The sequence below is a fragment of the Pedobacter sp. NEAU-ZC8 genome, assembly GCF_059278965.1.
On sequence record NZ_JCAJXC010000015.1, the window covers coordinates 1 to 57,671 of the forward strand.

General features: G+C 46.1%; 50 protein-coding genes (1 of these 50 running past the window's edge). 22 read left to right on the forward strand and 28 right to left on the reverse strand.

Features of this window, described 5'->3' with window-relative positions; genetic code table 11:
* Window positions 1-232 precede the first annotated feature (232 nt).
* A complete protein-coding gene (locus AC5WJX_RS12665) occupies window positions 233-1,297 on the forward strand; it encodes an IS110 family RNA-guided transposase (protein ID WP_494483982.1) in 1,065 nt (354 codons plus the stop codon).
* 331 nt (window positions 1,298-1,628) lie between these two features.
* On the opposite strand, the gene AC5WJX_RS12670 is transcribed toward AC5WJX_RS12665, so the two are convergent.
* On the reverse strand, window positions 1,629-2,300 hold the full coding sequence (locus AC5WJX_RS12670; RefSeq protein WP_494484799.1) for a DUF4142 domain-containing protein: 672 nt from the start codon (window positions 2,298-2,300) through the stop codon (window positions 1,629-1,631).
* Between the two features lie 221 nt (window positions 2,301-2,521).
* On the opposite strand from AC5WJX_RS12670, the gene AC5WJX_RS12675 reads away from it, so the two are divergent.
* The 4 genes from AC5WJX_RS12675 (at window position 2,522) to AC5WJX_RS12690 (ending at window position 5,391) form a co-directional block, all read left to right on the forward strand.
* A complete protein-coding gene (locus AC5WJX_RS12675) occupies window positions 2,522-3,118 on the forward strand; it encodes a YciE/YciF ferroxidase family protein (RefSeq protein WP_440432191.1) in 597 nt (198 codons plus the stop codon).
* 74 nt (window positions 3,119-3,192) lie between these two features.
* Window positions 3,193-4,089, forward strand: coding sequence for a DnaJ C-terminal domain-containing protein (locus AC5WJX_RS12680; RefSeq protein WP_494484800.1), 897 nt, complete (start codon window positions 3,193-3,195; stop codon window positions 4,087-4,089).
* An 8-nt stretch (window positions 4,090-4,097) separates the two neighbouring features.
* Entirely contained in the window at window positions 4,098-4,382 is a 285-nt protein-coding gene (locus tag AC5WJX_RS12685; RefSeq protein ID WP_494484801.1) for a chaperone modulator CbpM, read from the forward strand.
* Window positions 4,383-4,524: 142 nt separating this feature from the next.
* Complete coding sequence (locus AC5WJX_RS12690) at window positions 4,525-5,391, forward strand: aldose 1-epimerase family protein (RefSeq protein ID WP_494484802.1); 867 nt, start codon at window positions 4,525-4,527, stop codon at window positions 5,389-5,391.
* Here the strand turns inward: AC5WJX_RS12690 and AC5WJX_RS12695 are convergent.
* From AC5WJX_RS12695 to AC5WJX_RS12735, 9 genes are all read right to left on the reverse strand, one after another.
* On the reverse strand, window positions 5,388-6,608 hold the full coding sequence (locus tag AC5WJX_RS12695) for an exo-alpha-sialidase (protein WP_494484803.1): 1,221 nt from the start codon (window positions 6,606-6,608) through the stop codon (window positions 5,388-5,390). The genes AC5WJX_RS12690 and AC5WJX_RS12695 overlap by 4 nt on opposite strands.
* A 295-nt stretch (window positions 6,609-6,903) precedes the next feature.
* Window positions 6,904-7,998, reverse strand: coding sequence for a CgeB family protein (locus AC5WJX_RS12700; RefSeq protein WP_494484804.1), 1,095 nt, complete (start codon window positions 7,996-7,998; stop codon window positions 6,904-6,906).
* Window positions 7,995-9,098 (reverse strand): CgeB family protein, encoded by a 1,104-nt coding sequence (locus tag AC5WJX_RS12705; RefSeq protein WP_494484805.1) that lies wholly within the window; start codon window positions 9,096-9,098, stop codon window positions 7,995-7,997. Before AC5WJX_RS12705 ends, AC5WJX_RS12700 begins: the two co-directional genes overlap by 4 nt.
* Before the next feature lie 2 nt (window positions 9,099-9,100).
* The gene (locus AC5WJX_RS12710) at window positions 9,101-10,204 is read right to left on the reverse strand and encodes a CgeB family protein (protein WP_494484806.1); all 1,104 of its coding nucleotides are present in this window, start codon (window positions 10,202-10,204) and stop codon (window positions 9,101-9,103) included.
* Between the two features lie 15 nt (window positions 10,205-10,219).
* On the reverse strand, window positions 10,220-11,326 hold the full coding sequence (locus AC5WJX_RS12715; RefSeq protein WP_494484807.1) for a glycosyltransferase family 4 protein: 1,107 nt from the start codon (window positions 11,324-11,326) through the stop codon (window positions 10,220-10,222).
* A gap of 24 nt (window positions 11,327-11,350) precedes the next feature.
* Window positions 11,351-12,361 (reverse strand): Gfo/Idh/MocA family protein, encoded by a 1,011-nt coding sequence (locus AC5WJX_RS12720; protein ID WP_494484808.1) that lies wholly within the window; start codon window positions 12,359-12,361, stop codon window positions 11,351-11,353.
* A 5-nt stretch (window positions 12,362-12,366) separates the two neighbouring features.
* The gene (locus AC5WJX_RS12725) at window positions 12,367-13,377 is read right to left on the reverse strand and encodes an MDR/zinc-dependent alcohol dehydrogenase-like family protein (RefSeq protein ID WP_494484809.1); all 1,011 of its coding nucleotides are present in this window, start codon (window positions 13,375-13,377) and stop codon (window positions 12,367-12,369) included.
* Window positions 13,377-14,468, reverse strand: coding sequence for a GDP-mannose 4,6-dehydratase (locus AC5WJX_RS12730; RefSeq protein WP_494484810.1), 1,092 nt, complete (start codon window positions 14,466-14,468; stop codon window positions 13,377-13,379). The genes AC5WJX_RS12725 and AC5WJX_RS12730 overlap by 1 nt, the downstream gene beginning before the upstream one ends.
* 24 nt (window positions 14,469-14,492) lie before the next feature.
* Window positions 14,493-15,602 (reverse strand): NAD-dependent epimerase/dehydratase family protein, encoded by a 1,110-nt coding sequence (locus AC5WJX_RS12735; RefSeq protein WP_440432215.1) that lies wholly within the window; start codon window positions 15,600-15,602, stop codon window positions 14,493-14,495.
* A 554-nt stretch (window positions 15,603-16,156) separates the two neighbouring features.
* Here AC5WJX_RS12735 and AC5WJX_RS12740 point away from each other — a divergent pair.
* From AC5WJX_RS12740 to AC5WJX_RS12750, 3 genes are read left to right on the forward strand one after another with little or no spacing between them, the layout of a single operon-like run.
* Window positions 16,157-16,933 (forward strand): TIGR04290 family methyltransferase, encoded by a 777-nt coding sequence (locus AC5WJX_RS12740; protein WP_494484811.1) that lies wholly within the window; start codon window positions 16,157-16,159, stop codon window positions 16,931-16,933.
* Window positions 16,934-16,941: 8 nt separating this feature from the next.
* Complete coding sequence (locus AC5WJX_RS12745; protein WP_494484812.1) at window positions 16,942-17,826, forward strand: hypothetical protein; 885 nt, start codon at window positions 16,942-16,944, stop codon at window positions 17,824-17,826.
* 3 nt (window positions 17,827-17,829) lie between these two features.
* Entirely contained in the window at window positions 17,830-18,780 is a 951-nt protein-coding gene (locus tag AC5WJX_RS12750) for a glycosyltransferase family 9 protein (protein WP_494484813.1), read from the forward strand.
* A 57-nt stretch (window positions 18,781-18,837) separates the two neighbouring features.
* Here AC5WJX_RS12750 and AC5WJX_RS12755 read toward each other — a convergent pair whose 3' ends face one another.
* The gene (locus AC5WJX_RS12755; protein ID WP_494484814.1) at window positions 18,838-20,364 is read right to left on the reverse strand and encodes a Coenzyme F420 hydrogenase/dehydrogenase, beta subunit C-terminal domain; all 1,527 of its coding nucleotides are present in this window, start codon (window positions 20,362-20,364) and stop codon (window positions 18,838-18,840) included.
* Window positions 20,361-21,467, reverse strand: coding sequence for a polysaccharide pyruvyl transferase family protein (locus AC5WJX_RS12760; RefSeq protein ID WP_440432225.1), 1,107 nt, complete (start codon window positions 21,465-21,467; stop codon window positions 20,361-20,363). The genes AC5WJX_RS12755 and AC5WJX_RS12760 overlap by 4 nt, the downstream gene beginning before the upstream one ends.
* Window positions 21,468-21,554: 87 nt before the next feature.
* On the opposite strand from AC5WJX_RS12760, the gene AC5WJX_RS12765 reads away from it, so the two are divergent.
* The 3 genes from AC5WJX_RS12765 (at window position 21,555) to AC5WJX_RS12775 (ending at window position 24,845) form a co-directional block, all read left to right on the forward strand.
* Window positions 21,555-22,154: a histidine phosphatase family protein gene (locus tag AC5WJX_RS12765; protein WP_494484815.1), complete on the forward strand. Its 600-nt coding sequence runs from the start codon at window positions 21,555-21,557 to the stop codon at window positions 22,152-22,154.
* A gap of 327 nt (window positions 22,155-22,481) precedes the next feature.
* Window positions 22,482-22,700 (forward strand): hypothetical protein, encoded by a 219-nt coding sequence (locus AC5WJX_RS12770; protein ID WP_440432229.1) that lies wholly within the window; start codon window positions 22,482-22,484, stop codon window positions 22,698-22,700.
* Between the two features lie 102 nt (window positions 22,701-22,802).
* Window positions 22,803-24,845, forward strand: a complete 2,043-nt coding sequence (locus AC5WJX_RS12775) for a M61 family metallopeptidase (protein ID WP_494484816.1) — start codon at window positions 22,803-22,805, stop codon at window positions 24,843-24,845.
* Here AC5WJX_RS12775 and AC5WJX_RS12780 read toward each other — a convergent pair whose 3' ends face one another.
* Together AC5WJX_RS12780 and AC5WJX_RS12785 are read right to left on the reverse strand one after the other, a co-directional pair.
* Window positions 24,846-25,073, reverse strand: a complete 228-nt coding sequence (locus AC5WJX_RS12780) for a hypothetical protein (protein ID WP_440432233.1) — start codon at window positions 25,071-25,073, stop codon at window positions 24,846-24,848.
* Between the two features lie 51 nt (window positions 25,074-25,124).
* Entirely contained in the window at window positions 25,125-26,261 is a 1,137-nt protein-coding gene (locus tag AC5WJX_RS12785) for a metallophosphoesterase family protein (protein WP_494484817.1), read from the reverse strand.
* 158 nt (window positions 26,262-26,419) lie between these two features.
* Here AC5WJX_RS12785 and AC5WJX_RS12790 point away from each other — a divergent pair, with 158 nt between their 5' ends.
* Genes AC5WJX_RS12790 through AC5WJX_RS12800 form a run of 3 tightly spaced genes read left to right on the forward strand, consistent with a single transcriptional unit; the run spans window position 26,420 to window position 29,077 of the window.
* Window positions 26,420-26,857 carry a MarR family winged helix-turn-helix transcriptional regulator gene (locus tag AC5WJX_RS12790; protein WP_440432237.1) on the forward strand — a complete coding sequence of 146 codons (438 nt, stop codon included), beginning with the start codon at window positions 26,420-26,422 and terminating at the stop codon, window positions 26,855-26,857.
* 56 nt (window positions 26,858-26,913) lie between these two features.
* On the forward strand, window positions 26,914-27,906 hold the full coding sequence (locus AC5WJX_RS12795; protein WP_494484818.1) for an NADP-dependent oxidoreductase: 993 nt from the start codon (window positions 26,914-26,916) through the stop codon (window positions 27,904-27,906).
* Window positions 27,907-27,916: 10 nt separating this feature from the next.
* Window positions 27,917-29,077, forward strand: coding sequence for an iron-containing alcohol dehydrogenase (locus AC5WJX_RS12800; protein ID WP_494484819.1), 1,161 nt, complete (start codon window positions 27,917-27,919; stop codon window positions 29,075-29,077).
* Between the two features lie 62 nt (window positions 29,078-29,139).
* Here the strand turns inward: AC5WJX_RS12800 and AC5WJX_RS12805 are convergent, their stop codons facing one another.
* Window positions 29,140-29,934, reverse strand: a complete 795-nt coding sequence (locus AC5WJX_RS12805) for an NIPSNAP family protein (protein WP_440432243.1) — start codon at window positions 29,932-29,934, stop codon at window positions 29,140-29,142.
* Between the two features lie 74 nt (window positions 29,935-30,008).
* On the opposite strand from AC5WJX_RS12805, the gene AC5WJX_RS12810 reads away from it, so the two are divergent.
* The 3 genes from AC5WJX_RS12810 (at window position 30,009) to AC5WJX_RS12820 (ending at window position 32,351) form a co-directional block, all read left to right on the forward strand.
* Window positions 30,009-30,197 (forward strand): hypothetical protein, encoded by a 189-nt coding sequence (locus AC5WJX_RS12810; protein WP_440432245.1) that lies wholly within the window; start codon window positions 30,009-30,011, stop codon window positions 30,195-30,197.
* Window positions 30,198-30,482: 285 nt separating this feature from the next.
* Window positions 30,483-31,118 (forward strand): DUF6266 family protein, encoded by a 636-nt coding sequence (locus tag AC5WJX_RS12815; protein ID WP_494484820.1) that lies wholly within the window; start codon window positions 30,483-30,485, stop codon window positions 31,116-31,118.
* A gap of 60 nt (window positions 31,119-31,178) precedes the next feature.
* A complete protein-coding gene (locus tag AC5WJX_RS12820; protein WP_494484821.1) occupies window positions 31,179-32,351 on the forward strand; it encodes an aldo/keto reductase in 1,173 nt (390 codons plus the stop codon).
* Window positions 32,352-32,429: 78 nt separating this feature from the next.
* Here the strand turns inward: AC5WJX_RS12820 and AC5WJX_RS12825 are convergent, their stop codons facing one another.
* The 8 genes from AC5WJX_RS12825 to AC5WJX_RS12860 all read right to left on the reverse strand — a co-directional run bounded on the left by AC5WJX_RS12825 (window position 32,430) and on the right by AC5WJX_RS12860 (window position 44,366).
* Window positions 32,430-34,070: a TldD/PmbA family protein gene (locus AC5WJX_RS12825; RefSeq protein WP_494484822.1), complete on the reverse strand. Its 1,641-nt coding sequence runs from the start codon at window positions 34,068-34,070 to the stop codon at window positions 32,430-32,432.
* 67 nt (window positions 34,071-34,137) lie between these two features.
* Window positions 34,138-35,454 carry a TldD/PmbA family protein gene (locus AC5WJX_RS12830; protein WP_494484823.1) on the reverse strand — a complete coding sequence of 439 codons (1,317 nt, stop codon included), beginning with the start codon at window positions 35,452-35,454 and terminating at the stop codon, window positions 34,138-34,140.
* Between the two features lie 2 nt (window positions 35,455-35,456).
* Complete coding sequence (locus AC5WJX_RS12835) at window positions 35,457-37,091, reverse strand: TldD/PmbA family protein (protein WP_494484824.1); 1,635 nt, start codon at window positions 37,089-37,091, stop codon at window positions 35,457-35,459.
* Between the two features lie 52 nt (window positions 37,092-37,143).
* Complete coding sequence (locus tag AC5WJX_RS12840; RefSeq protein WP_494484825.1) at window positions 37,144-38,925, reverse strand: hypothetical protein; 1,782 nt, start codon at window positions 38,923-38,925, stop codon at window positions 37,144-37,146.
* Between the two features lies 1 nt (window position 38,926).
* On the reverse strand, window positions 38,927-40,906 hold the full coding sequence (locus AC5WJX_RS12845) for a hypothetical protein (RefSeq protein ID WP_494484826.1): 1,980 nt from the start codon (window positions 40,904-40,906) through the stop codon (window positions 38,927-38,929).
* A 176-nt stretch (window positions 40,907-41,082) separates the two neighbouring features.
* Window positions 41,083-42,522 carry a BatA domain-containing protein gene (locus tag AC5WJX_RS12850; RefSeq protein WP_494484827.1) on the reverse strand — a complete coding sequence of 480 codons (1,440 nt, stop codon included), beginning with the start codon at window positions 42,520-42,522 and terminating at the stop codon, window positions 41,083-41,085.
* A 15-nt stretch (window positions 42,523-42,537) separates the two neighbouring features.
* Window positions 42,538-43,425: a DUF58 domain-containing protein gene (locus tag AC5WJX_RS12855; protein ID WP_494484828.1), complete on the reverse strand. Its 888-nt coding sequence runs from the start codon at window positions 43,423-43,425 to the stop codon at window positions 42,538-42,540.
* Window positions 43,422-44,366 carry an AAA family ATPase gene (locus AC5WJX_RS12860; protein ID WP_494484829.1) on the reverse strand — a complete coding sequence of 315 codons (945 nt, stop codon included), beginning with the start codon at window positions 44,364-44,366 and terminating at the stop codon, window positions 43,422-43,424. The genes AC5WJX_RS12855 and AC5WJX_RS12860 overlap by 4 nt, the downstream gene beginning before the upstream one ends.
* Window positions 44,367-44,575: 209 nt before the next feature.
* On the opposite strand from AC5WJX_RS12860, the gene AC5WJX_RS12865 reads away from it, so the two are divergent.
* The gene (locus AC5WJX_RS12865) at window positions 44,576-45,205 is read left to right on the forward strand and encodes a DUF4159 domain-containing protein (protein WP_494484830.1); all 630 of its coding nucleotides are present in this window, start codon (window positions 44,576-44,578) and stop codon (window positions 45,203-45,205) included.
* A 1-nt stretch (window position 45,206) separates the two neighbouring features.
* On the opposite strand, the gene AC5WJX_RS12870 is transcribed toward AC5WJX_RS12865, so the two are convergent.
* Complete coding sequence (locus AC5WJX_RS12870) at window positions 45,207-46,307, reverse strand: SGNH/GDSL hydrolase family protein (RefSeq protein ID WP_494484831.1); 1,101 nt, start codon at window positions 46,305-46,307, stop codon at window positions 45,207-45,209.
* 476 nt (window positions 46,308-46,783) lie between these two features.
* Between AC5WJX_RS12870 and AC5WJX_RS12875 the strand changes: the two genes are divergently transcribed.
* Together AC5WJX_RS12875 and AC5WJX_RS12880 are read left to right on the forward strand one after the other, a co-directional pair.
* Complete coding sequence (locus AC5WJX_RS12875) at window positions 46,784-49,954, forward strand: SusC/RagA family TonB-linked outer membrane protein (protein ID WP_494484832.1); 3,171 nt, start codon at window positions 46,784-46,786, stop codon at window positions 49,952-49,954.
* 11 nt (window positions 49,955-49,965) lie between these two features.
* Window positions 49,966-51,441, forward strand: a complete 1,476-nt coding sequence (locus AC5WJX_RS12880) for a RagB/SusD family nutrient uptake outer membrane protein (protein WP_494484833.1) — start codon at window positions 49,966-49,968, stop codon at window positions 51,439-51,441.
* Window positions 51,442-51,509: 68 nt separating this feature from the next.
* Here AC5WJX_RS12880 and AC5WJX_RS12885 read toward each other — a convergent pair whose 3' ends face one another.
* Both AC5WJX_RS12885 and AC5WJX_RS12890 read right to left on the reverse strand, forming a co-directional pair.
* Window positions 51,510-51,698 (reverse strand): hypothetical protein, encoded by a 189-nt coding sequence (locus tag AC5WJX_RS12885; protein WP_494484834.1) that lies wholly within the window; start codon window positions 51,696-51,698, stop codon window positions 51,510-51,512.
* A gap of 13 nt (window positions 51,699-51,711) precedes the next feature.
* Window positions 51,712-51,921 carry a hypervirulence associated TUDOR domain-containing protein gene (locus tag AC5WJX_RS12890; protein WP_494484835.1) on the reverse strand — a complete coding sequence of 70 codons (210 nt, stop codon included), beginning with the start codon at window positions 51,919-51,921 and terminating at the stop codon, window positions 51,712-51,714.
* Between the two features lie 197 nt (window positions 51,922-52,118).
* On the opposite strand from AC5WJX_RS12890, the gene AC5WJX_RS12895 reads away from it, so the two are divergent.
* Window positions 52,119-52,553 carry a hypothetical protein gene (locus tag AC5WJX_RS12895; RefSeq protein WP_494484836.1) on the forward strand — a complete coding sequence of 145 codons (435 nt, stop codon included), beginning with the start codon at window positions 52,119-52,121 and terminating at the stop codon, window positions 52,551-52,553.
* Window positions 52,554-52,637: 84 nt separating this feature from the next.
* A complete protein-coding gene (locus AC5WJX_RS12900) occupies window positions 52,638-53,891 on the forward strand; it encodes a PQQ-dependent sugar dehydrogenase (protein ID WP_494484837.1) in 1,254 nt (417 codons plus the stop codon).
* Between the two features lie 59 nt (window positions 53,892-53,950).
* On the opposite strand, the gene AC5WJX_RS12905 is transcribed toward AC5WJX_RS12900, so the two are convergent.
* Together AC5WJX_RS12905 and AC5WJX_RS12910 are read right to left on the reverse strand one after the other, a co-directional pair.
* A complete protein-coding gene (locus tag AC5WJX_RS12905; protein WP_494484838.1) occupies window positions 53,951-55,726 on the reverse strand; it encodes a thiamine pyrophosphate-requiring protein in 1,776 nt (591 codons plus the stop codon).
* A gap of 63 nt (window positions 55,727-55,789) precedes the next feature.
* Window positions 55,790-57,671, reverse strand: the 3' portion of a protein-coding gene (locus AC5WJX_RS12910) for a xanthine dehydrogenase family protein molybdopterin-binding subunit (protein WP_494484839.1). 344 nt of this gene lie beyond the right edge of the window; 1,882 of the gene's 2,226 nt are visible here — the last part of the coding sequence; its start codon lies beyond the right edge, outside the window; the stop codon is at window positions 55,790-55,792.

A 57,671-nucleotide genomic window follows, 5' to 3' on the forward strand; every position in this document is an offset into this window, starting at 1 on the left:
TTTACTGAGAATTTTAAAAAGGTCAATATATTGTTGTTATGCAAAATGTGTTGGCTGTTCGTGTCAGTTCAGATCGGGCTAGGTAGGCTATATGTTATACCGTAAAAAAGGTTGAACGACACGATTTTATTCTCAGGAGTCTGAACAGTACTTAAGGCCATAACTAGGAGCCTGGATAAAACAAAAGGATAGACGAAGGGGAATTAAGTCGATACGATCTAAATTCTTGATTATGGCTATTACAAAACAATCAGTTGGGATAGATATCTCACAAGCTACATTTACAGTATGTCTGTGTCAGCGTGCAGAGAATGGCGAATTAGCGTTCTCAAAAGTAGTAACCTTTGGCAATGATACTAAAGGTTTTAACCAAATGCTTCGCTGGGCCAAGGGCGCTATCGCCATCGGACCAGAGCTTGTGTTTCTAATGGAAGCCACGGGTGTTTATTACGAAAATTTGGCACACCATTTACATAAAGTAAAGAAAAGGGTTCATGTGGTGCTTCCTAACACCTCTAAACACTACTTTTCGAGCTTAAACATCAAGACCAAGACAGATGCTGTTGATGCAAGGATCTTAAGTCAGCTTGGAGTAGAGCGGACTCATAAGCTTTGGACTCCACCTCCTGCCGCCTTATTACAGCTGAGGAATCTAACCAGATATTATGTTCAGCTACAAGAACAAAAAACTAGCCTTGGCAACATCAAGCACAGTAAGGACGCTTCGCACGATGTTCAAAGCTTCATTCTCAAGAGTAATAAAAAGTTGATTGAAGATATCGACAAAGAAATTGCAAAAACGTTAAAAGAGATAAAAAGGCTTATAGAAACAGACAGCAACCTGAAAGAAAGAATAACAAAGCTGCTCACCATAAAGGGAGTAGGTTTGATTACCATAGCTACTATCCTGGCCGAAACTATGGGATTTGAGCATTTCAGGAATGCTAAACAACTGGTAAGTTATTCAGGCTATGATGTCGTGCAAAGAGAATCAGGAACCTCCATAAAAGGCAAGACCAGAATCTCTAAAAAAGGCAATCGGTACATCAGAAATGCATTGTACTTCCCGGCAATGGTCGCTTGCAGATTCAATCCTGGTCTAAAAGAAATGTATACAAGAATCAATCAAAACAAACCCTCAAAGATGATTGGACAAGTTGCCATTCAAAGAAAGCTATTAATATTGATCTATACTTTATGGAAGAATGATACGGAGTTCATTGAGGGCTATAAACTAAGTAGTCCCAACCCGAAAGTTGAGACTACGCTAGATAGTTCCATAGTCGAACTTCTTTGAAATACAAAAATACTTTTTTGTCTAAAATGTTTGCAATTTATAACAGTACCTTTTTTTATGTTCAATCCTCGAGCTTACCTATCCTGTACATTCCTTCAGCTCATCGGCCATTTATGACATACCTGCTTCCAGGTTGTTAGGGGCTTGCCAGGTACTTCCTACGTCTTCACACGTACGAAGTACGAAGCAAGCCCCTGGCAAGTACGTCTCAACTACCGTCCAACGTACAGGCAGATCTGCTTCAGTCTTCCAAAAAAAAGCGGGCTGTTGCCCGCTTCTTAACTATTTATGAAATGATCTTGTAATACAGTTTAGCTGTGCTCCCCTCCAGTTACTGAACTGGCTTTTTATTCTCTTCTTTGGTTGGACTTAAGTTCAGGATGTCATCACCGTTGTTCATCTTCTGTCCTTCAAGCTTATCGCTAATTTGCTTTGCTTGTTTATAATGGGCTTCCAGAATTGGCAGGGTCTTCGTTGCGAAGGCCTTAATTGCGGGATCCTGGGCAGACGTTGCCGTTCTGAATAACTCGAGAGTAGCGATATGATCCGTTACCATCATTTGCATATAATGCCTGTCAAAGCCGTCGCCTTGCAAGCCTTCCATGGCATCCATGTGTGCTTTTTCTTTCTGAGGGAATGTATTCGCAAGCTGCAGTCCTTTGTTCTTGGCGATACCTTCAAGTTCTTTATTGGCGGCTGAATGATCTTTGATCATCATGGTAGCAAACTCTTTGACCATCGGGCTTTTGGATTTCTGCAAAGCCAGGTTGCCTGCTTCAACTTCCATCATGCCACCGATGCCGGCCTTGTTTACGAATTCAGATTCTACCGGCACCAGTTTACTATCTTTCTTAGTTGCTGCATCGCCGATAGTGTCCAGCGCGGTGTCTGATGATAACGTTGTGGCCGTTCCTGCCACCTTCTCCTGGTCTGAGCCGGAAGAGCAAGCCTGAAAGGCCAATCCGGAGATCATTAAAGCAGCGATTAGGTTTCTATTTTTCATAATTGAATGGTTTTAATTGGATATAAATCCTCATTTATTTGGTTCTACATGCTAACAACAGCTATAAATATCAAAAGTTTTAAAAGGCTACAAGGCTTGGAAAATGTAAGCCGGGCGCAAACCAGCATATACCATAAAAAAACATTTTTTCCAAACATTTCCTCCCGCTTGCAGTTGTAATGTCAACCAACCAGAACAATAAAATATTAAATAGCTAACCTATGGCAACGACTAAAAAAACAGAATCCGCAGCTGAAACTAAGAAGTCAGCAGCGCCTAAAAAATCATCAACAAAGAAAGCATCCGGAATGACCGGCAAGATGAAGGATTCAGAATTCCATGAATTTTTCGTTGATGGCTTAAAAGACATTTACTGGGCTGAAAAACACCTGGCTAAGGCATTACCTAAGCTAAAAAAAGCCGCTACGAGCGAAGAGCTTGCACAAGCTTTTGAAAAACATACTGAAGAAACTGCAGAGCATATCGCACGCTTAGAGCAGGTATTTGAACTGCTGGAAGAAAAAGCAGTGGGTAAGAAATGTGAAGCAATGGAAGGATTAGTTAAGGAAGCAGAAAGCATCATTGAAGAAACCGATAAAGGTACAATGATTCGCGATGCTGGATTAATCATGGCTGCACAGAAAGTTGAACATTATGAAATTGCATCTTACGGTACGCTAAGAACTTTTGCGGAGATCATGGGACATACAGAAGTTGTTGATCTTTTGGACCAGACCCTGGAGAATGAGAAAGCAACTGACGTTATCTTAACTGAGGTTGCGGTTTCTTCGATCAACGAGCCAGCGTCTGAAGAATAAGAGCTTATTAGTTAATTTTTATTTTAACCCGGACGCCCTATGTGTCCGGGTTTTTGGTTTTTAACCCATCCAACATGGCTTATATTGACTATTACAAAATCCTCGGTGTTGGCAAAGATGCCAGTGCAGAGGACATCAAGAAAGCTTACCGGAAACTCGCGCGTAAATACCATCCTGACCTCAACCCAAACGATAAAGATGCCAACAAGCGCTTTCAGGAGGTGAATGAAGCGAATGAAGTGCTCAGCGATCCGGAGAAACGTAAAAAATATGACCAGTACGGTGAGAACTGGCAGCATGCAGAGGAGTTTGCACAAGCCGGAAATTCAGGGCAACAAGCTGGCGGACAGCAACAGCAAAATCCTTTTGCTTCGGGTGACTTCTCCGATTTTTTTGAATCGATGTTTGGAGGTGCTGCATTCGGCGGTGCTGGAAGATCTTCGTCGCGAGGAAACAGCCGTTTCAAAGGGCAGGACCTTCATGCCGAGCTGGAACTTGGCCTTATGGATGCTTATGTAACGCATAAACAAACGATCACGGTTAATGGAAAAAACCTTCGAATTACGATACCTGCAGGTATCGCTAACGGGCAGGTCATTAAACTAAAAGGACAGGGCATGCCCGGCATCAATGGCGGTCCTGCGGGAGATCTTTACATTACCTTCAGCATCGCGAACCACCCGGTTTTCAAAAGACTTGATGACGACCTGTACCTCAATCATGAGATTGATCTTTATACTGCTGTACTTGGAGGCGAAACCATGGTGGAAACGCCAGATAGCAAAGTAAAACTTCGCGTAAATCCAGGCACCCAAAACGACACCAAGGTGAGGCTTAAAGGGAAAGGTTTCCCCGTGTATAAGAAGGAAGGTGAATTTGGTAACCTGTATGTAACCTATCAGGTAAAACTTCCGACTACATTAAGCGCCCAACAAAGAGCGCTGTTTGAAGAATTGTCAAAAATGCAATAGTTAAAGTTATGGCAACATTGATCACACTGAAGGAATATAGTATTCAATATAACATTGAACCAGAATTTTTGCTTGAACTGGAAGAATCAGGCATTATCTTTTTTCAGGAAGAAGGGGAAGAAAAATACATTTTGGAAGAGCAGCTCAATGAATTGGAACGCTACATCCGCTTCTATTACGACCTGAATATCAATATTGAGGGCATCGATGCCATTAGGCATTTGTTGGCGAAAGTTGCTGAAATGGAGCGTGAAATAAAGATGCTGAGAGGACAGCTACACCTTCATCAATAATCTGAATTTATGGGATGTTCGGGCGCTCGCTTCTCGCCGATGATGTCAGCATGAGGTAATACTTCAAGCTATACCCCGGATTTTAAAACTTGATGGGACCTAATTCGTTTAAAATAATGAATATTAGCTCAGATTAAGGATCATGATTACACTGGAAAACGGATTACTGAAAGCAAGCTTTGTACAGAAAGGCGCCGAACTTCAATCGCTAAAAAGCAAAACGTCTGGTATAGAATACATCTGGGACGCTAATCCAAAGGATTGGGCTAAACACAGCCCTGTGCTCTTCCCTATTGTTGGTGCCCTTAAAGATAATCGTTACGCCTACCAAGGTGAGCAGTACGAGCTTTCCAGACATGGTTTTGCCAGGGATATGGAGTTCGAGCTCGAATCAAAGTCGGCCGATGAAGTTGTTTTCACCCTCAGGTCTTCTGAAAGTACCAAGAAAGTTTATCCTTTTGAATTTAGCCTTAGCCTGATCTATACCCTTAAGAGTCATGGCCTGAGTTGTACTTACAAGGTTTACAATCCATCGGACGCTGATCTTCTATTCTCGGTAGGTGGCCACCCGGCTTTCGCAACACCTGTTGATGAAAACCTGCGATACGAAGACTATTACTTACGTTTTAATCAGGATGAAGAGCTGCTGATCAATAAGATCTCCGACAACCTGATCTCTGAGGAAGTTAAAAGCATCCCATTGAAGGATAAAGTGTTGCCCCTTAAACATCAGTTGTTCTATGATGATGCGTTGGTAATCAAAGCATTGAACAGCAATAAAATTAGTCTTCAGAATAAAGTTAATTCCCATGGACTGCATTTTAGTTTTGAAGGCTTTCCATACTTTGGAATCTGGGCCGCCAAGGATGCAAATTTCGTTTGTTTAGAGCCCTGGTGTGGCATTGCCGATAGTGTTAACCACAGTGGACAACTGAGCGATAAGGAAGGCATCGTGATTCTTTCAGCTGAAGAGTCCTGGCAAAGGACCTGGCAGGTCGATATCTTTTAAGGCTTTTCGCGGATCACCCTACCCTCCTTCCAGAAAACAGCACTGCTGCTATCAGGATAATTTCTGGTTGTAAGCAGCGCCAACCTGTCTTTATCCACTATGAACAAGGAGCAAAAATAACGTCCTTCATTCTCGGGCAGATCAGGGTAAGGAAAACTCAGATTACCGAAGTTTTTAGCCATGCTGTTGCCGACCATCACAACCACTGAATTCTTTTTCCAACCTTTATAGCGGTCGAGCTTACGGCCGAGTTCGGTCTGCATGGAGATCACAGTTTCTCCAGAAGGGAACTGAACTACTGTCGGTGCACCGCCCCAGATCGGATCTACCGAGCCTATCCATCTACGGCCATTATCCTTTGTTCCCACAGTCGCGTAATTCCAGTTTGCCTTCATGGAGGTCCAGATGATTTCTGGTGAGGTCATATTCTCAACAGCTTCCACAGGGATGATGATGCCCTTATCGTCTTTCAATACCAATGGCACCGGCATACCGTCGCGGCGGCCGGGCGTAAAAGCAACCATCTGCGGACTCGACCAAGTAGCACCATTATCTTTAGAGCGGATCAACAGCACTTTCTGTTCATGGCGACCTTTTGCCGCCTTGGTGCTTACCAGCTCATTGGAGAAGAATAGTTGAATTTCGCCGTTGGGGAGCTGTGTCATACCGGGTTCCCAGGAACGCCCCAGGGCAACAATTGATGGTTCAGTCCAAGTTTCTCCGGCATCTTTGCTGATTCGGACCTGCAGATTATTGTGCACACTATCATCCGGAATGCCTTTGCCGGTATATGCAAGCATTAACCATTTGTTGTTTAGCACCAATAGATCGGGGGTAGAAAATCCGGAATAACGATCGTGTTGATCATCTTTTACAATGATCCGTTCTTTCGTCCAGCTTTGGCCATTGTCAAAGCTCTTCTTAAGTGCGATGTTATCCCACTCGTGCCCTTTAGGTCCACAATGGTACACCAGCAGCACGGTATCACCATTATAGCGTCTTGCTCTCCCGTACTCTGCGAAATATTCCTCATGAGAGACTTTTCGCTCGGTTTTATCCCAGATTATTTTTGCATTTCGGATGGTGTCGTCAATTCTTGGAAGGTCATCTTTTGCAAACTGAACTTTCACCTGCTTTTCAGGTGCCTGTTTACAGGAGCTTAGGTATACAAAGGAGCTAATTGCTAAAATGATAAGATTGAAGGCCAGTTTCTTCATAGACAAGGTTTGTCTACATTAAACAGTTATCTGGCAGGATTGATTGCAGGTATTTGCGCTTAACAGAATTGTTATATTTGCAGTGATTGCGCAAGCCCTTAAACACCGAAGCCCCGGTTGGACCCGGGGCTTCTGCTATGTTTTGCCTAGCCCTCGCGGATTACCCGCTCCTAGGACTTTTTATCTTGTATTTGCTTTATCAATATAATCAAAAAACGAATATTTTCAGCAAATGTTTTGCGCTTTAAATTACAGGTATTTGCCACCTGTGTGCTTGCTGTTGAACGCGGTGGGGCTACTTCATCACGCTCGGCTCAGGCATTAACGCATAAGCGTAGGCGACAAGCTCCGCTGCCCGGTGACTGGCGGTATGTGCATTGAGAATTTTGGCTCTCGCACGTTCACCGATTTCTATACGGGTAGCCTCATCCATTGTCTGCAGGTAGTTCAAGGTTTCTTCCCCCGAGTTCGACACCAGGATCTCTGTTCCAATCTCGAATACGGAATCCAACCCTTCCCAGAAGTCGCTGATGATTGGCACGCCACAAGCGGCTGCTTCAAACAAGCGTACACTGGGCGAATATCCTGCATTGATCATATCCGCCCGGGTAATGTTTAAGGCGAAACGCTGGGCATTATAGAACCTGCGGTGTTCTGCCGGGGGCAAGTGGTGGAAGTGCTCGATGTTCGCAGGCCATTCTATGGAATCAGGATATTGTGGCCCCGCGACCGTAAAGCGGCCTTCAGGCCAGGCTTTCGCCGCATCAAACATCAGTTTTTCCAATGGCGGCTGACGGTCATCGCTGTAGGTACCCAGATACCCAAGATCCATTGTTTTCTCCACCTCTTCAGGGAAATACAAGGCGGGATCTACGGAGCAGTACAAAGCCCTTGCACATGGTGAGCCATACTTTTCTTCGAGTAACTTAAGCGTTGATCCACCGGTGAAAGAAAGATATAGGTCATACTTGGCAATGAGCTCAGGACTTAGGTACTCGTAATCGTTTCGTTCCAGCTTGGCAAGGGTCACTGGCGTATCGATGTCATAGAATGCCTTGATACCTCTTGCGGTATGGCAAACCCATTCCCCAACCGGCACACCTTCTGGTACGTAAGAACCCACGATAACAAAGTCGGCAGTACTTACCGTTGTGGCGTATTTATTTTTAAGTTCCTCCAGATCTTTGTACAAAATGGTTTTGCAGTATTCTGGGTTTGCAAGATCCCTATTTTCTGCATACCAGGGTACATCACGTTCCAGAAACGTTACCTTGTGGCCTGCTTTATCCAATTCCTTAACGAGTGCCCTAAAGGTTGTGGCGTGTCCGTTGCCCCAGGAAGAGGTGATGGATAGACCGAGTATGGTGATGTTTAAAGGCTTTCTATTCATACTGGATCAGAATTGGTGAGTTGAAAATGTGCTTTAAACAGTTTATCAGCTTCAAGCGCCCGGTGTGCATAGGTATGGTGCTTCAAAACACGTTCTTTTGCGGCCTCCCCGATGGCCCTTGCTTCTTCAGCGGATAGCTTGCTGAGGATCTCTGCAACCTCATCACCACTTCCTGCTACAAGGATTTCTTTTCCCGGCTCGAAGAAAAAGTCGATACCTATCCAGTAGTCGGTGATGATACAGGCACCAGCGCCGGCAGCTTCAAACACGCGGGTGGCTGGCGAAAAACCCATTTTTGCCATGCTGTCTCTGCTGATGTTTAGTACCGCTTTGGGCGTGCAGTTAAAAGCATTATGCTCTTTGGTGTAAACGTGTCCGATGTACTCAATGTTTGATGGCATGTGTTTATCGCCCCAGCCACTGCCTCCAATCTTGAATGTTTGTTCTGGCAGCTTTGCTGCAGCCTTCAGAAAGAATTCTTCTACACGGGATTCGCGGTCAGGTAATCTGTTGCCTAGAAAAGCCAGGTCACATTTAAATTTTTCTTCCTCTGGTACCGGGTAATGGGTTTCAGGGTCTAAAGCATTATAGATGGGAATACACCTGCTGGCACCAAAGGCGGTATAAGCATCAATTACCGGTTGCCCGCCGCCATAGGTTAAGATCATATCGTATTGTGGCACCAGCGCACGAAAAGGATCCTCAGGATTATTGGTCATACGCTCCAGCGTAGCAGGTGCATCCACGTCCCAGAAGATCACCAACTGATGTTCTTTTCTAAGCTTAAGTACCTGCTCTTCGAGCAGCTCATCAAAGACACCCACCCCACTCGCTTTAATTACAATATCGGCCTCAGCAGCTTTTGCAAGTACTTCATGCGCACTTGCTTCATTGTTTTCATACACGACGACTGTGGCCCATTCTGGATCGGGGATATCCCGATGCTGCTGGCGCTCATAGGCATCAGGTTCATAAAAGGTAATTTGGTGTCCCAATCGGTTCAGTTCTTTGATGATGCCTCTGTAATACGTAGCGGCACCGTTCCAATAGGCGGAAACAAGGCTTGAGCCGTAAAAGGCAATTTTAAGTTGATTCTTCATGTTTATTTGTGGTTAGGTTTTGGGAGTGTCTCCATGATCTGCAATAATTCATCTACACGGTGGGCACAGGTATGTCTGGCCTGTATGGTCTTCAGCCCATGTTCCGCGATTGTTCGGCCGGTTACCTCATCGCTTAGAATGCTGGAAAGATGTGCTTTCATGGCTTCCTTGCTATCCGCAACCAGGTAATCCTTTCCGGGTGTGAATAAATGCTCGGCATCATCCCATGGTGAGCAGACCAGCGGAATGCCGCAGGCCATCGCTTCGAACGGGCGAATGGTTGGTATCCCCGGCAAGGACTCGACATAGGGACGCCTTGGCACATGGACGGTCACTTTGTACTTCGCGAAGATTTCCGGTGCTTTATAGTTTGGTAGCCAGTTACCATATTCGATACCAGCCTCTTGCAGCGCCTTTAAAGCAGTATCGGGATAACGCACGCCGTAGATCTTTGCTTTCAAACCGAGTTCCTTTACAGGATCGATCAGGTAGGTTTGAAGCTCTTTAGTTCGTTCATCATCGCCCCAGTTGCCGATCCAGACCAAGTCGCCCAGTTGCTCTTGGCTCTCCCGTGGGTGGAAGATCAGGGTGTCTGCAGCTTCATGCCAGGTCCATGCGTTTTTAGTCCATCCTTCTTTCAGGTAAAGGTCACGTATCACATTGCCAAATGCGAGTACACCATCATAATGACGCAGATCGTACTGTTCCATGCTGGCGCGTTCGGTTACTGCACGGTGATGGGTATCATGGAATAGCAGTTTGAATTTCCCTGTTTTAGCATGGTACTCCCCGATTGCTTTTACGAGGCTATGTTCATTCCACTCGTGGACAATCACCAGGTCCTGATCTGCCAGCAAGGCATCCAGATCGATGTGCTGTGCTTCGTAGAAAATGGATTTCAGTTGCGGGTAGGTTCGCTGAAACTCCTCCAGGTAAGATTCGCCATGGCCTTCAAGCAGGTTGGTTAAACTCCAGTTATCTTTAGGCTCGTACACTTTTACCTCATGTCCTCTATTGATCAGTTCGGCGACTACGCCTCTCAGGAAGTGCGCATTACCGTGGTTCCAATCGGACAATAGAGAATGGTAAAACATGCTTATTTTCATATATTCTGTGTGTTTTTAGGATACTAAATTGGTTTTTACCAGCTTTTGGTACAGCTGCAGATACTTTGCCGCCATGTTTTTCAGGGAATACTGACGGGCTTTTTCTTCAGAACGCTTGATCATTTCAGCGGCAAGTGCCGGCTGCTGCTGCATGTGGATGAGTAATGCGTCGATTTCAGCAGGATTATCTGGATGGAAGTACAATGCCGAATCTCCCCATAGTTCTTTCAGCGTCGGGTTATCAGCAAGCAACAACAGACAACCGGAAAGTGCCGCCTCCAGCGCGGAAAGCCCGAAGGGCTCATACTTCGCCGGGAGTACGTAATAGTAAGATTCGGCTAGATATTCTTTGATCGCCTCCTGGCTTAACTTACCCAATAACTGCACGTTTTCAATCTTCACTACCTCTGCAGTATTGGGATCGATGTTATCGCCAGCGATGAGAATTGGAAGTTTCTCAGGATTAGTAATCTTGCTTAATATGGCGAGGTTTTTGGCTTCATCCCAAATACGCCCCATGGCGAATACCTGCCGCTTTTTTTGCTTTGTATAAAATGTCTTGGTGTCGCGCCCATTGTAGATGACAGCGATGTTACCCATGGGGCCGTAGAGCCTGTTTATTTCAGCTGCATAGGTGCTGGAGATCGAAACTACTGCATCTGCTGCCTTTAATCCTGCGGCAACACGCTGCCGGTATTCATCCCATTCCGCGGGTGCGGGTTCGTTTAAGACACCCTCCCACCAGGATAATACACAAGAGTGGGCAACGACCATCACCGGCGCTTTAAAGTCCAGCACTGCATGCATGTATCCGTTCAGATGGATGATGTCCGGTTCAAGCTCACGTTCCAGCTTTAGCAACCATTCACCGGAGGCAGCCACATCGTTCCATGGATTGTCCATCCATTCGAGTTTGTAATTACTTTCGTATAACTCGACGTTGGGGATGTTCTTAACTTCAGCATGCTGACTTTCTGATAGGCAACAACCCATGGTGGCAAGATGTACCCTGATACCTGCAGTTTCATACGCCCGACAGAGATCCATGGCATAGGTCCAGACACCCCCAATGGGGTCTGCAGTCATGAGTACTTTCCGGATTGCTTGGTCTTTTATCATCATAGGCGCATTACGCTATCTTCTGCGCTATTTTCTTTTATATATTTTATCGAGGATCTCCGCTGCTTTGAGGTATTGGTAGGCTTCCGGGTTAAACTTGTTCCCTTTATCAGCAAGCGCTTCCGCCCAGTGGATTGCTGCTTTTCCGCCCCATGCATCACCAGGTGTACTGATGACCTCACGGGAAGTTCCATAGAAACGTTCGGTGGAGAAGTCGTAAAAAGACCCATTTACATTTTTGAAAGATACACCACCCTTGGTACCATAGATGCTAACCTCAATCACAGCATCTACGCCCGCAGGTAGATTCCAGGAACAGGCAAGTTGAACAGCGATTTGGTCATTTAACAGCAGTTGAGCTACTGCATAATCTTCTACCTGGGCTACGATGTCCTCGATCTTCTTTCCTTTAGAGAACAGCTGACTGCTGACTTCGTTCACTTCAGGGTTGTTAAACAACCACACCAACAGGTCAACGAGGTGCACACCCAAATCCATTACACAACCACCACCGGCAAGCTCAGGATCGAAGTACCATGGCTTATCTGGTCCATAAGCATTGTGGAATACCAGGTTTACGCCATAAATGTCGCCCAGTTCTCCCGCATCCAGCACCGCTTTCAAAGCTTTAATGCCGTTTGTAAAGCGGTAAGAGAAATCGACACCAAGCAGGACATCCCGCGCCTCTGCGGCTTCGACTACCGCTTTTACTTCGAGCGCATTGCGGCCTAAGGGTTTTTGACAGAATACCGCTTTACCTGCTTCGAGGGCTTCGATAGATTGCGACGCGTGTAGCGCACTAGGGGTAGCGATGATCACACCGTCTACATTCGTGTTCAGAATGGCTGGTAAGGACTCCAGCACTTCAGCACCTGCAGCAAACTGTAAAGCTTCTTCAGCGTACTGGGTATTCGGGTCGGAAACAACCTGAATGGCTGCTATATTGCTTTCTGCTATGGCTTGCAGGCGATTGCGGCCAATCCAGCCCACGCCAATAAACCCCAGCTTAGGTTTTTGATCTACAATTGTTTCATCCATCTCTACTAATCTTTAAACGTTATCAATGCTTTGGTAAATCCTTCAGGGTTTTCGTGGTGCAGCTCAAATGCCTGTTGAAGTTCTTCTGCCGGAAAAACATGGGTAAACAAAGGCTGTGGGTCTATCCGACCGTCCTGCACTGCCTTCACTGCATTCCGCATCCCTTTCAGGTATTCTTCGGGGTCACGTTCATGAGCATTGATCACGTCCATGCCACGCCAGTTCCAGAGCTGCATGTTTACCTGCCGGTTTCCATCCTGATGATAACCAGCGATGATTAGCTTTCCGCGTATACCGGTTAATTCAGCTGCAAGATCAAGCGGCCATTGTTTCCCTGTAGCTTCAATTACACGCTCACAGAAGTTTTCATTCGTAAGTTGTTTCACTTGCTCAATGATCTTCCAGTGATCATCCATCGGGATAACTTCATCTGCCCCTAGTTTACGGGCAAGTTCAAGCGAAGAGTTTTTACGGGAAATTGCGATGACCTTTGCACCTGCATGATGGGCCAGTTGGATGAGTAATGCACCTAAAAAGCCAATGCCGAGAATGGCAACGGTTTGCCCTGCACGGATGTCGCTGCGTTCGAAGATGTTCATGGCACAACCTAAAGGTTCTCCAGGGAAAGGCATGCCATCAAGTTCAGCCGGTAGCTTGATGAGGTTGCTTGCTTTGGTAATATCATATGCTGCAAAGGCGTTGTAAGTGATGGCAGCAACACGTTCGCCCTTCCTGAAACCCTGCACATCTTGGCCCAGCGCATCAATTCTGCCCCAGCCTTCATGTCCGGGATTGCCAGCCGGTATAGGATATTGGAACCAGTCACGCCCCTCCCATACCGGAAGGTTCGAGGCACATAACCCACAGCCCTCCATCTTAATCCTGACTTCATCTGCAGCAGGCTCGGGCATGCTTATTTGTTTTCTTGTAATGGTCTTTGGAGCGGTAATCTCCAGTGCTTCCATTACGGTAGTATTTGTATTCGTTGTATTTGTTTCTTGGATTTCTGTTTCCATTATATCGATTCGCGCGAATATATATTGTTTGTTATTGTGGTATTCCTGAACTCAACGAGCCATTGATACAGATGTTGGATTCCTTGTTGTGCAGTGACCTGCGGTGCCCAGCTGCCCGCATTACTAAATTTGCGGATATCGGACACATAATAGCGCTGGTCTCCAGGGCGCCATTCGCCGAAATCAACATCCAAAGCTTCTCCATGCATATTCTCAATGAGTTTCAGCAGTTCAAGTAAGCTAATAGTGTTGTTTACACCGCCGCCAATGTTGAAGGCTTGCCCGGTCAGATTGCCCATCTGCTGCTGTGCGATCTTCATTGCACGTACAAGATCTTCCACATAGAGGATATCCCGAACCTGCTTACCATCGCCATAGATGGTCAGTGGCTTTCCTTCCAGTGCACTGATTAAGAAGTGTGCGATCCATCCCTGATCTTCAGTTCCAAACTGGTGCGGGCCATAGATACAGCTCATTCGGAACACGACAGCCTGAAGGCCAAAGGTTCTTGCATAATCAAGGATATAGGCATCAGCGGCGCCTTTCGAACAGCCATATGGGCTATGAAAATCGATGCTCCTTGCTTCGGAAACACCGGCAGCAGCAATAGCAGCATCTTCTGGTGCATAACGGTCGCCCTTTAAGATTACCTTTAAGTCTTCCAGATCGCCATAGACCTTATTGGTAGAGGTAAATACCAGTGGCGGTTGTTTTTCAGATTGACGAATGGCCTCCAGCAGGTTGATGGTTCCTCTTGCATTAACCTCGAAATCCATCAGAGGATCAGTACAGCTGGTGGTAACGGCCACCTGTGCCGCAAAGTGGTAAACCGCATCTGCGGCGTTCACCGCCTCTCTTAGGGCAGCTTCGTCTCTGATGTCAGCGATTTCTATCCTTAGGTTTGATGAATTATGTTTTTCTCTCAGCCAGTTGAGGTTTTTCTCTACCCCATTCCGCGAAAGATTATCGTAAATAATCACAGACTTACCTTCCGATAACAATGCATCTGCCAGGTTCGTACCGATGAATCCGGCTCCGCCTGTTATTAAAGTTGTGTGGTTACGGTGATCAGTTGTTGATTTGCTATTCATATAGCCGCAATTAAAGTTTCTAAGTTAAACGGTTAATCCCCTTGCTGCCAGCTCTTCTTTAGCCTGGTCCACATTGTCTACGGCAACCTGCTCTTCAAGCCATTCGGCGAGCTCTTTCAGGCCATCCTCGAAATTCACCTCCGGTTCAAAGCCAAGGATGCGCTTAGCCTTACTGATGTCTCCAAAGCAATGTCTGATATCTCCTACACGGTATTCACCTGTAACGTTATGTTCAACATCCACACCCATGGTCTGGGAGAGCTTTCTTGCAATTTCATTTACAGTATAACTGTTTCCACTACCAATATTAAACACCTCGTAAGCAGCTTCTTCTACTTCAAGCGCAAGCCTGCAAGCCTTAGCAACATCTTTTACACTCACAAAATCGCGTTTTTGCTCGCCATCTTCAAAAATCAATGGTGCTTTATTGTTAAGATATCTTGAGGCAAAGATGGCAAGTACACCTGTATATGGGTTCGATAATGCCTGACGCGTTCCGTAGACATTGAAAAAACGCAACGCAACTGTCGGAATATTATAGGCTTTTCCACAAATCAAACTCATGACTTCCTGATCGTATTTAGATAGTGCATAAACAGAAGCTAATGAAGGCTTTTTAGATTCAGGCGTTGCAATTGGCTTTAGTGCTGTACCATTATGCTTTAGTTCCCAATCGCTATTCTTTAGCTGTTGCAACGGGCGGTTTGCATCTTCTACAACATCGCCATTGTCAGCCACATAAAGACCTTCTCCGTAGATACTCATACTGGAGGCAACGATCAGACGCTTAACGGGATTCTCGATCAATGCTTCCAACAGGACTGCAGTACCACGGTTATTGACATCAGTATACTCATTTACTTCGTACATGCTTTGTCCCACACCAACCCGTGCGGCAAAATGATACACGGCATCTACGCCCTTTAATGCGTTGAGTACGGCAGCTTTATCACGCACATCACCGACAATTAGTTCAACGTCAGGATGAAGATACTCCGGACGTTCCGCTTCCGGCCCATGGACCTGCGCAATCAGGCTATCCAACACTCTTACAGTGTAACCTTTACTAATTAGTTCATCGCATAAATGGGAACCGATAAAACCTGCTCCTCCTGTAATTAAAATTTTATTCATAGTTAATGTGTTACATTTAGCTTGTGTTCAGCAACATCTAAGTTGCTGCAAAAACACCTGCAGTTCGCGCTTCCTGAACAACAAAGCCAGCCGGTTCTCGCTGAAGCTTCTTCAATGCTGCATACAGATTCGCTAAACTACCTGCGATAAATCTTTTAATGTTTATAAGCGGTCTAAGTTAATTAACTGCTTCAAGCGGTTTAATTCCTTTCTACTCTTGCTAGTTACCTGAATTTCAAGGGTAGAAATTGCATCGCTTGTCGTATTCATATCCGAAAAGAAGGCGTTATATCTACTTTTTAACTTTTAAAACCGTATTTAAAACAATGGTTAATAAAAAAGGTTTACTTACTAGTGAATTTATTGAAGAAAACTTAATTAGGCTGACTACAAACACATTACATTGGAAATATCAAATTAAACAGGCAAAAAAGGCAAATTGAAAAACAAACAATTCTATTTTTTTGTCTACAAACAGATGTGCAGACGAAAGCAAGATGCCGCCCGTGGCTAGCTGGAGTAAGAAAATTAGGTAACAAATAATTATAACCTTAATGGACAACAAAATACCTTCCCCTTATGAAATGGGTGACTCAGAGATCAGGGAAAACATTCAAAAGCTTGGCAAGTGGTTTCACAACATTGAACTCAATGGCGTAAAGACCGCACCCGACCACTTTCTTGGAGATTACCCGAACGTAAAGTTCCAGATGTTTGCAGAGGCTATTCCTAAAGACCTTACCGGGAAATCAGTTCTTGACATCGGCTGTAATGCCGGTTTTTACTCCATTGAAATGAAACGTCGCGGTGCAGAGCGGGTGCTTGGCATCGACTCTGATGAGGTGTACCTGAATCAGGCACGTTACGCTGCTAAGGTTTCTGGTGTCGATATCGAGTTCAGAAACATGTCCGTTTATGATGTTGGCGCCTTAGGCGAAAAGTTCGATGTCGTGATCTTTATGGGCGTGCTGTACCACCTGCGTCACCCCCTACTTGCACTGGACATTCTTTATGACACCGTTGTTAAAGATCTGCTGATCTTCCAGTCTATGCAACGCGGTAGTGACCAGCTTGTGCCAGTTGAAGCAGATTACGACTTCTGGAACACAGAAATCTTTAAACAACCGGAGTTTCCGCAGATGTATTTTATTGAACACCGCTATTCTAACGACCCGACCAACTGGTGGATACCAAACCGCGCGGGCATGGAAGGGATGTTACGGAGTGCCGGTTTTGAGATTATACAACATCCTGAACTTGAAGTTTATATATGCCGCCGCGGTCAGTTGATTGATGACCAGGTTCGTGCTGTTTACCCGAAAAAGAAATAACATAATATATGATTGAAGCCGTTAAGTTCTGGAACGAACCGAATAACAAATCACATTGGAACTTTGAAATTGACGAGGGATGGAAAATCTTCTCGGACATGGTTAAACTAGCAGCAATCGCTGCAAAAGCTGAAAAACCGGACACTACACGCGTTCTTGGTGGAATCTCACCAATCGACCCAGGTTTTATTCAGCATCTTAAAAGTCTCGGTACGCTTGAAAACCTGAATGCAGTAGCCGTGCACGGGTTCCCCCTCGACTGGAATTTATGGAACATCAATGAGTGGCCTGCGAAGATCGCTGAAATCCGCGCAGTAACGGACCTGCCTGTATGGGTAACTGAGGTAGGTGTTTCCACCTTTGGTGCCGAAGAAGTACAGGAGTTTGGATTCCGCCGTACCGCGGAACTACTAACCGGCTTGGTTGACCGGGTTCACTGGTATAGCCTTTATGACCTACCACAAGCCTGGGGTGCTACCACACGTCACCGTGAAGCCGAAGGTTCATCTTATTACCGCCACTTCTATATGGGCTTGCTACATGAGGACGGCACACCGAAACTCGCGCTTAAACACTTTTCAGATTATACACCGGAGTTCGGTATTTGTCAGTGGTTTCATTTTGAAGATCACCGCCTCGAAGAAGCCGTTTCCTGGTTGCGTAAATTAGGGGTGAAACGCCTGCGCACGGGATTAAGCTGGGCTGATTCTTTGAGACCGGGTGCAGATCAGTGGTTCGATAAGATGATGAAAGCGCTTGATGAATTTGATCTTACCATTACCTTCTGCTTTACACCGGAGGAAAAAGGTATCGAAGCACATCACACCAGTCCACCACACCACATAGAAGAGTACGCTGATTTCTGCGCTCGCATGATGCGCCGCTATGCTTAAGTTATGTACGACAGAAAATCGCAGCACGAAAACGAGCAGCAATCATCTGACGAGTTAAAACAGATCCCAAATGCCTGGATGCAGTTTATGCGTTCTGGGGCATTCGAGGAAGCCTGGAAACTGAGTGATAAAGTTCTTGCAGCCGGGGTTAATCGTGATCCCCGGCTGCCAAGACATTACCAGTGTGTATGGGATGGCAGACCATTAGCAGGAAAAAGGGTACTTGTGCGCTGCTATCATGGCTTGGGTGACACCATTCAGTTCATCCGTTATATTCCAAAGCTTAAGGAAATTGCTAAAGAGGTCATCGTCTGGGCACAGGAACCACTGATTGCCCTACTGAAAACCATTCCTGAGATCGACCTTCTTCTCCCACTACATGATGGGCAGCCCGAGGTAAGCTATGATGTAGATCTGGAAGTCATGGAGCTTCCTTTTATATTCCGCACCACCTTGGATACCATTCCCTCAAAGATCCCCTACCTTCATGCAGAACCACTGAAATTATCTGAGGAACACAAGTTTAATGTAGGATTGGTGTGGCAGTCGGGCAATTGGAACCAGGCCCGCTGTATCCCTTTCGAAGCGCTCGCTCCATTAGCTGAATTGAACAGTGTAAACCTTTATATCCTGCAGGGAAATGCTGAAGAAGCAGGATGGCAAGAAGGCTTTGGCATTCATCCTGGAGAATTTGACCTGTATAATTATGCCAGGGTAATTCGAGGCTTGGACCTGATGATCAGCGTAGACTCTATGCCAGCACACCTTGCCGGAGCGATGAACGTCCCAGTCTGGACCATCCTGCATGACCAGGCGGACTGGCGGTGGATGGACCAACGCAGCGATAGTCCCTGGTACCCTTCAATGCGATTATTCCGCCAGGAGGACCAAGGCGATTGGCAAAAGGTTATTGCGGAAGTAGCCAAAGCGCTACAAGCCTTGGCTACGCTTTAGCCTAACTTGCCGAACCTATTGAATTGATTACAGATTAGTATGAGATTATTATAGAGCTTACTTTTTGAATTCTAGATAGCGTTTCTTCATCTCCCCAAAATTCCCTTTATGATAGGCTATGCCGTGGTAAAAGGATGCCGCATACCTCGCCCAAGACAAGTATATTCCAGGCAAGCCAGTTTTACGAGCCAGCCAAAACATTCTATGGCTCCACTTGGAGATCCAGTAGCGAGTACGGTAAATGACCTTTCGTGATTGCTCAGGACGATCTGCATCCGGCTTAACACGTTTCTCCGGTTGAACACCTTTAGGTGCCCAGGTCAGACGATAAGCCAGGCCCTCCCGGCGTTGCCGGAATCCGGCAGCCTGCGTTTGTTCCACGAACGCGCCATCAACGACTTCAAGCTGCAACCTACCCTCTTGGATCGCATCAACAATTAGCCCGCTAACCAAGGCAGAACGGGCAACGACCACATTTGTACCCTTGCCATCCGAAGAATATGGTTCTACCCAGGCATCCCCAAAAGCAACGTCCGCCGTTTCAGAAACCACATCGTCGCAGAAGTTGCAGGCACTGCTCATAAAGAAGCCGGCACCCCAGTCGCCATCAGCCAAATGCCACCAATCTTTGTTAACCTGCTTGCCATCTTCCAGCCGCAGCATAGCATTGTACCAGTTTGCAGGACGATCTGGATACTTGTAACGGTATTCTACTTCCTTCACCTGCTGGAAGGGTACGTTCATCTGCCACGCAAAACTCTCCACAAAATGTGCACTTTTCATATGCCCACAGAAAAGCCCAAGCGTAAAGCTGATGCGCTCCCGAAAAACCGCGTCCTCCTTACGGAGCAATTGAACGGCTTTAATCATACATGGTAAGGCAACTACCGCGTAACGGCCTGGCGTCTCTTTTATGGTGCGCAGCATGTCCGACAGCTCCACCGGGTAATAACGGGATTTCGCACCTTCGTTAAGTTCGTCCTGATTTCTCGAGATGCGATACTTAAAGAACCGGCCATCAGATTGAGGATCCTTAACCGCTACAACATGAGCAACACCGTCAATCAGGCCTTTACGCAACAACTCTGAAGCAACCCAGGTCACCATGCCACCGGAACTCCCCTGCAAGCGAAAGTCGCTTTCCAGCACGTGACCGACGAAGGAAGTCTGAAAACGACCTACCGTGTCACTGTGCTGTGGCGCATCAGGAAAACTCCTGACAGCTAGTTCATCCTCTTTCTGCGCTTTTGGAGAAAACGGACAAGTGTTGCTGAAGCGCGCTGAGCGCGTTTTGTACCAGCTGGAAGGACCTTCAGGTTTATATAAGCCATAAGGATCAAACTTCATGCTTGCGTCGGTTCCCTGTAACTGCGCTTGAGCGGCACAACTTCCGCAGCCTATGCATAAACCCGACTTAACAATATCTTGAGGGCTGTATAACTCTGGCGCGGATTTTCCCAGGGCCGTTCCTTGTTGAACCATCACCTTTTGCTCAACATTGCCTGTATTCTTCTTATGCTGAATATGCTCAGGTGCTGCGACCTCAGCACTGATGGTAGCAGCTAAATTATCTTTCTCAGTCATGACAACTCCAGCAATTTCGGTGCTAAAGCCTCATCCAAATAAGCGTTGGAATCCGCCTGCAGGTTTTGAATTCTTTGATGAATTTGTGGAGCCAATGGTTCTGTTAAACGCGCATGATAAACAGCTGAAGGAGTATCTTCCATAATCAGATGCTTCTCCGCACCTAGCTTATTCATCAGCCCCTGCACCTTGATGCTACGGTATGCTGAGGTTTCACAAACGAAGGGTTTGGAATTAATCAGAGAAAAAACACAGCCATGAAAGAAGTTTGTTACCACCGCTTTAGCACCTGCCATAAAGTTCGCGAAATCATGAGGATCAGCCGTAAGCCAGTTCTCATCCGCCCAATCATTCCGATAGCCAATACTCACCAAGGGAAGCTGCTCCCGATCTGCCCAGGCCCTAACCTCACGAATGAAGAAGTCCGAGAAGTTATGCCCATATAGAGCAACATAAGGTGCAGCAAATTGTGACAGATCCCTATGCTCATAATTAATCGGGAACTGCAGGCATGGATCTAGTACCATATCAGGTTTAAAACCTAAAGACTGTTCTATAATCGTGCTTGAATTATCGTCCCGTACTGAGATATGATCAAATTGGGAGAGCTTATTTGCCCAATCTTTTTCTAAGCCCCAGGAGGCTTGATAATTACCGAAACTAGCTGCATAGGAGATCAAACGCCCGGTCTTTAAACCATCCCCATAAAACAGCGGACAGTAGTTGTACCAGGGATGAGATAAGTTCCAAACTTCATCGCTACCAACGACCACTAGATCATAGTCGTCCATTTCAGCAGGATTGTTGAGGTCGAAAGGCGCAGACAGCGGAAGCCCCTCAAACAACTTGAAGAACTTCTCTACTTTCTGGCGATATAAAGCATGATCCGAGGCCGGAACATGTGTCGGCAGAACAGGCTGAAGTGCACACTTCCACTCGGAGAAGTTCACCCTGCTGGATTGATGATCGAGAATTACAGCGTGGTGTCCACGCTTTTGCAGCCCTTCCACAAGACCTTTCGCCTGCCAGTAGCTTCCATAATTTATACAACGGTGAAACGTGAGTACTCCAATTTTCAGGCTTTGACTTTTCGTATTTTCCAAATGAATATATTTAATCTGAAGTAAACAGAATTGACAATTTAGGTAATGGTTGTAAAACAAAAAACCTAACATTAAGTTTAACAAAGCATGACTAAATTTCTACTCATCAGGCATGCTACAACGGATGCGGTCGGTAAATACCTGTCTGGCAGGCATTCGGGAGTTCATCTAAATACGGAAGGTAAAACACAGGCTCAGGCACTTGCAAACCGCTTAACTAACCAAAAGATAGCCGCTATTTATAGTAGCCCATTGGAACGGGCAATTCAAACTGCCGCCCCTATCGCGGCGCTGCAGCACCTGAATTGCCTGGTCAACGAGCATTTCCAGGAGCTTGATTTCGGGCAGTGGACCAACAAAGCATTCTCCGAATTAGAGGGCGACGAGTATTTTAAACGCTTCAATACTTTCCGGAGTGGAACCAGGATTCCGGGTGGTGAGATGATGCAGGAAGCGCAATCTAGAATTGTCCGGGGTCTCCAACAGCTTGCTGTAGATCACCCGGATGCAACTGTTGCAGTAGTGAGTCACTCGGACATGATCAAGGCTGCCATTGCTTTCTATACAGGAGTGCCCATAAATCTGATGCAACGTCTGGAGATTAGCCCCGCTTCTATCAGCATCTTAGATGTATATTCCGATTTTGCTAGTCTGCAGTTGCTGAACCATACGGGCAACTTACCATAAACCTGAATAAAAACACGCTTGAGGGAGCTTTCAAGCGACCAGCAATTTAAAACATAACTTACATGTAACAAGCACTTTACAATACACGTCTAACTTAGCAGTGATGAAAATGACTCATTCTTAAAGAAACTGCTATGGACACCTATAACCTGTTGATCTTTCTGATATTGCTTTGCGTTGTGGCATTGCTGGTTGATGCAAAAGAGATCGATTATGAAGATTAGCAAAAGCTAATTTCACAATTCTTCCAAAATTATACAGCCATTTGTAAAGTATTCTGTGACCTGATTTCAGAAACATATTCGGGATTTCAGATATTTTTACAATATGTGTATAGGAATTATTTACGACGACCATGCCAATGATATTTGGCACAAGATTGCTGCTGATTTACAAAGCGTTAAAGCAGCTTTAAAAACGATTAAATTACCACTCCCAATTGCATGTATCTACGATACGAAAAAAGGTGATTTTATCGAGTTTAATGAGCGATACCTGGCCTTCAGGAATATACTGCTTGAATACGCTAAGAGTATCCAACACTAGCCATTTTCTTTTATTTTAATACCTTAAGCGCCTCCAAACCGGAGGCGTTTTATCTTTAAACGCTATACCGATTTGCTACCTTAGTTGAAATTTTCTAAGAACATGAATCTTCACAACAAATGCTTCAAAGCACTTTCGGTATTACTATTGGCCGGAATTACCATGGTTCAGGCCCAGACCAGTTATCAATACCGCCTAAACCTGAACGATGTCAAAGACGACAAGCTAAGTGTCACGCTGATCACACCAGAGGTTAGCGAATCTGAAATTACCTTTTATATGCCCAAGATCGTCCCTGGCACCTATCGCAACAGCGATTTCGGGAAGTTCGTAAGCAACCTTCAAGCCTACAACGCGAAGGGTCAGCCGCTGGCGGTAAAACAAACCTCCGAAAACAGCTGGCAAATAAAAAAGGCAAATACACTGAGCAAGATTGTCTACGATGTGGAGGACACCTGGGATTCGAAGATCAAACATGAAGTATATTCCATGGCAGGCACCAACTTCGAAGCAAACAAGAACTTCGTGCTCAATACCTGTGGTATCTTTGGCTACCTCGAAAACAAAAAGGACATCCCTTTTATGCTGAACATTACCAAGCCAGCAGGTTTTTACGGTAGTACCGGACTAGTACCAACCAAAACCAGCAGTACGGAGGATGTTTATGAAACGAAAAATGCCGATCATCTCTATGACTCACCAATCATGTTCTGCATTCCAGATACCACCACCATCAAAGTTGGTAATGCTTCCGTGTTGATCTCCGTTTATTCACCTAATAAACTTGCAACATCCGCGGTGATCGCGAAGAACCTGGAAACACTGCTACAAGCAACCAACAAACACCTGGGTGGTAAACTTCCGGTAGACAAATATGCGTTCATCTACTACTTCAATGGAGAACAAGCCCCATTTGCCACCGCAGGCGCATGGGAACACTCCTACTCATCGTTTTACAGTTTGAAAGAAGAACCACAAGAGACAGCGATCGGCAACTGGGTAGACATCTCCTCACATGAATTTTTTCATATTGTCACACCGCTAACCATCAGTTCCAAGGAAGTCAAACAGTTCGACTTCAACAACCCAGTGATGTCACGCCACCTATGGCTGTATGAAGGCTCTACGGAATACGATTCCCACCTGGTGCAAGTAAGAGCAGGCATTAACACGCCTAATGAATTTCTACAGAAACTTGCACAGCAGTTAAGCTACTCTAAAAACTACTTCAAAGACAACCTCAGATTTACGGAATTAAGTCAGGAAAGTGCCGGTAAATGGCAGGATCAATACGGCAACGTTTACCTGAAAGGCTCCCTGATCTCAGCCGCGCTCGACCTTTACCTGCTGAAACTTTCAGGCGGTAATTACAGCTTGAAGAACCTTAAACATGATCTGGGCATCAAGTATGGTAAAGATAAATACTTCAATGATGATGAACTTTTCGATGTAATCACTTCACTGACATTCCCTGAAGTACGACAGTTCTTCGCCGACTACGTAGAAGGGGAAAAGTCCATTCCCTATGAAACCTTCTTTAGTTATGCAGGCGTTAAAATTGTCCCGCCAGCCGCAGACGATAAAAGCAAATCTTCAAAATTGATGCTTGACCCAAATGCCACTGCAGAACAGATCGTCCTTCGCAATGACTGGCTGAATACCAGCTTTGCTATACCAGCAATCAATACAGCAGCTGCGTCAGATGTCAGCAGTATCGATCAGCTCGTAAAATCGCTCTATGATGTGATCTCCGGCCCTGCTGGTGAAAGGGACTGGAAACGCTTCGAAAGCTTGTTCTATCCCGGTGCGTATATGGGCGCCATTCGCCAAACTGCCCAGGGCGCTGCGTTCAACAAGATCAGCCCGTCAGATTATGTTAAATCTAACGGGGAAGCGTTCAAGAAGTATGCCTTTACAGAAAAGGAATTGGGTAGAACTGTCAATGAGTTCGGAAACCTTGCACAGGTATTCAGTAGCTATCAGTACCAACTTTCTACTGAAAAGCCGACTTCCAGACGAGGTATGAACAATATCCAACTGATTAAACAAGATAACCGCTGGTGGATCATGAGTTTGCTTTGGAATGAGGAAAGCGAAAACCTTCCAATTCCGGCGAAATACATTACTCAGAAAACAAAGAAATAGTTAATGCCGTAGATCAGGGCGGTCCACATAACCGAATTCCTCATCTTCTTTCAACTCGGGATACTCAAAAGAGCGATCGCGCAATACCAGGATCACACCGCCGATCAAAACTATTGGGCTGATCATGATCAGCACGTTTTTCCAGAAGTCGGAAATTCCGGTTGCCATCATGATAAAAAACGCTACCAGGAATAGCGTTAAAAGTATAACGGTCACTTTAGCATTCATAACAGGCAGGTTTATAGTTGCATAACAACTTAAACCTGCCTGTGTTTTTTTTTAATTCTCCAAGCTTATACAGAAACTATCCGCAAGCACAGCAGGATCGTCACTGTCGATTTCCTCTTCATGAGGAATGCTGTAATACTCACCGCAAATTTTCAAACCAGCTCCTGTACGTTCTAGTTCAACCTTCAAGAACCCGTGTTTATCATCACAGAAGTTCATCAGCTGCACTTCTTTAAACAGAGAATTGTCGTTGGTAAACCGATCGTCATCCTCAGACGCAACTGCATGTAGCTCATCGTAACCACCGCCACCTGCAACAATAAACAGCACCTTGTCGCCATCGGGATACTCTTTTTCCATGCGTTGATAGTTGTGTACATGACCACTAAAAACCACATCAGGTTTTACGCCGGTTTCGGCAAATGCACCTTCCAGGAATTCGATCATTGGTATGCTGGAGCCATGGTTGATATCTGCGGAATATGGTGAATGATGGATACAAACGATCACTGCCTTCTCCGGCCGCAGTTTGTCCGCAGCAAGCAATTCTCTTCTAAACCATTCACGCTGTTCCTCGGTCACAATGCCAAATTTGGGGGTGTTGCTATGTAAGCCAATAAAGGTTGCCAAAGGTGTCTCCAGGGTCCAGTATACATTAGGCTGGTTCATGCTCTTACGGCTTGCGCCAGCACTAAAGGGAATGGTCCTTTTCTCGGTGTCGCAAAAAACAGCGGTAAAAGCATCCAGGCTCCTATATGGTTTACTGTCCGGGTTTACTTCACTATCGTGATTTCCAGCGATAGCCACAATTGGCGCGGGATAACGCTCATAAGGCGTAAAGAACTGCTTCTGGTATTCACTCGCTTCCCCAAAGTTGTACACCACATCTCCCAGATGATAGAGAAATTGCGGGTCATCTGCCTCGGAACCATTTTCTTTGAAATGCCGCAGCATCTGCGCAACAACAAGCTTCTGAAAGGAGGGATTGCGAACACTGCCCGTATCCCCAACCATGTGGAACACCATCTTATCCTGCGGAGGATCAGTAATGATCTCCTCTAATCCCATGTGGTACGGATACCGCCCCGATGGTTTAGGTAAGGGTTGATACTTATAGCTGTCGTCAGGCTGATTCTTCTTGAATACTGGTGTTTTATATTTTGTCTCGGAAATAGATAGTTTATACATAGTGTCGCACAAAGATAAAGTATGCTTGTAAACTCCACATTAATATCATGCCATCTTCCTTTTAAGCTGCACCGAACTTTCAGTTTAATGACTTGCAAACAACAATTACATTACATCCAGATTAAACAATTAATATCCATGGATGTTAGTTTTGGAGCATGAAGATCGAACAGGAAATCAAACACGAATTCTTAAGCGCCCAACAGCGGGCACTGACCAACCTGATTTTCACTTCTAATTGGGCCTTAAACCGGATTGCTACAGCTTTGAAGCCCACCAGCCTTTCGCTGCAACAGTTCAATGCCTTGAGCATTCTGTACGGGCAACCGCAACGAACGGCTACGGTAAACCTGATCAAAGAAAGGCTGATTGATCGTATGCCCAATACCTCCCGCCTGCTCAACAAGCTTTTGGAAAAGGGTCTTGTTCAAAAAGAACGCAACCTTAACGATCAGCGGGTTGTTTATGTTAAGTTGACTGCTGAAGGCGCTAGATTAAAGGAACAAGCCAGGCGAATTATAGATGATCTTGAGATAAACCTTGAAAAAGATCAGGCAGATCTATTGAATGACTTGCTTGAACAGATCAGGAAATAAAAATTTAAACAAATAACATCCATGGATGCTATCATAAACCCATAAAAACAAATCCTATGAACAAAGTGATTCTACTTGCGAACAGACCAGTTGGAAAACCGTCTGCAAGCGACTTCAAATTCGAAGAAATTGAAATGCCAAGCCCGAAAGAAGGTGAAGTACTTTTAAAAACGACTTATGTTTCTGTAGACCCCTACTTACGAGGCCGCATGAGCGATGCGAAATCCTATGTTGCTCCTTTTGAATTGAACAAGCCAATGAGTTCGGCAATTATCGCGGAGGTAACTGCATCTAAGAACCCGGACTTCAAGGTTGGTGATTATATTACAGCGGGTCTGGACTGGAAACTGTTTCAGACTTCCAATGGTAAAGGCATCACGAAAGTAGATCCTTCCGTAAGTTTAAGTGCTTACCTGGGTGCGCTGGGCATGACCGGACTAACTGCACTTATGGGTCTTCAGGAAATTGGCAAGCCTAAGTCGGGTGAGACTTTAGTCGTATCTGGTGCAGCAGGTGCTGTGGGCAGCATCGTTGGTCAGATCGGAAAGATCATGGGTTGCAGGGTTATCGGGATTGCTGGTTCCGATGAGAAAACCGAGGCACTGAAATCTAAGTTTGGATTTGATGACGCAATCAACTATAAAACGACGGAGAACATGCAGGAAGCAATCGCTACTGCTGCACCTGATGGCGTAGACATCTACTTCGATAATGTTGGCGGCGACATTTCCGACGCAGTGATCTTTAATATGAATAAATATGGCCGCATTGCAATCTGTGGCACCATTTCTTCCTACAACGATACCGAGGCGTCTACTGGACCGAGGCTGCAACCTTACGTCCTTAAAAACAGCATGCTCATGCAGGGTTTCATTGTCAGCAATTATGCTGAGAAGTTCCCGGAAGGCGTAAAACAACTTTCAGAATGGCTGAAAGCTGGTAAACTACAATATTCAGAAACCATCGTCAACGGCTTTGACCAAATCCCTCAAGCCTTTATGGACCTGTTCGAGGGCAAAAACGAAGGCAAAATGGTTGTTAAAATCTAATAGAAAACTAATGTTAAATTTCGAGTTTCAAAATCCAACAAAGATCATTTTCGGTCGTGACCAGATCAGCAAGTTAGCGACGGAGATCCCTCAAGGTGCGAAAGTGATGATGCTTTATGGTGGTGGCAGTATCAAAACGAACGGCATCTATGAACAGGTTACTAAAGCCCTGGCTGGCTTTGATGTCATTGAATTTGGAGGCATTCCCGCCAATCCAGAATATGAGATCCTGCTTCAGGCCTTAAAAGTCATTAAAACCGAGCGGGTAGATTTCATGCTAGCTGTGGGTGGAGGTTCCGTAATTGATGGAGTGAAGTTCCTGTCTGCAGCGGCATTGTACGATGGAGAGACACCTTGGGACATCCTAAAAAACAGTATCAGAACCTTTAAAGGTCTTCCATTCGGCAGTGTGCTGACCATACCTGCAACGGGTTCAGAAATGAATTCAGGAGCAGTGATCACCCGCAAGGAAACCCTGGAAAAATTATCCATGGGCGGCCCTGGATTATTCCCTGTATTTTCCATTCTGGACCCCCAGGTAATTGCTTCTATTCCAAGACGCCAGTTGGCAAACGGCATAACCGATGCTTTCACTCATGTACTTGAACAGTATATGACCTACCCGATCGAAGCATCTCTCCAGGATCGCTTTGCGGAAAGCATCATGCAAACGCTCATTGAGATCGCGCCCAGGGTAATGGAAAATCCAGCTGACTACGAAGCTGCGGCCAACTTCATGTGGTCATGTACCATGGCACTTAATGGTTTAATACAAAAAGGTGTCCCAACGGATTGGGCGGTTCACGCCATCGGTCATGAGCTTACGGCATTATTCGGAATAGATCATGCCAGAACATTAGCGGTAATTGCACCAAGCCACTATCGTTTTAACTTCGAAAGTAAAAAAGAGAAGCTTGCTCAATATGGCCGCAGGGTTTGGGGCATCACAGTGGGTGACACCGATACCCAGGCAAACGCTGCCATCGAAAAGACTGAAGCTTTCTTTCATTCACTTGAAATCGACACCAAGCTTTCTGAGTACACTGGACAATATGAAGGCACAGCCGAAAAGATTGAACAACGTTTCCATGAAAGAGGCTGGCTGGGATTAGGAGAGCATAAAAAGCTTGCACCTGCAGATGTCGCTCAAATCGTTATCATGAGCTACTAACAAGTTTTAAACAACATAAAAAGCCACCTGCATAAGGTGGCTTTTTATTTGAACCGCGCATCTTAAATCTGCGAGTAAGCAGCAGGTTGCAAAAAGGTTGCAGTGATCTTAGACACCAGCTTAGCATCGGCATATTCTGGAATCGCGCTGATCTTTTTCCATTCCGGATCCCCTCCAAAAGATTTCCAATGCTGATCATGGGCCGCCATGTCATCAAAAGTCACCATATAGATCAGATTCGGACGGTATTGACCGATCACGGTTTCTCCAAAAAACACAGGCTTAAACCCTAAACGTTTGAAGATATCAATCTCTCCGGCATCGTTGAACATCTCGCGCTTCTTGGTACCAGCAGCTTCACTTGCGTGTTCATATCTGCGGAGCTCAAAGATGCGCTTGCCTTTTTGTGGAAGCTCCAGCCCAGGCATATGCGTAAAGGCTTTCAATAGCGAGCTTTCTATGCGCTCATAAGCTGGTGCCGTTGCTGGCGCATTCAAATAAGCTGAAGCGGCTGCAAGGTAGCCCTTATCCTGTTCAAGCTTGGCATGCACACTTTCAAACTCGTTTAGCGACTGAAATGGAATCAGTGCAATCAAGGTAGATTGTCCACTAGGCTTTAACTCCGTAAATACACCAACATTTTTAATCCCAAGCCTGTTCAGGGCCGGAATTGCGGCTTTTTCGAAGTAGTTTTCCACCAGGCTTTGCTGGGTCGCATCCTTTAAGGTATAAGTTCTTAATTCATAGTACATGCGGTTCTCGGTTTTAGAGGTTGATTTTCCAAAGCTCAGTTGCGGTAGTATTGTCGCCGCAGCAGTGCCCAGGACTGTTGTTTTCACGAAAGATCGTCTTTTCATTGTCGATGGTTAGTTTAACTAAGGTAAAATTCCATAAGGAAAACCATAGCATTTATTTGCGATATTTGACAGCTATGTCGAAAGGTAGAAACAAAAAGCAGGCAGAAAAAGTTCAGCCATCATCACAAAAATACATGAAACGTAAGATCATCATGATTGCAATCATCGTGATCCTGGCTATGATCCTCTACATTGATTCCAGAACGCATTTTATCGAACGCATGGTTGGCGATAAAACCATTGAAATACGTATTAAGAAATAACCAACCAGCTTTCCCACTACACTACCCTCAAAATACGCTTGCACATTAAGGACTACCATCGCGGAAGTGCATGTTTATACTACACTTTCTGTTGGACCGTACTTGCAAGGAAGTTGGTAGGTGTTTGCTACGTACTTCCTACGTGTGGATACGTAGAAACAGCGTAACAACCTCCTTTCGACCACTGTTCTACACAGAAATAAATGACTCCATTTGTAATTAATGGTATAAATTTTACTGACATTGTATAAACAACAATAATGTTGAATTAACCTCTTAAACAAAATGGCAAAAGCACCAGATGGTATTCTAGGTCCGGCAAACGGAAGTGTGGGCAACTTCACCTTTTACGAATTAAACGGGCAGACGGTCGTTCGCAAGAAAGCAACATTTAAGGACAAGCCAACTGCGGCGCAACTGAGCGCCCGCGGTTCCATGAAAACCCTGATGAACTTTCTGACTCGTATTAAGCCAATGTTGAAAGCCGGCTATATCAATCAGAGTCGTGGTACCGTGAGGTCGTATTTTAATCTGGCGATGTCCTATAACTTGCGGCATGCTTTAAAGCTGGAAGAGGGCAGCTATGTGATCGATTACACTAAAGTAAGGCTGAGCGAAGGCAGTTCCCCGGCTGCAGAAGAAGCAGCTGTAGCCTTGAACCCGACAGGATTGACCTTTAGCTGGCAGGCAGATGCAACACTCGGTTGGAGCATCCAGCATGATCAGGTCATGATGATGGCCTACTTTCCGGATGAGGAAAGCGGCATTTACCAGACAAGCGGCGCACGAAGGATGGCGGGACAAGATGTACTACCGCTGCCAGCGTCATTCCTCAACAAGCGCATGGAGGTTTACCTTGGCTTTGTATCCGACGACAGGTTAGCCGTTTCTACCAGCCAGTACCTTGGTAGAATCAATTGATTTAATCAGGAACATAAAACGGCGACAAGTGTTATATCATCATCGTAATCTCGATAAACTATGAATAACATTGAAAACGACGCTTCAGAAAAGGAAAGCAGAAGGGCTTTCATCGCAAAGGCCACAATCGCAACAGCTGCTGTAGTTACGGCCGGCAGCTCGGGCCTGGTTGCGAAGTCCTTTCCTTTTGATGAACACCAAAACTCTCCAAAGATGTCCGATAAACAAATACAAGAATTTAAACTGGAAAAGAATTTTGGCCTAGGTGGCGTTGCTGCAGGTAATGCTTGGCATGTAAACAGTAATCAACAAATTGAAATGGCCATATCTGCAGCATGGGATGCCGGCGTGCGGTATTTTGACACCTCACCCTTTTATGGCTTTGGGCTGAGTGAACGGAGAATGGGTCATTTCCTGTTTGAAAAGAACCGGGACGAATTCGTACTCTCGACCAAAATTGGGCGTGTGTTTGATGCCGATCCCGCCTTCAAATCAGATCCGAAGAGCCTTTGGAAGGGCAAGTTAAATTTCAAATACCGGTTTGACTATACGGCAGCAGGCGTACGCCGATCCATTGAAGATAGTTTACAGCGCTTAGGTTTATCATCCATCGATATCGTATACGTCCATGACCTCTCTCCCGACACGGGTGAACTTGGCAACAAATGGATGGAGCAGTTCAATATCGCGGCGAAAGGTGCATTTCCTGAACTTACGAAGATGCGAGAGGAAGGCATAATCAAGGGCTGGGGCATGGGGGTAAATACCCCGGAACCAATCTTGAAAGCCATGGAAGTGGCTGATCCGGATGTATGCCTGGTAGCCATCCAGTATTCTCTTGTTGACCATAAAAACGCATTGGACAAGTTGTTCCCTGCCATGGAGAAAAAGAAGGTTAAAGCTGTAATCGGTGGACCATTGAATGCTGGGTTTCTGGCAGACCGTGACCGGTTCAATTATGGCGATACCATTCCTGCAGAGATGCTGGAAAAACGAAAGAAAATCAATGCAGTTATCGGGAAGTACAATGTTGACCTCAGAACGGTGGCTTTACAATTTGCAGCTGCACATCCCGTGGTTGCGTCCGTGATTCCCGGCGCGAGTACCGCCGAACAGGCCAGCAGCAATGCACTGGCGATGGCGGCGAAAATTCCTTCGGAATTGTGGGCAGACTTGAAACAGGCAAAGCTGATCGAACAGCATGCCCCTGTTCCGGGCGGAACCCAGGCATAAGCAACTGCCAGCTTCATAAAACATAAAGAGCCCTGCTAATCAAATAGCAGGGCTCTTTATGTTTTATAAATCAAGCGATTATCCGAGCTTACGTCCCGTGTTAATTACATTCACGCCATTGAACCTTGTGGTTGGACTGCCATGTGAAACAGCGCTCGCCTGACTTGGCTGCCCTTTACCATCAGAGAAAGTTCCGCCAAGGCGGTAGTCGTTCTTATCGCAACGCTGCACACATGAATTCCAGAACTCCTGTGTATTTGCCTGGTAAGCGGCATCCTTCAGCATGCCGACTAGCTTTCCGTCTTTGATTTCGTAAGCGAGCTGTGCACTGAATTGAAAGTTGTAACGTTGCTGGTCGATCGAATAGGAATTACGCCCGAACATGTAAATTCCCTTTTCTACATTTTTTACCATCTCAGCAGCCGAAAGTGGCGCATTGCCCGCGGCAAGAGAAACATTCGGCATACGCTGGAACTGTATACTATCCCAGCTATCAGCATAACAACAGCCTTGTGATTCTTTCAAGCCAAGTATGTGTGCCTGATCGCGAATGGTCTGATAGTTAACGAGGATACCATCTTTGATGATATCCCATTTGCCAGACTTTACACCTTCATCATCGTAACCAACGGCACCTAAAGAACCTGGCGTGGTTTTATCCGCTACAATGTTCACTTCTTTACTACCGAAGTTAAACTTCTTGCTTTCCCATTTATCCAGCGTCAGGAAACTGGTACCGGCATAGTTCGCTTCATAACCGAGTACACGGTCAAGCTCAGTCGGGTGGCCTACTGACTCGTGAATTGTCAGGAATAAATGTGAGGGATCCAGCACAAGGTCGTATTTACCCGGCTGGACCGGCTTAGCCTTAAGCTTTTCATCCACATGTGCCGTAGCCTCCTTTACATCCTCCAGAATATCGTAGTTGTTCTTATACATGGTCAGGGGTCCACCTTTGATCTTCTGGTCAGCTTTTGGACGAAGATATTCATAGCCCATGCCCATTGGCGCACTTAAGGCATTCCGCGTTTCAAACTTTCCTCCTGCTGCATCCACCTTGGTTACGGTAAATGTTGGCCAGATCCGATGAATGTCCTGATCGATGTATGAACCATCACTCGAAGCGAAATACTTTTGCTCATTCACCAGGAACATGTTGGAGTTTACATACTTTGCACCTGCCTGCATAGCCGCAGCGTTAACACCCAGCAGCAGTTCCACTTTCTCGGCAATTGGCACTTCAAAGCCATTCACCTCGATTGGTGTCTTCCAGCTCACCTCGCCATGGCCCTTTTGCGGTGCAAGTTTCACCGGCTCCGTCATCAGTCTGGCATTACCTTTGGCAATTGCGACGGCCATCTCTGCGGTTTTTGCAATGTTTGCATCATCCAGCTTGTCGGTTGCGGCAAAACCCCAGCTCCCGGCTGCAATCACCCGTATTCCAATGCCATAAGATTCACCATTTGCAATATTATCCACCCGGTTCTCCCGGGTTGCAACGACTTGTCGCAGGTACCTGCCAATACGAACATCAGTATAGGTTGCCCCCTTGGACTTAGCCGCGTTTAGCGCGACGTCTGCCATGCGCTTTTTCAGTTTCACATCAACTGGCGTCAATGCTTCCTCTATAGAAATTTCACGGCTGAAAGCTGGCATTGCAGGAAGGAGCCCTGCAGCCGCACCTACCCCGGTCATGTATAAAAAATCTCTTCTTCTCAATTGCTTAAAATTTTAGATATAACAATAGCAATGAGCTTTCATTGCTATTGTTATTGTTGTTCGAAGCCTAAACAGCGTCAGATAGTGAAGTGAAGGTGAAGTCACGGATCTTCATCGGCGGGATCATACCTGAGCCTGTACGCACTGGTTTTCCAAGTGCCTCTACGTTGTTCAGCATGATCACCGGGCTCTCGTTGAATCTGAAGTTCTTCAACGGAAACTTGATTTCACCATTCTCGATGTAAAAAGTACCGTCACGGGTAAGACCGGTTAGTAGTAATGTTTGAGGATCTACAGAGCGGATGTACCAGAAGCGGGTCACCAGGATGCCCTTTTCAGTGCTCTTGATCAGGTCTTCCAGCGATTGGTTGCCACCTTCGATTACGAGGCTTCGACCCATAGATAAGGGTTGTACCCCTTTTTGATCCGCCCAGTATCTCGAGTACGCGAGGTTTTTCACGACACCGTTCTGCACCCATTGCGTCTTTTTGATCGGAAGTCCATCGCCGTCCCAGGTTGATGATGGCAGCTCCGGATTTAATGGATCTGAATAGATGTTCACATTTTCAGAGAATAACTGCTCGCCAAGGCGGGTACCGCCACCCTTTTTGCTCATGAAGCTACGGCCTTCGTCTGCACTTCTGGCATCAAAACCCCTGAACATGTTGCCTATGATATCACTGGCCGCAAGGGGCTCCAGAATTACCGTATACTTACCAGGCTCAATAGCCTTTGCACCTGCAGATTTTGTTGCTTTACTTGCAGCGATTTTACTTAGGGCAAGCGTATCCATTTTATTGAGATCATTAAAACTTTGATCTACATAGCCGGAGCCCGTGCCCTCCTGGTTTCTCACCGTTACAGAGAAAGATACATCAGTACCTTTGTTATAAGCGAAAAGTCCTTTGGAGTTCATAATAGCATTGAACCTGGTGGAATTCTCCAGGAATCCCGCTGCTTCCAGATTTGCAGCTTTCGACACAGAAAGACTTTTACCAACCATTTCCGCCCGTGTATCTGGCGTCATTGCTGCTGTAGCCTGATTAAAAGTGGTCGATTCCGCGTAGGTTTGCGGCCCCAGTGGTGGCATATATTCCGGGTTTTCCGGCGCCAGCTTGGCTAGCTCTTCAGCTCTTTGCACCACCTTTTGAAGTGAGGCATCATCAAACTCGTTGATCGTTGCTGTACCTGTTTTCTTGCCAAAGGTTGAACTTACACCCAGACTCATGACACTGATCTGCCCCGCTGTTGAAACGGCATTCCGGGCATAGCGGATATTACCGCCATCAGAGCCACTTAAACTTACCTCGCAGGCATCTGCTTTGGAAAAAGAGATCACCTTCTTTAAGATTGCCTGGGCTTCTTCTTTACTTAATATCGCCATAATTATATTTTTCTTGCTGTATTGATAACATTAATTCCATTAAACCTGGTCGTTGCACTGCCGTGAGATACTGCAGAGCTTTGGGATGGCTGACCTTTACCATCATTGAAGGAACCACCCAAACGGTAATCACTTGCATCGCAGATGGCGGTGCAGGAATTCCAGAACTCCTGGGTATTTGCCTGATAGGCCACGTCGTTAAGCATGCCTACGATCTTACCATTCTTAATTTCATGGAATGTCTGACCGCCAAACTGGAAATTGTAGCGCTGCTGATCGATGGAGAAACTGCCGTTTCCATTGATGTAAATGCCTTTCTCCACATCCTTGATCATGTCATCCACACTCAATTTCTCCTTACCAGGTTGCAGGGATACGTTCGGCATGCGTTGGAATTGAACATCGTCCCAGCCTTGTGCATAACAGCAGCCCTGAGATTCTTCGAGCCCAATGATGTGCGCCTGGTCGCGGATGGCCTGGTAGTTCACCAGAACACCGTCTTTGATGATGTCCCATTTTTTACACTTCACACCTTCATCGTCATATCCTACAGCGCCCAGAGATCCAACCTGGGTTTTATCGGCTACCACATTAACCTTGTTGCTTCCAAACTGGAACTTCTTACTCTGCCATTTATCAAGCGTCAGGAAGCTGGTACCTGCATAATTGGCTTCGTACCCAAGTACACGGTCGAGCTCCGTCGGGTGTCCAACAGATTCGTGAATGGTTAACCAAAGGTGCGATGGATCAAGCACCAGGTCGTATTTACCCGGTTCAACCGTTTTTGCCTTTACCTTCTCTGCGGCGTTCAATGCTGCGAACTTCACATCCTCCAGGATGTCATATCTCGCTTTGTAACGCGGTATAATACCAGCAACCTTTTCTTCAGCCTTTGGATGCATATACTCATAGCCCATACCCATCGGAGAGCTCAGTGAACTCCTGGTTTGGAACTTGCCCGAAGCTCGATCGATACGGGTAACGGTGAATGAAGGATAGATGCGGTGTACATCCTGGTCAATATAAGAACCATCCGTAGATGCAAAGTATTTCTGCTCGTTAACGGCAAAGATCACAGAGTTGACGAAGCTTGCGCCATTTTGAAGCGCGATATCGTTTACATTTAGAAGAAGATCTACTTTCTCTTTTACGGGAACCTCGAAGGAATTGATCTCCAAAGGTGTTTTCCAGCTTACCTCGCCGTATCCTTTTTGCGGTGCGAGTTTTACCGGCTCACCCTGGATCTTAGCATTTGCTTTCGCAACCGCAACAGCTTGTTCTGCGGCTTTGGCAATACCATCAGCGGTAACATTGTTCGTTGCTGCAAAGCCCCAGCAGCCATTCGCAATTACGCGGATACCGATACCGTAAGACTCCGTGTTGGCCACACCTTGAACCCTTTTCTCGCGGGTGGCGACAAATTGGTTCAGATAACGTCCAATACGTACATCGGTATAGCTGGCGCCTTTAGACTTGGCCGCATTTAGCGCAACATCCGCCAGTTGTTTTTTAACTTTTGGATCTACACGATCCAGGGCTTGCAGCGGATCGATAGGCGTTCCGTAAGCCGCAAGGTTCGGAAGGAACATCGCTCCTAAGCCCATCCCCGACAGTTTAATAAAATCTTTTCTTTTCAATGCAGTTCGTTTTTTAGTTTATGTGTCTCAATTTAGTATTTATTGCAATTCACTATTGCAATATTTTCGTTTCAAACCATAAAAAGCCAACACTTAGCAGAAAAACAACGAAAAATATCCACTTAGAAACGGATTTCTCTACTTGTTGCACTACTTTCTCAGATGAACCCTTCTTTTTACCTTGTAATTTCTCGAAGGAAGCGTTGTCTGTTGTCAATTTTTCCGCTTTAAGCGCCTGCCATGCCGATTCATCATAGACATATAAAGCCTGCTCTTTGCCCGCTGTCGTGGAGAATGTATTCCAGCCTTTACGCTCCGCACGAAAACCAGCCTGCCAGTAGAATGGTAGAACCAGATGCTGCTGTACCGCCAGATGCTGCTTGTTCACTTGTAGCGATGGCATCACATCGCTTCCGCTCTGGAAACTGAGCTTCACCTGTTCCCCAATTGTCGGCTTCTTAGTTTCCACATTCCAGTAGAAATTGTTGGTGGTCTTGCGTGCAGTCTGTTTGATCAGTGTTGACCAATAATTTGAATAGTCGGCAGTAGCAGCATTGAGCACCCAGTTGAATGTTGCGGGAATTGCAGTTGCGGTAACTCTTCCATTTCCCTGTAGCGCCGTGTTCACAAGCGCTTTACCTCTTGGATCCTGTACCAATACTTGCTGCGTATTGTTTGCCGCCAGGTAAACTGGCTGACTTACTGGCACAGCCGTCAATTGCTGGTTATTTTCGCTGAGCACAGGTTGCACAGCGGTGGTAATGCTATCCGTGGTACTCCGGATGTTAAAGCCTTTGCTGAAGGCTGACAGTGCTTTGGCTTCATTCAAGCGCAGCACCAGGCCCAAACCAGCCCGGATTTCTTGCTGTAACGCTCCGTTTAGCGCAGCTAGACTTGCCAGCTCTTCATCATCAGCGATGACCAGATCGTATTTCCTGAATGTCGCCGGTGTAAGATTGGAGCTTTCAGAACCTTCCAGATTCACCTGCTCCGTACTAAACTTATCTTTACTGATCCTGGTCCGGAATAGCGCAGGGTATTGGTGCTCCAGCAGCCAGTTCCTCAAAAACTTGAACTCGAAATCCGGAAAGGAGGCCAGCACCAGGATCTTGGTCTTTGGCTGCTCGATTGTTTCAAAAGGAACTTCTTCGCTGGCTACCCTTTCTGCTCCTGCAAAAGCCTGCAGCTGATATACCGCCCGGCCGGTTTGTCTCGGGGTACAGGAAAGGGTAAATGACTGGTGCTTGCCTGCCGGGATGGTCACAGAATCCAACCGCGTACCTAGCCCTTCCAGCAGTACTTTTACAGGACGGTTACTGCTGTTATTAAAACGCCCCTGAACCCGTTGAATTTCAGATGCAGGCAGGGTTTCAGCCCAATTACAAGCGGTAAAACCTATTGGCAGGTCTACAGGGTGAAAGATGATATTAATATTCTGCAGCCTGTTTAACACGTATTCTGGGAGCCCATAACCATATACATTTAGCGAGGAAATCTCCGGATGGGTAGCCAGATGGTATTGGAGATCGGAAATGTAGCTGACCCGGTCCTTACCTAGTGCCTTTACAATCTTAGTCTCCGAAGTGAAATATTCGTCCCCTGAAAGATTCTTGGCCGACACACCTTCAGTTAGGAAATTCATGGACTTTGCAGTTGTGCTGCGCGCTACATCGTATTTAAGTGGAATGATCAGGAACAGCAATGCAGCTGCGCTAAATAGAACAGCAAGAATCCTTAAGATCAGACGTTTCCGGTTTGCTCTTCTTACTTCATGGTAAACCATGAAAGTTGCTAAAAGTAAAACGGGAATGGTGTAAAGATACAGGTTCGGCATATCAGCGGATGGTTCGGTTTAATTGGTTGAAGTATGCTTTGCTGAGGTCGTTGGAACTTCCAGCTTGTTTATATGGCCTGGCCTGGCTTGCACCAACAAGGGCGTTTATGCCACGCTCAGCAATGGCAAGCTCCGCAGTCAAATCGGTTTGGACAGTCCAGGAGGCCACAATGCGCTTCATCGCTTTTAAGGCCGGCAGATATTTAGCTGGTGCTGTGGAAGCCGCATTCACGAGCGCTTGTTCTGAAACGCGCAGCACCCTTAGATCTAAAGGGTTTCCTTTAGCCCCAGCTTTCCGCGCCTCCAACAGCGACAGGCTGGCACTTAGATCTGAAGTTCTGTCCTTAACATCGGTGTTTTTACTTTTAGCTGCCGTCTGCTGTATTTCTGTAAGTTCTCCGGTTAACCTTTTTTCTGCTTTCAGCGGTGTAGTTTTCACAACAGTTTTTGCCACATAAGCACGTGATTTTTGCTGTAGATCCTTCAATAAGCGCAATGCCTTATATTCAAAAGGCAGCGCCTTTTGCGGGTCATATGTTCGCAATTGTAGTTCAGCACTCCACATTTCGTTAAGGGTTGCTTTTAGTTGGGCTTTAAGCTCGGGCTCAAAGAATGTTGCATCTTCTGCCTGGTCATGCTTGTGTGCATACTGATCCATAAGCCCCTGAACGTCGCCATAGGCGGGTGCGGCCTCCTGTGCCCCATGCCCGTGTCCATCATCTGCACTATGCTCTTCGTGTTCTTCGCCTTTTCCACCAATGTTGGTTTCTTCTTCTTCACCCAGAAACTTGCCGTAGCGCAAACGGAGCATTTTCTGATCAATTCCCAGTTCATTGCTGCGCTTCTTGAAATCACTTTCTGATATGGAACTTCGTTCCCGTAAAAGCTTCTCCGTATCGATAATGATCTGCCGCTGACTCCTAAAATATTCGGGAACCAGATTCACGCCGTTGTCAATTCCCGCCATGCTCATCAAAGCCGCAGTATCCTGTATGGATACAAAGTACATATCAGAGCGACTCTGCTGTCCGTGGTTGTCCGTAGCATTGACGTAGAAGTATAGTTCATCACCTGGCTTCATACCGAGGCTTGCAAGTGACAACTGCTGTTTAAGGTTCAGCGATCTTTGATTGTTTATAGCGGTATTGAAGCTGAGCTTGTGCTCTTTAAAGCTCACAGCCTCTCCCTTACCACTTGCCGTTGTCGCATAAATAGCGGCACTGGAAATGCCGTAGTCATCCGTCATAAGCACCTGGAGGTCCACCCGGTGTGGCTGTCCGAAATCAATGGTGCTATGCTGCTCCGGGCGTTGAATCTTGATGGCCACCGCTTGGTCCTCAATAAGCTCCACCTGGTAGAAATCAGATCTCTTTCCATCCAGCATTACCTGATAAAAGCCAGGTTGATTCAGCACTTTCTCGAAGGTCCAGGACTTACCCGCCTGGTCTAACTTCCGGAGTTTAAAGCTTTGCTTATCATTCCAGATGAACTGAACATCCTCCACCGGTCCGGAAGTTTCCAGCTTCCAGCTCACCTTTGAACCGGCTTCAGCACTTAGCGTGAACTGCTCCTGTTGGCGTGTCTTTTTTCCGGTATATGCAGGTGGTACAATCGCAATGTTGTACTCGGATATTTTTGTTGGCACCAGTTCCTTAACGATCTTTTTCTCAGCGGGTGCATGTACGGTATGTTCAAGGTCCTGCCCCGTTTTAGACAGTCTGGGAAACAATACAAAGAAGAAGATGCTACAAGCCATAACGATCACCGGCACCCGAAGTTGATGCACTGGCTCCATGGGCAATTCATGGCTTGAAAGCGTCTGGCTTATCTTTTCTGCCTGCAAGCGCTGCAAGCCGGAAAGACCTTCAGGCGAAAGGAGTAAAAGACTTGAACTGTCTTCAACTTCCGGGAATTTCCGGTCCACAAAACTGGCAACCTGGTGCAGTGACAACTGCCAGTATTTGTTTAAAAAAGACAACATAACAAAGCTGATGATCAACAGTATAAAGAATACAGCTAAATCAGCATTAAAGAAGAAATTTAATAAGACTGTGGTTATTATCGCAAGCGCTATCGAAAATAAAAGCAGGCGTACCGCTGTTAAAACAACCCAGCGTCTTCGAAGCTTTTCTAACCAGATCTTTCCCTTAAACACACTCATAAAGCAACTTTTCTTTTGGTAAAAGTGATCCAACGTTCAACAAAAAACAGCACCAACAAGCAAGCCCAGAGATAGGGATTTAAATCTTGTTCTATAACCTGCGGCTCCACTTGGAGCTTGGTTGAATCTGTGTCAATCCCATTTTGCTCATCTGCTGTAACCGGCAGTTTTACAGCATCCCTGAACCCTTCAGCTGCGCCACTTTCGGGCAATACCAAGGGCATCAGAAAGAACACCATTTGATCTGACCACACCATATTGGTCCATTCAGGATTAAAACGGCTATAAAATCTATAATGCTTTACGCCAAGGCTGTCGCTTATCGATAAAACAGGTGTTCCTGAACCATCCAGCCAGACCGGTTCGCCATCATGATCCGCCTGCGCTGTTTTCCTATACAGGGCTACGTTGCGCATGGCAGTCCCCTGGAGATCCACGATTTCAGACCTGAACCGCTCGGCTTTGCTACCGGCGTAGCTAAACAATTTTACCTCCCGGGGCAATTTCTTAATGTCTGAGCTTGTAAGCGGCTTTTCAGAAAGCCAAAACAGCAGCCTCGTATTCCGGTTTACTGCGTCAATAGCTCCGATATTTTGAATTTGTATTTTTCTTTGGGTAAACTGTGCAATTGCTTGGGCAGCAGCACGTACATAAGCAACATCAATTTTGTTTTCGCCTCCATAGATCTGTATGCCGATCGTGGCAGTGTCTACAATTGGCTCATCATCCGCCATATTAGCATTCGAAGCTTTATAATAAATGCCTTTATCGCTCCATTGTGCTTCAAGCTTTTTTATACCCCCATCCTGAAGCGCATAGGCGGCAGCGGTCCAGTGCGTATTAGCGCTATCTACAGGCAAGTAATGCCAACGCAGTTTCAACTTGGTTTTGGGTTTTTCACCTTCAAAGTTGTATTGCTGTTTGTTGGCGAAGATGTAAACATTTGCTCCCGCAGGTAGCTGAACATCCAGTTGACGGATCAACGCATAATATGGAAGCTTGCCCGAGGAGGGTGTTGAGAACAGAGTGGCCGTATCTTTTATATCAATCTTACTGAAATTAGGCGCGAAGTCATGGATTTCGTACCCTGCTTTAACTAAGGAATCCAATTTCTTGCGCTGGAGCTTCCATAATTTCGAGAAATGCTCTTTTTCGAGCAATATCCAGCCCTGCTTGGCTGTTGCACGAATGGTTTTAAAATATACAGGGCTTGCCAATAAAAAGGCAATAAGCAGGATCAACAAGCTACGGATTAGAAGTAGTGGCCAGTCCTGCAGTCTGAAGCTCCTGGAGCGCTGGTTTGTAGGTTTTCCAAGCAGAAAAACACTACCGATCTTCAGGGTCTTACCCGACCTGATGTTCCACAGATGGATAATGATCGGGATCGCTATTCCGGCAGCAGCTAGTAAACCTAAAGGATATAAGATTTGAAACATACGCTGGTTCCTTTGCTATAATTTTAACTTTTTACGTTGGTTCAGGAAATCTCTTATGGCAAGGTCCAAAGGCTCATCCGTACTGAGCATCCGGTAGAAAATGCGTTTGTCGAGCGCACGCTTTTTCACTTGTTCCAGGTAAGTTTGTAGATTAGCCAAATAGGTTTTCCGAATGGAGCCCTGGTCCACTTGAATGGTCTCGCCGGTTTCCAGGTCTTCAAAGTTGGAGTAACCTTTAAAATCAAGTTCAAGTTCATTTTTTGACATCAAGTGAAATACAATGACTTCGTGTTTCATTGTCCCGGCCACATCAAGCATGTCAAAGATCTCATCCGTGTTCTGATAAAGATCTGAGATAAAAATAGTAAGCTCCTTAGTGCCACCTGAGACATAAAGCGGCTTATATATAGCTGCAGGGGTAAATGTGCCTTCAGGTTTAATTTGCTCCAACTGATAAAACAGGCGGGAAAGATGTTGGAAATCCTGCTTTGCAGGAAGCGCTATAACTTCCTTCTCCTGAAAAATATTTAGTCCTATGACGTCGCCCTGCAAATTGCCAAGATATGCCAGCGAAGCAGCCAGATAGCGTGCATAGTCAATTTTTTTGAAGGCGCCATCCTGATGATTCATCGAGGCACTTGCGTCGACTACCAACCTCAAGGTGATATTGGTTTCTATCTCAGACTCGCGGATATAATACCGGTCAGAACGCGCAAACATCTTCCAGTCTAAAAGGCGAAGATCGTCGCCAGGTTGATAGCTTCTGTATTGACTGAACTCCATACCCGGTCCTTTGACTGCGCTTTTATTAATGCCCTGCATAAAGCCCTCAATCGTTGTTTTGGCAGCGAGTGAAAGCTCTTTGATGGCCATCATGATCTTTGGATCGAGGAGTTTGCTCATTTCCAGCTTGGTATAGCAATTAGTCTGATCAGCTCTTCAGTGACACGGTCGGCACTCACGTTCTCCGCTTCGGCCTTGAAGTTCATCAGAATACGATGTCTCAATACGGGGAATGCCATGGTTTTAATATCTTCAGGAATCACTGCATACCGGCCAAGAAAGAGCGCCCGGGCTTTGGCGGTAAGAATAAGCGCCTGCCCTGCACGTGGCCCTGCGCCCCAGCGAACCCATTCTTTTACATAATTATGTGGCGTGGTATCCGGCCGCGTTGCACGAATGATCTCCGTTACATAAGCAACCAGATCATCACTAATGGTTACTTCGCGTACCAGCGACTGCAATTGTTTGATATCATCAGCACCTATAACGGCTTGTACCGGCGACTTCTTCAAACCGGTAGTACTTTTAAGCACCTCGATTTCTTCCTCAACAGATGGGTATCCAATTTTTACATATAAAAGAAATCGATCAAGTTGCGCCTCGGGCAAGGGATATGTACCCGCCTGTTCTATCGGGTTCTGTGTAGCCAGGATAAAGAAAGGTTTATCTAAGGGATAGGTCTGGCCGCCATACGTAACCTCAAACTCCTGCATGGCTTCCAACAATGCCGATTGGGTCTTCGGCGGCGTACGGTTAATTTCATCCGCCAGGATAATATTCGCGAATATGGGCCCTTTGTTAAACTTGAAAAAGCGCTTGCCGGTAATATGATCTTCCTCCAGAATTTCTGTACCCAGGATGTCTGTTGGCATAAGGTCTGGCGTAAACTGAATTCTGCGGAAGGAAAGATCCAGTGCTTGCGACATGGTTCGTACCATGAGCGTCTTTGCTAATCCCGGCACCCCTTCGAGTAAACAGTGGCCACCGGCCATCAATGCAATCAGCATTTCTTCAATTACGACATCCTGGCCAACAATGACCTTTTGTATTTCTTTTTTCAAGAGGGAAAGCTTTCCGATAAGCAATTCCACATTATTCGCCGAAATTTCCAAGATTTAATAAGCTTTTTAGAGATGAAACGATGTTTTACGTTCTCAATATAGATGGTTTAAGCTATAAATGCCTAAAATTTCCAAAGGATATCAGGAAAATTACACTAAGCATAGTGTAATTAATACAACATTGAAGAATAATCCCCTATTTTAGGAAGATGCTAAGGAATAAATTTGTCTTTGCCCGATTGAAATACAGCTCCGGAGATTGGGACACGGATCAGCGTATGCCTGCGAACATGCTTAATTCGCTTTTGGAATATACCACCATACCCCTGGAGCAGGAGGAAAAGATCATTGACTTAAATACCAGGGAGATCTTTAACTATGCATTTTGCTACCTCAGCGGACACAAACTTGTCCAGTTTAACAAGCAGGAAGCTGCAAACTTTAAAAGATACATTGAACAAGGCGGCTTCGTGTTCGTGGATGATTGCAATCACGATATCGATGGGTTGTTTGCCAAATCCTTTGAAGCGCAAATGACAGCCTTATTCGGCCCTGCAGCCTTGAAGAAAATTCCGAATGACCATCCCTTATATTCTACTTTCTTCAAATTTGAGAAAGGTCCCCCAACGACCTCCTTCGAACTAAACGGCTGGGGCGATGACCTGGTACATGATTATTTAAAGGCCATCCAGGTGAATGGCCGGATCGGTGTATTATATAGTAATAAAGATTATGGCTGTGAATGGGATTATGACTTCCGCAACAAGCGGTTCCTTGCAGAAGACAATACCAAGTTTGGCGTCAATATAATCCTTTATGCTTTGGGCATAAACCCCTAACCTATTTGATCAGAGATTTAAAGAAGGGCTTCAGCTGTTCTGCAAGGATCAGGTGATCTTCCACACTGGGGTGGCCGGTGCATCCCCTCGCCTCCATTGGCTCAAAGAAGAATTTGGCTACTTTCTCATTTGGATACATAGCATCGATCTGCGCCCGTACCCGATTCAGACAATCCTGAAGGTTCGTACGTGCCGCACCTTTGACCATTGGACTACTGAGTAGGGCAACCTTCGCCTTAGGGTACTTGCTTTTAACCAATCGAACGAACTTAACGTAATTGCTTACAAAGGCGTCAGCATCAAATGGTTTTCTTGGTGTTTTACCATCGCCATTGCTGAAGTCGTTTGTACCTAAGGCTATGCTGACAACATCAGGACGGTATGTACTGAAATCCCACAGGGTAGTACCGTTTTCTTGGAAGTCTGCCTTTTCGTAAACCTGAGGCATGGATGGTCCTTCACTATTCCAATTGCGATATATACCGATACCGCTTACGCTGCTTAACATAAAGTTGACGTTCAGCATCCTTGACAAACGAGGACCATAAGCCATATACGCATTATGCTGATCGTGGTATTCACCCGCTCCGCAAGCAAGCTCAGATGCATCTGCAGCAGCGCCACACGTAATACTGTTTCCTACAAATTCTATCATTGGGGCAGCTTCTATCGGAGTTGATTTGATTTCTTTAGCCTCAACTTTGGAAATGAAGATCGGACCTGTATGGGCCTCGGTCGCTTTAAAGATCTTTAGCTCGTGTTTTCCCTCTGGTACTTGAATTTCGATAGGTTCGGTTGAACTGCCCTCAATTTTAATGCGTTTTTGATAAAGCCCGTCGAGTTCGTACTGCAGGTAATTGTGCCCTGTTCCGGAAGGGATATTCGCATAAATCTTACAAGTCGGGCTTTCAAAGCTGAATCCAAAATGTACTGCGGAACTAATGAGTTCGAGCCCGCGTTGTTCATGAAGTATAAACCTGCCAAACGGATTAAGCTGCGCCGCAGATAGCGTATCTACAGCTGTACTGGTTGATTTTAAAGGTGCGCAACCGAACTGCGCCACAGATAGTGATAGTAGTATAAGGGAAGTCCTGACTTTCATGGAAGAATGCTATTTATCTAAATACCTATTTCGTTGCAAAATAACAAAGTTCAGCGCGATAATACACCTGAGTATCGATCGGGTTATAATTTGCTAAATAAGTATCAGTGGCTGGAAGAAGTATAATCGGTACCGTTCTCCAATATATACTAAAGCTGATGCAATGGCGTCCAAAGAAACAAACAACATTCAAGATTATTTGACTAAAAACCAATAAAGCATCAAAAATCAACAGAATTTAATAAGAAAAGCAACTGATACAGCTAAAATATCGGGGTTATTTGCATAAATACTAAATAAAAAGCGAACAGGTTCTAAAAAACCACCATTTTAACTACGCAAAAAGGCCTCAAATTTTAACTTCTAATCGTATTTACTACATTTTAACAACGTTAATTGCAATATTTTTGTGTTATTATAATTTTTATTCCTCTTTTTTAGTAGTTTAAGCCATTATTAAACCTAAAAATCACTTTATGAAACAAAAACTACTCGCAATTCTGGGAATTTTGGTGTTCATAGGCTCATTTACCTATGCTCAAACCAGAACAATCTCAGGAAAAGTTGTTGGAAAAGATGATGGACTACCTATTCCAGGGGTCAGCATTAGAGTTGTAGGTGCACAAACCGGCACCCAGACGAGCTCAGATGGCACGTACACGATCAAGGCTGCGCCCGGCGCCTCACTCACCTTTAGCTCTATCGGTTATAATACCGTAACGCTAAAGCCTGGATCTGGCCCGCTGAATGTGACTTTAGAAGGTACATCAAATTTACTCAGCGATGTTGTTGTTATTGGTTACGGAACACAGAAACGTAGCGACAACATTGGAAGCATCGGCTCTATCAAAGGTACCGAAGTGGCTCAGCAACCGGTACAGAACATTCAGCAATCGCTGGGCGGACGAATTGCCGGTGCCCAGGTTAGTAACCCAAGTGGGTTGATGAACTCCACGCCTGTAATCCGGATCAGGGGTACAAACTCTATTTCGTACAACTCCCAGCCACTTTACGTTGTAGACGGTGTACCAGTATATAGCGGCAATGAAAACGGAGGTACAGCAGCATCAGCCAGCCCCTTGAGCAGTATTAACCCCGAGGACATTGAGAGCGTTGATATCGCGAAAGATGCTGCTGCTACAGCAATTTACGGTAGCAGGGCTGCTAACGGTGTCGTTTTTATCACGACCAAACGAGGAAAACTGGGAAAAGCCGTTGTAAGTCTGGACGCATGGACCGGTATGAGCAAAAACTTCAACTTACCTGAACTATTAGATGCCAACCAATATACAGACATCAAAAATGAAGGCCTGAGGAACGCCGGAATTTACAATGATGATCCCGCTACACCTAATGCAAACCGTTTTTACGCCACCTATACGGATCCAAATGGCAACCTGGTAAACACCAATTGGCTGGATTATATTTATCGCACCGGTACATCATACAATACCTCTGCAAGTATTTCCGGAGCAAATGACTATACCAATTATTATGTTTCCGCAAACTGGAGCAACCAGGAAGGTCTGCTTGCAGGCAACTCTTTCGAGCGAAAAGGAATCCTTGCCAACGTTGATCATAAGCTCAGTAAGTACGTGACGGTTGGAACGAAGATTAACTATTCAAATTCACAAAACTATGCGGCTACCGGCTCTGGTTCAGCAGGCGGAGATGCATTCAGTATTACCGGGCTCGGCCGCATCGGACTGGTACTTCCACCGAACGTGAGTCCTTATAATAGTGATGGTTCTTACAATCTGAATGGAAATGCCTTAGGGGTAGGTGCGAACAGAGGCATTGGTGTTAGTTATTATAACATCGTACCACTGCTGGATCTCAACCGCTCGAATAATGAGCTGAACCAGGTAAATTCAAATGTTTACATCCAGATAAAGCCATTTGCCGGCTTAACCTTCAAAAGTCAGTATGGCATTGACTATCTATTCAGAGATATCGACACCTATGCGAACCCATTACAAGGTGATGGAAACCCGAATGCTTCAGCTACCGGCACCTTCGCAAAAAATAAATCCTGGGTATGGAACAACACTTTGCAATATGATCGCAGCTTTGCTGAAGTCCATAACTTGAGCGTGTTGGTAGGTAATGAACAGAACAGGCTCACCACAAGAGGATTCGGCATCAACAGAACCGTTATTTCCGATCCTGCATTTGATGTTATACAGGCAGGTTATAGCACCAATACAGCCTCTGGCATGCTTTATACCGACAGCTATATTGCCTCATTCTTTGGTCGTTTGAACTACGATTTTGACAAAAAATACTTCCTGAGCGCTACCATCAGGCAAGATGAGGCTTCTCAGTTCGGTCTTGACAACAAGCGCGGATATTTTCCTGGAGGTGCCGTTGCCTGGGAAGTTGCCCGCGAGGAATTCTGGAAGTCCATCAACGCTGAAAAGATCTTTAGCAGCTTTAAACTACGAGCCAGTTATGGTAAAGTAGGTAACAATAGTCTCGGTGCTTATGACTCCTATGGATTATACTCTACCGGACTTTATAACGGAAATGGAACCCTATTCTTCAATCAAACTGGGAATCCGAACCTACAATGGGAAAATATTAAGACGTTGGATCTTGGAGCCAACATTGGTTTTTTCAACAACCGCCTTACACTTGAGGCTACTTACTACAAGAAAAACATCGATGACCTGATCCTACAGGTACCGATAGCCCCTTCTTCAGGTTTGCCAAGCAGACCATCTGTAAATATCGGATCCATGTTTAACCGGGGTGTGGAACTGGCCTTGAATGCAGAAGCAGTAAGAACAAACAACTTCTCCTGGTCACCTTCATTCAACATCACATTCAACCATAATGAAGTTACTTCACTTGCTGAAGGCGTAACAAGACTTACAACAGCAACCTCAGGAAGTGAAACCACCAACATTACCGAGGTTGGTCACCCGATCGGAAACCTGTATATCGTGCGTACGGACGGTGTTGATCCGGCAACTGGAAGAAGGATTTTCCTTGATGCACAAGGCCGTCAGGTGCTCTATCAGCACGTTGTACCACAGGCTAACGGTGTGCCTAGCGGTTTCCAATGGGAGTACGCTGACGGTACCAGAGCACCTGCAATTACCCAAAGTGCCGATGCCGTAAACTACAAGCAGACGGCACCGAAGGCATACGGTGGATTTAACAACACTTTTACCTTCAAGGGTTTTGACCTAAACGTGCTATTGACCTATCAACTTGGCGGATGGACCTACTACGGAACCAATGCGGGACTGCGTGACCAACGCTTCTGGAACAACTCTACCGATATCCTGAACCGTTGGACCAGCCCTGGTCAGCAAACAAATATTCCTAAGCTTTACGCAAATGACAACGTTTCGAACGGATCATCAATGCCGATTTCGGAAAACGTATTTAAAAGTGATTTCCTGAAAGTGAAAAGCATGAGCTTTGGTTATACTTTGCCAAAAACCCTGGTAAGTAAACTAGGCATGTCAAACCTCAGGTTTTATGTAAGTGGCTACAATCTATTCACCTTCACAGACTACCCGGGGCCAGATCCAGAGGTTTCCTCAAACGGTGCGGCTTCGAATACCGCACAAGGTGTAGATAGAAATACCGCCGGAAATCAGCGCACCATAACCGGTGGATTCAGTGTTAAGTTTTAATAAAAGAGAAAATGAAAAAGACATATCTTGTAATATTGGGGATGGGGTTAATGCTAAATACCTCCTGTCAGAAGGATCTACTGTATCCAGAGTCTGAGACCCAGGTTTCCGACCAAAATCAGCAACCGTTCAGCACAGCCGCACGTGTCCAGAGCCAGGCACTTGCCCTTTATGGCCGATTACGGAACGGACAATTTCTAGGCGGCAGGTTTCAGGTCTATAACGATGTAAAAGCTGAAAACTGGATCAATTATTCCAACAACCAGATCACAGCATCAAACACCTGGAGCCAGAATGTGAACACCACGAGCGATGAGGTACAAAACGTCTGGGCACAAGCTTACAGAGCCATTAATGACGCCAATCTCTTCATTGAGGGTATGGATGCCAGCGGCACCGCACTTGTGGGTGCCACTGAAGGCGGGCACTACGTAGCAGAAGCCAAATTCGTCAGGGCGCTTTCCTACTACTGTTTACTTCAGCTTTATGCCCGCCCCTATGCTGACGCAAATGGCAGCAGACCTGGAGTACCCTTACGCCTAACCGGGCAGTCATCCTACAAGGATTTTAGCATCGCAAGAAGCTCAGTAGCTGAAGTATACGCTCAAATTCTTAAAGACCTGAATGAAGCGGAGGCAGCGGCTCCATTAACTTATACCGATGCTGTAACCAATGTTACACGCACACACCGCAATGCCATTATCGCACTTAAAACGCGGGTGTTACTAACCATGGGCAATTATCAGGAGGTTATTACAGAAGCAAATAAGATCGTGAGCCTATCTGCTCCATTTACCGCTGCAGGCGGCACGCTTGGTGGTGGCGTAAACTTTGCATTACAGCCGAACATTGTAAATGTATTCAGAACGCCATACACCACAACGGAATCCGTTTTTTCACTGCCATTTAACGCAACAACGGAAACACCCGGCGGACAGAATGCCTTGGCGCACTACTTCTTTCAGAATGGTAGTACGCCTGGTCTGGCAGAGTTTTACCTCAATCCCGCGGGTGTGATCAGCGACCCGAACTGGACGGCAACGGATCAACGAAGAACAGCGCTACTTTTCAAAAATGGCGACCGCACGTTCCTGACGAAGTTCAACACACCGAGTCCGTATCCAGATTATGCTCCTGTGATGCGTTATGCTGAAGTGTTGCTGAACCTGGCGGAAGCAAGGGCGCGTTTAAACGGCCTAGATGCACAGGCAATTGCATTGCTGAATGCCGTGCGGGGCCGCTCAGATGCATCAACCGTTTTCACTGGCGCAAGCTTCAGCAACGGAACCGCATTGGTAAATGCGATCCTGCAGGAAAGGAATATTGAATTCTTAGGAGAGGGACTTCGAAATATTGACCTGATGCGCACCTTAAGCGACATTCCTGGAAAAGGAACGGTGCCTGCGGTACCAACTACAGATCCAAGGTACATCTGGCCAATTTCAGGTGAAGAGTTACTATACAACTCACTGATTACAGACAACTAACACTTAAATTAAAAAGCGACCAGTCTCACAAGGACTGGTCGCTTTTTTTTTATCAACGTCGTACAGCGCTAAATGCTATTTTGCTGCTTTTTAGTGGTATTCGTACTGCTGCCGCCGCCCGATTCATCTTTAGTGTGCTTCATGTTCTTGCCACTCACACTTGGCGCACCTTTTTGCTTACTTTGTTGGCTTTCGCCTTTTTCGCTGGTCTTTGTGCCGTCAACTCCATGCTGGGCACTGTTCCTTTGTGTACTCATAATCGTTCAGGTTTTATTTATCAGGTTTAAGTTCCGATTCAGATTTAAGCACCTTCTTCCCTGCTTCCATAGATATTTCATAAGCAGGGTTATCTTTTGATGCATTCCTTTTTACGTTTGTGCCTTTGATCGTCTTTTTTACCGGCTCAACATGCTTTTTCTCGATGGTTCCAGAAGCCTGGGACTTACCCCAGTTCCACTCTACCTTATCTCCTTTTTTCATAGCTAGGTTTTTCAGACCCTCCGCAAGATGTTTGCCAGAAGACCAGCCATCAGGCATAAAATTGAAATTAACACCACAGCCTAGCACCTGTTTATCAGCCGATTGAAAAGAATTACAAACACGAGCGCCCGTCTGCTGTTAAGTATTACAGACGGTGTTCGCACAGGTCTGATAGTTAACTTCTAAAAAGAAAAGATATGTTTGATCAAATTCTAAATGTTGTAAAAGAACAAATGGCTAATCACCCACAAGCGGCGGCAGCCATTCCCGCAGATAAGGCAGATGATGTACACAAAGAAGTGGCCAGCCACATTGAGCAAGGGCTGAAGGGGCAAGCCTCCTCGTCAGGCGGAATCGGCGGCCTGCTTTCGGGTTTAACCGGAGCTGCAGGTTCTGGAAATCCACTAACCGGTGCAATAGAAGGCGGACTGGTATCCTCACTAGCTAGCAAGTTTGGTCTTCCACCTGCTGTAGCTGGAGCAATCGCCGGTGCCTTACCTGGAATTCTTCAGAAATTCGCTCAAAAAGCATCCGACCCGGGTGATAAAAGCGTGAACCTGGAGTCTATTACCAAAAGTCTGGGCGGTGGCGGACTCGCTGGCGGACTGGGAAACATCCTGGGGAAGTTCTAGTTTTTTCAAAAGCCTTACAGAACGTAAGGCTTTTTTTCTATTTTCATCACCGATATTTAAATCTGTTAAATTTAATCGAGCTCTATGATCACCAATCACATCAAAGCACTACTTGTTGGAGCAGCCCTGGTAGCAGCAATCCCAGCATGCAAGAGCGGTTCTGACCATACCGAAAGCGCTGGCGAAGAAAGCCCTATGCCAGACAGCACCTATGCACCGGTAGAAACCAAAGAACCAAATAGTAAATATAAGCCGGCTTTTGAAGGTCAAACCCGGGCCCCTGGGGTAAAAACAAAAACCCCCATCAACATCACCGTACTCACTTCAGAATTAGACCACCCTTGGGGTATCGTTAACCTGCCGGATGGGCGATTCCTCGTGACCGAGAAAACAGGTACGATGAGAATCTTAACCGCAGATGGTAAACCGCAGAAAAAAATCACCGGACTTCCTGAGGTAAATTCCGAAGGTCAGGGCGGACTGCAGGACGTCAACATCGACCCTCAATTTGCAAGCAACCGTCTCGTTTACTGGACCTTCTCAGAAAAGAACCCCGGGGGAAATCTTGCTGCAGTTGCTAAAGGAAAACTGTCTGCAGATGAAACCAAGATTGAAGACATCAAAGTAATATACAGGGTAACACCTGCATTTGACGGCACCCTGCACTACGGCTCACGTATTGTATTCGATAAAGAAGGCAACATCTTTCTAAGTGCTGGTGAGCGTTCTTCAACTGAAACACGCGAGCAGGCTCAGCAACTCAACTCTTCATTGGGTAAAATCATTCATATCACCACGGAGGGTAAAGCCGTGGCGAACGGTCCATTTGCGAGCACCTCAAATGCAAGGCCCGAAATCTATTCTTACGGCCACCGTAATCCAAATGGACTGGCATTTAATCCAGCGACGGGTGATCTGTGGGAATCCGAGTTTGGTCCGCGTGGTGGTGATGAGATCAACATCATTCGCCCAGGCAAGAATTACGGATGGCCAGTGATCACCTACGGAATTGAATATGCGGGAGGTAAAGTTCTTACCGGTATTCAGCAGAAGGAAGGCATGGAGCAGCCAGTTTACTACTGGGATCCGGTGCTTTCACCCGCCGGCATTACTTTTTACAACAGCGATGTTATCCCCGAGTGGAAGAATAACCTTTTTGTGGGCGGCTTAAGCAGTATGCACATCGCGCGCTTGGTTATCAAAGATGACAAAGTGGTTGGCGAAGAGCGTTTACTGGCTGACGAGGGGCAACGTTTCCGAGCCCTGACCGTAGGTAAAGATGGCGCGCTGTATGCCGTTACCGACGCAGGAAGACTATATAAAGTGTCTAAAAAATAAGCTGTTTTTTCAGCACGTAAAAAGAGGGTGTATTAACATACACCCTCTTTTTTTATAAACTATAAACTGGTTCCGCCCTGCATCATATCTCTGATGCTCTGCCGAACAAGCTTTGTCGACTCCGGGTCTCCTTTAAGCATTGCCTTACTAAAATTCATCAGTTGTTCCTTTATCAAATGTGGTGGGGAGATCGGAACATTACCGTCAACAACAAAATCCAGTACGGTCGGACGATCTGCATGCAAAGCTTCTTTTAGCGCAGCCTCAATGCCTTCAGGCCTTTCAATCCTTATACCTTTTAATCCAAGTAATTCAGCAAACCTGGAATATGGCACATCCGGAATGTCCTGCGAAGCTTCAAACTTAGGTTCGCCCGCCAGCATCCGCTGCTCCCAGGTAACCATATTTAAATCCCGATTGTTCAACACAATGATCAGGAAGACTGGGTTCGCCCAAGTTTCCCAATATTTGGATATGGTTATTAACTCGTTCATGCCCAGCATCTGCATCGCACCATCGCCAACGATCGCAATTGGCACACGCTCCGGATAAGCAAATTTAGCCGCGACCGCATAGGGTACAGCCGGACACATGGTGGCCAGGTTCCCCGATAACGAAGCAAGCATACCGGCTCTGATCTTGATATTCCTGGCATACCAAAAAGCCGAAGTACCGGAATCTGCAGTAAGAATGCAGTTGTCTGGCAGCATCGGTGATAATTCCTGCAGAATCAATTGTGGATTAATTGGGTCCGCCGACTGGTTAGCGCGGTCATCTACCGTCTGCCACCATTCCGATATGTTCTTTTCGACTGTTTGCCGCCAGCTTCGGTCTTCCTTCCGTTTCAGCATCGGAATCAGCGCCTGTAAAGTTTCCTTACTATGCCCTAAAAGGTTTACCTCCATAGGATATCTGATGCTGAGCATCCGACCATCAACATCGATCTGTACACCCCTGGCCTTCCCTGGTTCAGGCAGGTATTCCGCATAAGGAAAACTGCTCCCGATCATCAGCAGCGTATCACAGCCATCCATAAGTTCCCAGCTCGCCTTGGTACCCAACATCCCGATTGCGCCGGTAACATACGGTAGATCATCAGGCAACACCGCCTTTCCGAGTAAAGCCTTTGCTACCCCAGCGCCGAGAAGCTCCGCAACTTGCTTAACCTCCTCCGCAGCGCCGAAAGCACCTGCTCCGACCAGAATAGCAACTCTCTGCCCGGCATTCAGGATCTCTGCCGCCGCTTGAAGTTCCTTTTCCGCAGGCAATAGCCTACTGCTGGAATGCCCAAGACCGGAAACGACATTTCCGTGCTGCCTTGGTGGTTCCGCTACGGCATCCTCCTCCTGCACATCGTTAGGAATAATCACACAGGTCACGGTCCGGGAAGCCTTGGCAATGCGGAAAGCACGGTCGATAACCTGCCTCACCTGCGTGGGATCAGTTACCATCTGCACATATTCGGAAGCAACATCCTTGAAAACGGACACCAGATCTATTTCCTGCTGATAACTACTGCCGAGCGCACTACGTTTTTGCTGCCCTACAATCGCAACCACCGGTTGATGGTCAAGTTTGGCATCGTATAGACCATTTAATAAATGTATTGCCCCTGGTCCGGAAGTCGCAAGACACACACCCACTTCACCAGTAAACTTTGCATGAGCACAGGCCATAAAGGCTGCCATCTCCTCATGGCGTGTCTGAATGAACTTTATCTGCTCAAAACGGTTAAGCGCCCCCAGTAAACCGTTAATCCCATCTCCGGGATAGCCGAAAATACTTTCTACGTTCCATTCTGAAAGGCGCTGAACAATAAAATCACTTACATTCATATTGTACTTCTTTAAAGTTTATCTATCGCTTTTTTCAAGCGCATGAGGTCCCTTCCACAAAGGTCAAAGGAGCAGCTTGTCGAGCGTAAAAGGTAAATCGCGCAACCGCTTACCAGTTGCATTAAAGATGGCACTGGAAACCGCCGCAGGCACACCCACAATCCCAATTTCACCCAATCCTTTTACCCCGAGCGGATTAACGACATCATCCTCCTCTTCCACAAAGATCACGTCGATATCATGAACGTCTGCATTTACCGCCACGTGATATTCTGCCAGATCATGGTTGATGAAGCGGCCATATTGCTTATCCATCACAGACTCCTCTTCAAGAGCCATACTAATACCCCATACTACCCCGCCGAGCACCTGACTCCGGGCGGTTTTGGGATTCAGGATCCGACCGGCAGCAACGCCCACAACAACCCTGCTCACCTTTACACTTCCCAGCTCTGCATCCACCTTTACCTCCACAAACACGGCCGAATGCGTGTACTTGCCAAACTGGCTTTGCTTTGGATTGGGAACTGAAGCTGTCTCGAACTCCAGGACATTCAATGATCCTTGCTTCATCAACTCCGTTATAGAGATTGCAACCGCAGGATTGTCCTTCAAGCTCATCATCCCATCAGAGAAAGCCACCTCATCATCTTTTGCACCCTTAAAGCCAGACTTCGGCAGCTTACCTGCTTCCTTTATCAGCGTGGATTTGATGCCCTCACAAACAGCAAGTACAGCAGGTCCAACCGAACTTGCGGTCCAGGAGCCACCCTGAAGCGGCGCCATCGGCAGATCAGAATCACCAAGCAGGAATTCAACCTGCTCAAGTGGAAGACCTAAGGTTTCCGCGGCAATTTGTGTCATCACGGTATAGGTCCCTGTGCCGATGTCTGCTGTGCCGCAGCGCACCTGGAGCCTGCCGTCTGGAGATAATTGCGCTTTCGCCATTACAGGCTGCTGTTGCGCCTCCCATACGCCAGTAGCTAGGCCATAACCAACTAGGTTATTGCCCTCACGTAGCTGCCCAGGCAGCGAACGCCGCTTATCCCAACCAAACTTCGCCGACCCCAGGCGGTAACATGCCTCCAACTCCTTACTCGAGAACGGCAGCTTTTCATTTTGCTCCGCATTTGCATAGTTCAAGAGGCGGAATTCAAGCGGATCTATCCCCACCTTACAGGCGAGTTCATCAATAGCAGTTTCAAAGGCAAATACACCCGTCGCACCACCAGGCGCACGCATATCCAGTGGTGTATAGGTATCGAGTTTCAGCAGCTTATAGCTAAGATCCACATCGCGACAGTCATACAACATTCCAGACCAGTTGACCACATTTTCCGTATAATTCTCGAACATGGAGGTTTCGGCAATGGCCTGGTGTTTAATACCCAGTAATTTGCCCCCGATAGAAGCACCTAAGGTAATAAGCTGGTTTGTCATTGGACGATGGCCGAAGGAAAACATTTGCTGGCGGGTAAGCACAACACGTACAGAACGCTTGAGTGATTTAGCAGCCAGAAAAGCCATAAACAATTGGTATTGCGGCCGTAGGCCAGAACCAAAAGCACCACCGATAAAGGGTGCTTTCACATGCACCTCCTCCTTTGACAAGCCAAACACATTGGTAATATATTGCTGTGAATTGAACACACCCTGTGTTTTATCGTACACGGTATATCCGCCGTCTTGCTGCAGCACGACCGTGCTTGCATGCAGCTCAAGTGGATTATGGTGCTCCGCAGGATGAAAGTAAGCCCCTTCAATAACCACGTCTGCCTTCTTCAAAGCCTTGGAGGCATTGCCTCTGGGCTTCGGCGGCTTCCAGCCACTTTTTCCTTTTTTCGCTTCGAATGCTTTATCTTCATTCGCCATGAAGTCTACATCAAATTCATCCGCCTTATAGGTAATCTCAACGAGTGATGCAGCATATCGTGCGAGTTCAAAA

Coding starts and splice junctions, on each gene's coding strand:
- AC5WJX_RS12665 (WP_494483982.1), top strand. CDS start 233: ATGGCTATTACAAAACAATCAGTTGGGATAGATATCTCACAAGCTACA.
- AC5WJX_RS12670 (WP_494484799.1), bottom strand. CDS start 2,300: ATGAAAAATAGAAACCTAATCGCTGCTTTAATGATCTCCGGATTGGCC.
- AC5WJX_RS12675 (WP_440432191.1), top strand. CDS start 2,522: ATGGCAACGACTAAAAAAACAGAATCCGCAGCTGAAACTAAGAAGTCA.
- AC5WJX_RS12680 (WP_494484800.1), top strand. CDS start 3,193: ATGGCTTATATTGACTATTACAAAATCCTCGGTGTTGGCAAAGATGCC.
- AC5WJX_RS12685 (WP_494484801.1), top strand. CDS start 4,098: ATGGCAACATTGATCACACTGAAGGAATATAGTATTCAATATAACATT.
- AC5WJX_RS12690 (WP_494484802.1), top strand. CDS start 4,525: ATGATTACACTGGAAAACGGATTACTGAAAGCAAGCTTTGTACAGAAA.
- AC5WJX_RS12695 (WP_494484803.1), bottom strand. CDS start 6,608: ATGAAGAAACTGGCCTTCAATCTTATCATTTTAGCAATTAGCTCCTTT.
- AC5WJX_RS12700 (WP_494484804.1), bottom strand. CDS start 7,998: ATGAATAGAAAGCCTTTAAACATCACCATACTCGGTCTATCCATCACC.
- AC5WJX_RS12705 (WP_494484805.1), bottom strand. CDS start 9,098: ATGAAGAATCAACTTAAAATTGCCTTTTACGGCTCAAGCCTTGTTTCC.
- AC5WJX_RS12710 (WP_494484806.1), bottom strand. CDS start 10,204: ATGAAAATAAGCATGTTTTACCATTCTCTATTGTCCGATTGGAACCAC.
- AC5WJX_RS12715 (WP_494484807.1), bottom strand. CDS start 11,326: ATGATGATAAAAGACCAAGCAATCCGGAAAGTACTCATGACTGCAGAC.
- AC5WJX_RS12720 (WP_494484808.1), bottom strand. CDS start 12,361: ATGGATGAAACAATTGTAGATCAAAAACCTAAGCTGGGGTTTATTGGC.
- AC5WJX_RS12725 (WP_494484809.1), bottom strand. CDS start 13,377: ATGGAAACAGAAATCCAAGAAACAAATACAACGAATACAAATACTACC.
- AC5WJX_RS12730 (WP_494484810.1), bottom strand. CDS start 14,468: ATGAATAGCAAATCAACAACTGATCACCGTAACCACACAACTTTAATA.
- AC5WJX_RS12735 (WP_440432215.1), bottom strand. CDS start 15,602: ATGAATAAAATTTTAATTACAGGAGGAGCAGGTTTTATCGGTTCCCAT.
- AC5WJX_RS12740 (WP_494484811.1), top strand. CDS start 16,157: ATGGACAACAAAATACCTTCCCCTTATGAAATGGGTGACTCAGAGATC.
- AC5WJX_RS12745 (WP_494484812.1), top strand. CDS start 16,942: ATGATTGAAGCCGTTAAGTTCTGGAACGAACCGAATAACAAATCACAT.
- AC5WJX_RS12750 (WP_494484813.1), top strand. CDS start 17,830: ATGTACGACAGAAAATCGCAGCACGAAAACGAGCAGCAATCATCTGAC.
- AC5WJX_RS12755 (WP_494484814.1), bottom strand. CDS start 20,364: ATGACTGAGAAAGATAATTTAGCTGCTACCATCAGTGCTGAGGTCGCA.
- AC5WJX_RS12765 (WP_494484815.1), top strand. CDS start 21,555: ATGACTAAATTTCTACTCATCAGGCATGCTACAACGGATGCGGTCGGT.
- AC5WJX_RS12770 (WP_440432229.1), top strand. CDS start 22,482: ATGTGTATAGGAATTATTTACGACGACCATGCCAATGATATTTGGCAC.
- AC5WJX_RS12775 (WP_494484816.1), top strand. CDS start 22,803: ATGAATCTTCACAACAAATGCTTCAAAGCACTTTCGGTATTACTATTG.
- AC5WJX_RS12780 (WP_440432233.1), bottom strand. CDS start 25,073: ATGAATGCTAAAGTGACCGTTATACTTTTAACGCTATTCCTGGTAGCG.
- AC5WJX_RS12785 (WP_494484817.1), bottom strand. CDS start 26,261: ATGTATAAACTATCTATTTCCGAGACAAAATATAAAACACCAGTATTC.
- AC5WJX_RS12790 (WP_440432237.1), top strand. CDS start 26,420: ATGAAGATCGAACAGGAAATCAAACACGAATTCTTAAGCGCCCAACAG.
- AC5WJX_RS12795 (WP_494484818.1), top strand. CDS start 26,914: ATGAACAAAGTGATTCTACTTGCGAACAGACCAGTTGGAAAACCGTCT.
- AC5WJX_RS12800 (WP_494484819.1), top strand. CDS start 27,917: ATGTTAAATTTCGAGTTTCAAAATCCAACAAAGATCATTTTCGGTCGT.
- AC5WJX_RS12805 (WP_440432243.1), bottom strand. CDS start 29,934: ATGAAAAGACGATCTTTCGTGAAAACAACAGTCCTGGGCACTGCTGCG.
- AC5WJX_RS12810 (WP_440432245.1), top strand. CDS start 30,009: ATGTCGAAAGGTAGAAACAAAAAGCAGGCAGAAAAAGTTCAGCCATCA.
- AC5WJX_RS12815 (WP_494484820.1), top strand. CDS start 30,483: ATGGCAAAAGCACCAGATGGTATTCTAGGTCCGGCAAACGGAAGTGTG.
- AC5WJX_RS12820 (WP_494484821.1), top strand. CDS start 31,179: ATGAATAACATTGAAAACGACGCTTCAGAAAAGGAAAGCAGAAGGGCT.
- AC5WJX_RS12830 (WP_494484823.1), bottom strand. CDS start 35,454: ATGGCGATATTAAGTAAAGAAGAAGCCCAGGCAATCTTAAAGAAGGTG.
- AC5WJX_RS12840 (WP_494484825.1), bottom strand. CDS start 38,925: ATGCCGAACCTGTATCTTTACACCATTCCCGTTTTACTTTTAGCAACT.
- AC5WJX_RS12845 (WP_494484826.1), bottom strand. CDS start 40,906: ATGTTGTCTTTTTTAAACAAATACTGGCAGTTGTCACTGCACCAGGTT.
- AC5WJX_RS12850 (WP_494484827.1), bottom strand. CDS start 42,522: ATGTTTCAAATCTTATATCCTTTAGGTTTACTAGCTGCTGCCGGAATA.
- AC5WJX_RS12855 (WP_494484828.1), bottom strand. CDS start 43,425: ATGAGCAAACTCCTCGATCCAAAGATCATGATGGCCATCAAAGAGCTT.
- AC5WJX_RS12865 (WP_494484830.1), top strand. CDS start 44,576: ATGCTAAGGAATAAATTTGTCTTTGCCCGATTGAAATACAGCTCCGGA.
- AC5WJX_RS12870 (WP_494484831.1), bottom strand. CDS start 46,307: ATGAAAGTCAGGACTTCCCTTATACTACTATCACTATCTGTGGCGCAG.
- AC5WJX_RS12875 (WP_494484832.1), top strand. CDS start 46,784: ATGAAACAAAAACTACTCGCAATTCTGGGAATTTTGGTGTTCATAGGC.
- AC5WJX_RS12880 (WP_494484833.1), top strand. CDS start 49,966: ATGAAAAAGACATATCTTGTAATATTGGGGATGGGGTTAATGCTAAAT.
- AC5WJX_RS12885 (WP_494484834.1), bottom strand. CDS start 51,698: ATGAGTACACAAAGGAACAGTGCCCAGCATGGAGTTGACGGCACAAAG.
- AC5WJX_RS12890 (WP_494484835.1), bottom strand. CDS start 51,921: ATGAAAAAAGGAGATAAGGTAGAGTGGAACTGGGGTAAGTCCCAGGCT.
- AC5WJX_RS12895 (WP_494484836.1), top strand. CDS start 52,119: ATGTTTGATCAAATTCTAAATGTTGTAAAAGAACAAATGGCTAATCAC.
- AC5WJX_RS12900 (WP_494484837.1), top strand. CDS start 52,638: ATGATCACCAATCACATCAAAGCACTACTTGTTGGAGCAGCCCTGGTA.
- AC5WJX_RS12905 (WP_494484838.1), bottom strand. CDS start 55,726: ATGAATGTAAGTGATTTTATTGTTCAGCGCCTTTCAGAATGGAACGTA.